This window comes from Enterobacter sp. CP102 (assembly GCF_025152625.1).
Taxonomy (GTDB): domain Bacteria; phylum Pseudomonadota; class Gammaproteobacteria; order Enterobacterales; family Enterobacteriaceae; genus Enterobacter; species Enterobacter soli.
In genome coordinates, this window is sequence record NZ_CP104014.1 from 1667395 (window position 1) to 1723239 (window position 55845).

Consider the following 55845-nt stretch of genomic DNA (forward strand, 5'->3'; position numbering starts at 1 on the left):
AGGAAAAGTAATGCAGGCATACATTGAGTCGTTCGCCTACAAAGATAAGTAGTTGTAAAAACACTTGAATTGACCTCTCTACGCTTTAAGCCAAATATCTTGTGAAAAAATCATAAGTTTACATATTTTTACAAGCATTCACTTTTCACACACTTTTTGTGCGTGCAATAGTCATCTCGCACGAAATGTTAAACAAGATAAAAGAGGGATTTTATGTCAAGCATAAGAGAATTACGTTTTGATGAAATAGCTCAGGTCAGTGGTGGTGGTAATGCAGGTGATCACGACTGCTCTAATTCAGGGAGATCCTCCAGTGGTTCCTCTAAGGGGTCTAGTGGAATAGGGCACGACATTGGTTCTGCTATCGGTGGGGCTCTAGGTGCTGCTATTGGGACCGAAGTTGGAGGGCCTATGTGTGCGGCTATTGGTTCAGGCATTGGCGCAAATATTGGCGGAAATATCGCAGATCGTGTTCATGATGCACCAAGTGTATCTCACACCCCTGTCGGTATCGGAACTTGCAATCGCTGGTAATAATATTTGTAGTTAGTTATTGATTTTTTCCTTATATAACATCATCAATAATAATTGATGATATAAAGTTAATGAGAAAATGATGAGTAAAGCCAATTTTACTGATGTAGTCAGAATTATTATGGCACCAATGGTATTTTGTTTTTTATTGTTTATGATTTTATTCTCATCTAGGTTGATATTAAATTATTTAAATGTTAGTGATATTTATCTGTACTCACTTCAGGCAATTATAGTTGCTTTGGTTTGTGGTGCTTATTTCTGGGTTAGGAAAAAATAGTTACTCATTTGGGACGCTACAAACTCTCTACCTGGTTTCGTCCATATTAAGATAACTCGCTCCTCTTTGGGGAGCGAGGCTAAGAGGGGGAGTTCTTCAAATGATGGGTTGGTGGGAGTTACAACGATAAAAACATATCTGGCATTAAGGGTATATGTATGGTTTTATCTGTATAGTGTATAAGAAATACTTACTACTTCCCGAGGTTATTACTTCATTGACATTTTGTATAATGCATACGCAATATTTTTATATAAGGTAATTCCATTTGCTATTTTATCTTTTTTATTTGGCGGCGGAATTAAAGAAATTTTTCCTTTCACTATCCTCCAGCATTCAGAAATGAGGGTGTTTATTTTTTAATGCACAGGTTATTACAAATATGGTTGTGTTCAGAAAGGAATCTTTAGAACATCAGAATGAAACCTCACACGGCGATATCATCATTCCATCATCTTTAGGTACGTCCTTAATAGCAGTTGCAACAATTTTTTTATCCTTGAGTGTTGCATCGTTTGTTTATTATGGGAGCTATAGCCGTAAGGCACATCTCTCTGGCATTGTAATGCCCTCATCCGGGTTAATAAAAATAACCCCGCAGTATGCCGGGTACGTCACCAGGCTGGCGGCATGTGAAGGCCAGCATGTCGCCGCCGGGGAATCTCTTTACCACATTAGCGGCGAACATTACAACGGACAGGGGGACGGTACGCTGGCGGCCATGAGCCAATCCCTGAAGACACAATATACCATGCTGGCCTCTCAGCAGACTCTGGAATCACGGGATAACAGCCAGCAGCAGGAAGCTTTGCGACAGCGAATTACCTCCCTGCAACCACAGATTAAAAGTGCTGAGCAACGGCTGATGCTGGCTGAACGTCAGGTCCAGCTAGCCACCTCCGTCATGGAGCGCTATAAAATACTGGCCGGCACACATTACGTTTCGGATATAGAGTTCCAGCAGAAACAAATTGATGTCTCTGCGACACAACAAAACGTTGAGGACCAGCGTCAGGGACTTCTTCAGTTGAGCACCACAAGAAAAGCCGCTGAAGACGATCTTAATCACCTCATCGTCCTGGGGGAAAGCCGTAGAGCCGAGCTGGACAGACAGCTTCAGGGGATCAGGCAACAGCAGGACGAACTGGCAGGACAGGAGAATTTCACCCTGACGTCGCCCGTATCCGGTACCGTTGCAGCAGTGCTGGTCAGACAGGGGCAGTCTGTCAGAGCCTCGGAGCCTGTAATGACGGTAGTGCCTGACAACGCACGTCTGCAGATTGAACTCTATGCCACCAGTCAACATGCCGGGTTCATTCAGCCGGGGCAGCGTGTGGCTCTGCGGTTCGCTGCCTTTCCTTATCAGAAGTTTGGCGTTCAATACGGAACCATACGTGAAATCAGCCGTACAACGCTGACCCCATCGGACTTACTCTCTGTATCCCCTGTGACATGGAAGGAGAATGAAGGGCATTACCGCGTCATAGTCGTACCGGATAAGTCCTTTATCCTGGCTTATGGAAAAAAAGAAACACTGCGCCCCGGTATGACGCTTGAGGGTGATGTCAGTCTGGATACACGTCATTTATGGGAGTGGCTGACAGAACCGCTCTGGAGCCTGAAAGGAAAACTGTAATGGAATCACTAAACTGGACAGGGAAAAAACGGTTTCACCTGATTCGTCAGACAGAATCAGCGGAGTGTGGCCTGGCGTGCCTGGCGATGATGGCCTGCTGGCATGGCCTGCAGACGGATTTACCTACACTCCGTGAACGCTTCAGCATCAGTACTCATGGGATGACCCTTCAAAGGTTAATTGAGTGTGCAGCCGGTATCCGAATGTCCTCCCGTGCGGTCAGGTTAGAACCGGAAGATCTGAAATCCTTATCACTGCCGTGTATTCTCCACTGGAATATGAATCATTTCGTCGTGCTTCATAAGGTCCGCGGGAGCCAGTTGATTATATATGATCCCGACAAAGGGAAAGTTACCCTCTCTATTCAGGAGGCCGGTAAGCATTTCACCGGCGTTGCGCTGGAGTTGATGCCAGCCAGCGATTTCACCGTCAGGGATGAAAGAAAAAAAATACGTCTCCGCCAGTTGATAGGTAGGACGACCGGTCTGCTCCCTGCAATGTCGCGAATAATCATTTTTGCCGTGGCACTGGAGCTCCTGACGCTGGGAAGTCCTCTTCTCAACCAACTGGTAATCGATGAGGTCCTTGTGGCCGCCGATCGAGGCCTGTTAACCGTCATTATCATTGCCCTGGTGCTGTTGTCGCTGACTCAGATGCTGCTGTCACTGGCCCGTCAGTGGGCAAGTATCACCCTTTCCGTCAATTTTAATATGCAGTGGACGGCCTGGGTGTTTCATCATCTGGTGCGCCTCCCTCTGTCCTGGTTCGATGCGCGTAGCAAGGGAAGTATTAATGCCCGGTTTGATGCGGTAAATACTATCCAGCAGGCACTGACCTCGCAGGTACTGGAAGGTATTCTTGATGTACTGCTTGTCGTGACAGCCCTCTGCATGATGTTGCTATACAGCCCTGAAATGACGCTGATCGCGGTACTGGCAGCCATCATTTACGGTGTACTGAGAGCGCTTTGGTATCCTTCCCTGCGGCAGTCGGCGGAAGATGCCTGGGATGCCGGTGCAAGAGAGTCCGGGCATTTTCTTGAAACACTCAACGGGATACTGAGCCTGAGAATAAACGGTGTGACCGCCCACCGCGAAGCCGCATGGCTGAATTTAAACGTAATCCGCAGAAATACACAGTTACGCCAGAGTCGCCTGCTGATGTGTTATGACATTGCGCATACCTTGACCGGCAGTATGGTATCGGCGGCTATTTTATGGAAAGGTGCTGACGAAGTACTGAGCGGTACCTTTACCGTTGGGATGCTGGTGGCTTATTTGTCTTACCAGATGCGTTTTTCTTCGAGTATCAGCAGCCTGACGGATAAGTTTTTTGCCTGGCGTATGCTTGATGTTTATAACGAGCGTCTGGCTGACATTGTGCTAACCCCGACAGAAGGCCATCAGCAGCAACCTGTTCAGGAGGATGGCAGGGTATCTACCGTACCCTCTGTATTCCGGGGAATAGAGTCCGTAAATACCGATGTTTCGTTATCGCTGGCAGATATAATTTTCAGCCACAAGGGTAGCAATAAGCCTATTCTCCGCGGCGTATCGCTGACGTTGAAGCCAGGCGAAGTGGTCGCTATTACAGGTAAATCCGGATGTGGTAAATCGACGCTGGTTAAACTCATTCTGGGAATTCATATCCCTGATGAAGGAACGATCACCACATTTGGCATCCCGCATACCCACCCTGATTATTTCCGGGTACGCCGACGCATTGGTACTGTTTTGCAGGATGACCATCTGTTCCGGGGTTCGATAGCAGATAACATCATCTTTTTCAGTGATGACCGCGATCCTGAACGTATGAATCAGTGTGCCCGTCTTGCACTTATTGACAGCGATATAATGGCAATGCCGATGGGATATCAGACATTAATCGGGGAAACAGGTGGAGGACTTTCCGGAGGACAAAAGCAACGTATTCTGCTGGCGAGAGCACTGTATAAGAAACCGGGGTTCTTGTTGCTCGATGAAGCAACCAGCCATCTTGATGTTGAGAGTGAAATTCAGATAAGTCAGACGCTACGAAAGCTGGGATTACCTGTCCTGCTAATTGCCCATCGCCCCGAAACTATTGCATCTGCGGACCGGGTTTTGTATCTGGAAGATGGTTATTGCACGGAACTAAAAATACCGCAGAGAACATGTGGTGGCGAATCTGTCAATGGCCATAACGATAAGCCAATAATCCAAATATGACCCAATCTAAAATTCGACCTCTGGATCAAACTGTTGCTATGAGTATCAAAGATAAGTTCAGGCATCCAGGGTGGAGCAACACTCAAACGTCAGCTCTGTGCCAACAGCGGACGTTGGTATGATTTGATGAGTATGTTTTACAATCCGTTTTTTCTTTGATAACGGGTGCGTTTTCCTGACCACCGGTAATACAACATTAGATGGCCATAATAAAAAACCCCCGCGTCAGCAAGCAGGGGCAATGGGAAAGTACTTCTGTTTTAATTTTGAGGGCTATAACAAAGAGTTTCCAGGAACAGGTACAACCTCTAATGTTCTACAGTACTTTGCAGCTCAACTGCCGGCAGTCGTGGCTGCGAGCGCTGCCAGCCAGAACCATAGCGTGTGTACTGGGCTGGAACCGGAAGGGTAACGTTCAAATCGTCGGCTGCAGTACGGGCCCAGAACGGGTCTTTCAGCATGTCTCGGCCAACTAAGACTATATCTGCGCGACCGTTTTGCAGAATCTCTTCTGCCTGACGGCCCGTTTCGATCAGACCAACAGCCCCGGTTTTAATATCCAGTTCCCGACGCAGCAGTTCAGCAGCGGGTACCTGATAATTTGGATAAGTGTTTACCTGTACCATCGCAATTCCACCGCTCGAACAGTCAATGAGGTCAATACCCTGTTCTTTCATCCACTGGCCGTAGATCAGGAAATCCTCAGGACGGTTTCCGCCTTCAACATAATCGGTTGAAGAGATTCGCAGGAACAATGGCCCCTTCCACTCGCTACGTACTACATCAATGACTTCACGAAAGATACGGTAGCGATTCTCATGGTTACCACCGTACTCATCAGTGCGCTTGTTTGCCAGCGGTGACAGGAACTGATTCAGCAGGTAGCCGTGGGCTCCGTGGATTTCGATAACATCAAATCCGGCTTCACGTGCACGGCGAGCTCCCTGGCGGAATGCCTCAATGACTTCGTTGATCTGCTCAATACTCATTGCCTGCGGCACACGGGACTCCTGTGTGAACGGGATCGCAGACGGTGCAATGGATGGCAGATCAATACCCAACTGACGACCAGCATGACCGATCTGTGCACCGGCTTTCGCACCAAAACGGTGAATCGCGTTAGTCACACGGGACAGTCCATTTACGTGGCTGTCATCCCAGATACCAATGTCACCAGGGCCGATTGGACCGTTTGGCAGTACAGCAGCGGTTTCCAGCATAATTAGGCCTGCGCCTCCCAGTGCACGGGCGCCATAGTGAATAACGTGGAAATCATTAACGTGGCCGTCATCAGAGGCCGAATGCATACACATCGGGGACATGGCAATACGGTTACGGAATTCAACACCATTGATAGTGATGGGTTCAAAAAGTAAAGCTGACATTTCTTCTCCAGAAAGCGGTTGATATTTAGCCCGCTAAAAGTACCATATGAGTTAATTTTGTTAATACGCTAAAAATAAGCACATACTTACAAAAAGGTAACTTAGGGATATATGAAGAAATTACGCAACTACGATTCGGCCCCAGGATGTTCAATGGAAGCTGCATTGCATATTATGGGAGGGAAATGGAAGGGGGTAATTCTCTATCACTTGTTTAAAGACGGAACGCTTCGTTTTAGCGAACTACAGCGGTTTTTAACCAGCATCAATCAGCGTTTACTGACCAAGCAACTGCGTGAGCTTGAAGAGGATGGTCTGATTATTCGCCAGGTTTACCCTGTCGTTCCGCCCAAGGTTGAATATTCACTCAGTGACGAAGGCAGGGAACTGAACAAGCTGGTTCTCGATCTAAGCATCTGGGGAAGAAAGTGGCTTGAACGTCGTGGTCTTAAAACGGCTGTCGAAGAGGATATCGAGGAGCTAAAGAAGGTCCTCGGCAATCCGAAATGAGAAAGAACCAGCCAGAACTTTGCCGGTCAGACTGGCTTCTACTGGCTAAAATGGGTAGTGCAGAAATCGATAAAACTGCGTAACCGTGGTGTCATTCTCCTGTCCTGAGCATAAAGAACATGGACCGGCCGGCCCGGCACTTCATAATCCGGAAGTATCCGAACAAGCCGCCCGGCAGCAATCTCCGCACTCATCAGCGCATACGGCTGCATAATTATACCTAGTCCCGAGAGTGCGGCAGCGAGTAAGGCTTCGCTGTTGTCGGTTTTAAACCTGCCGGTGACGGGGACAGATACTTGTCCATCGGGACCCTGAAATATCCATTCCGTCCGCATTGAAGTATGTGTAAATATCAGGCATTGGTGCTTTTTTAAATCCTGTGGTACACGGAGTTTGCCCGCCTGTCTGAGATATTCTGGCGCAGCACAAATAATCATCTGATAAGGTGCCAGTGCCCTGGCAAGCAACTGGCTGTCAGGCAGTTCCCCCGTACGAAATACGGCATCAAAGCGTTCTTCAACCAGATCAACAGTCCGGTTCGACAAGCATAATTCAAGCGAAACTTCGGGATTTTGTTTGAGATATTCCGGCAACTTCGAGGCAAGCACCTGACTGCCAAAGGTGATTGGTGCACTGATTCTAAGATTGCCACGGGGGATTGCCCGGGTTTCGGAAATCAAGTTTTCCGCTTCTTCCATTTCTGCCAGAATAATTTTCGCTCTTTCATAAAATAGATGTCCGCTGTCTGTAAGGCTCTGACTCCGGGTCGTACGACTGATAAGCTGTACACCAAGGCTATGTTCAAGAGTGCGCAATTGCTTCCCTGTCAGCTGGGAGGATTGCCCCAACTCGTTTGCCGCTGATGAAATCGTGCCAGCCTCGACAATTCTGATGAACGTCTTCATGCAACTAAACCGATCCATTTGAGCCTCTTTGTTTCAGGTGTTGTCTTTTTATGACGATTTATTCATTTATGTTTTGAATATACATTTTAAATCAGTCTCCGGCATCAAACCGGATTGTATTTTTAAACATAAAGTAAGGTGTCACTATGAAAAACGTATCCCTGTCTTTGTTGATGGCGGCAGCCATGAGCTGCTCGGCAATGGCAACAACTCCAGGCGAAACATCAAAAAAACCGACCGTGGTTCTTGTGCACGGCGCCTTTGCAGACGGCTCTGCATGGAACAAAGTCATTCCCCTGCTTGAGGCTAAGGGGCTGGACGTGGTTGCCGTACAGGATCCACTCACCACGCTGTCAGATGATGTTGCAACGACACGACGTGCGCTTGCACGAATCAAAGGGCCCATTGTTCTGGTTGGACATTCATATGGTGGGGCAGTAATTACTGAGGCAGGTGCGAATAACGATAACGTTAAGGCTCTTGTCTATGTTGCAGCATTCGCTCCATCGGTGGGGGAAACTGTAAGTGATTTGAACAAAAACTATCCCACATCTTCAGGCTTCAACCACATAGAGGCCGATGACGGCGGTTATCTGAAGCTTACCCGTGAAGGTGTAGCTAAACATCTGGCGCAGGATGTGTCGGCCGAGCAAGCAGCTTTGATGTATGCAACCCAGAAACCTACAAATGGACAGGTATTTGGAGAAAAAATAACTGATGCCGCCTGGGAGAAAAAGCCATCCTGGTATATCGTCAGTCTCCAGGATCATATGCTTAACACTGATCTGCAGAAAGCCATGGCAAAGAAAATTCATGCTAACGTGACGACACTGGACGCAAGCCATGCTCCTCATATCTCGCAGCCAGATGCCGTAGCGAACGTGATTCTTGATGCGGTAAATACCCAGAAGTAATTAAAAAAGCTGATTACCGTTCCTTTTACGAATCAGCATTGGGGAGCAGGAAAACTGCTCCCTTTTCTATGAACATTTTTCCTGCATTGCTAGACTTTAATTCTTAAATGTCAGCTCTTCGCTCATTGCAGACCTTCAGCTCCGGAAGGTTGTCCGCTTCGTACCAGAAGCTACTAACATTGCGGTGTATTACTCTACGGGGAGCAGGCCATTTATATCAACCTATGCTCCCGCCAGCACTTCACAACCCAATCACCAGCTCCCCCGAATGGCTCCGGGAGCAGCACAGCGCCACCTGCTGATCCCGGGCGCTTTTCTCCTCTGCCGATTGCACGGTATCCCGATGGTCCACCACGCCGTCGATAACCGGTGTCAGACATGCACCGCAAATCCCCATTTCGCAGGACAGCGGAACCGCCACGCCGTTTTCCAGCAAAACCTGAGCAATCGTTTTATCCGCAGGTACGGGCCAGCGTTCTCCCGTTGATGCCAGGGTGACGGTAAACACATCGCCAGTGTCTGCGTTAGCAACGGGGGCTACGGGCTGGAATGCCTCGCTGTGGATATGCGTTTCGGCCCAGCCTTTCCCGGCCGCTACGTCACGGACTTTGGCCATAAATTCGAGCGGGCCGCAGGTGTATACATGTAACCCGTCATGCGCAGCGGGCAGATCCTGGCTAAGCCGTGCACGTGGGCTTTCTCCCTCGCAGGAGGCGTGAATGATGCACTCGCCGCTACGCCACCCATCCGACACTTCGCGGACAAACGCGGCGTTTTCACGTTTTTTAACGTAATAGTGCAGGGTAAATGGTATGCCAGAAGCCTCAAGCTGAAGGGCCATGGCATACAGCGGCGTAATGCCAATCCCCGCCGCCAGCAGCACAACACGGTCTGCCTGATAAAGCGGAAACAGATTGCGCGGGGAGGAGATAGCTAGCTTCTGCCCCGGGCGCAGCGTCTCGTGGATATAACGCGAACCGCCGCGTGACGCCGTTTCTCGTCCGACGCAGATAAGATAGCTTTTGTCCCCGCACGCCCCCGTCAGGGAGTACTGGCGAATAATCCCGCAGGGCAGATGCACGTCAATGTGCGCCCCGGGCTGCCAGTCAGGCAGCGTTTCACCGTTTTCTGCCACCAGCCTGACGGCCAGGCTCTTGTCGCCCTGGCGCCACAGCCCGTCAACAATAACGATCAGCATCTCGCTCATCTATCCCCTCCGTCATACCAGGAAAAATTCGCCAAAGCCCATCTTTTTCAACCCACGGCGGTAGGCAATAGAGCTTCTGTCCGCCGGAATATGGGCTTCCAGGGTCAAATCCAGCGGCAGGCTTTCCGGGCGCTGGGTTTCCACCATCAGGCGATCTTCCTCAAAGATGCGCAGGTTGAAGGCATGAACATCCTCCACCGGAATATGCAGGTCAACGTTGCGCGCAATAGGGGCGAACATCCGCGTTACGCGTGCTGATACGGGTGATGCAGCATTCATGATCACCAGCCGGGCATCGCCCGGAAAATGGATGGTCAGCGTGGCGGTAAATGGCAGATGCATCTCAAAATGACGCAGCCATTCGAAACCTTCTGGTGCCTGCACGTCCGAACTGGCGGGGTAGTTACTCACCGAACTCCAGTAGTCGGCGACAAAACCAAAGGCGGTCTCCTGCGGCTGATAGGCGGGCACCTGCTGGTTATCCGGGTCGGCAAAGGTGGATGTGTGGATCCACGCGAAATGGGCGACATCGAGAAACCCCTCGACCTGGCGGCCAGCAAAGCCGTTCACCTCAAACGCCGGGCAGTTGATCTGCTGAAAACCGTCGTCATCCCAGTGCGGCATGGTGGGCAGCGGCACCGGGTTTTCCGGGTCAAACGCAAGGCAGGTCCAGATCAGGCCAAAGCGCTCTTCAACCGCGTAGTTAATCAGATTTAGCTTCGCCGGTACGGGCTGGTCGGGGCTGGAGGGAATACGGTTGCAACGGCCATCTTCCCCAAAGCGTAAGCCATGATAGGGGCAGATAATCCCGTGTTCATCGTGAAAGCCCAGCGTCAGCGGCACGCCGCGATGGGGGCACACGTCCCGGGCGACCACCACCTGCTCGTTAATCCGGTAGATAACCAGCTGTTCATCCAGCAGGGTGGCTTTAACCGGTGCCGGGCCGATGTCGCACGCCCGGGCAACCGGGTGCCAGCATTTTGCCAGACGCAGCCAGTCCTCAGGCTCAAACGTGCAATGGGCAGGTGGCGTTGGGTGTTTTATCATGGTTGTCACTCCTGTGTTCAGCCTAATGGGCCGCCCTGAATGGTGTCGCACAGACCGTTAATAATGCGCTCGCCGGTCTCCTCGCGAAGCTCCTGATACCAGGCCCGGGTCAGCGCCATATCTTTACCGTGGGTGATATCGCAACGTTTGCGGGCTTTCAGCACCAGGTCGCGAACCCGGTCGCAGCGCAGCGCTTCGTACTGGCGCAGCGCCAGCGCAATGTTGTGGTTGTCGCGCACGCAGTCGCCCAGCACTACGGCATCTTCCATGGCGGCACAACCGCCCTGGCCGATATCCGGCGTGGTGCTGTGCCCCGCATCGCCCAGCAGCGCCACGTTGCCGCGCACCAGGCTGTCGAACGGCTCAATATCGTGGATTTCGATGCGGTTGGTCGTGTCAGGATCCAGCGCGGCGATAAGCTTCTGTACCTGTGGCGCCCAGCCGCGGAAATAGCCGCTGAGATCGGCCCTGAGGGTACGGCGATCTTCCGCCAGACCTGCCGGAAGCGGGACATCGAAAAAGAAGTAGAAGCGCCCGCCGGAGACCGGCATCAGCGACACGCGTTTGCCTTCGCCAACGAAGGTGGTCCACTGGTGCGCCGGGGCAATCTCTTCATCAATCTTCACCAGCCCGTTCCAGTTCACGTACCCGGCGTAGCGGCGCTCCGGGGTATATCCCAGCACGTACGGGCGCACCGCCGAGTGGCTGCCATCGGCGGCAATCAGAAAATCACCGGTTGCCGTGGTGCCATCGGAAAAGGTTACGCTCACGCCCGCGTCGTCTTCATGAACGTGTTCCACACGCTTGCCAAACTGCACCGCGTCCCGCCCCCAGAAAGTGAGCATCTCGCGCTGCAATTCGGCCCGCGAGACAGGGCAAGGGCGACCGCCGGTGCGCTCCACCAGCGGAGCAAGGCTAAAGCGGGTCAGGGTATCGCCGCGCAGGTGATCCTTGTAAGCCATAAACCGCATTGGCCCGCCGTAGGTTTCAATCATGTCGCCCATGCCGAGATGCTGCATACATTTCACCCCGTTGGGCCAGATGGAGATGGCCGCGCCCACGGGTTTGATCTCTTTCACGGCCTCAAAGACGGTACAGTCGATCCCGGCTTTCTTCAACGCCACGGCGGCACTCAGACCACCAATTCCCGCGCCAATGACAATTGCTTTCATGCTTCTCTCCTTTTGCAGGGTGTAATGAGAATGAGCAATTTGCGTACCAGGATGCAGAGGGGGAGAAAAGGGCGTTGTGACGGGCCGTTATGCACTGTTAAGGTGCGTTATGACGGTGAGAGTGCCTGTTTATGAATCAATAATTTCCAGTTTTGCGCAGCGGAATCGACTGTTTCACGCCCGGCATAAGAGTGGCGTGTTTTGTGCAACAGGACAGAATGATGATTTCAACGGAGCGACCATGACAGCACTGCATGACTTTAACCACCAGCGATACGAAGACGCGCTGGCTCGCATACTGCCCTGCGTGGCGATCCCCGCCTGGGCCGAGGCGCTGGTGCGTGGACGCCCTTATCCCGGCCGGGATGCGCTGTTCGATGCCGCCAGCGCACTGGCGCAGGGCTGGGATGAAAATGCCCTGACGCTTGCCCTGAGCGCGCACCCGCGTATCGGCGAGAAACCCGTGGGCCCGCAGGCCGAGGCGGCGCTTTCTCGCCAGGAGCAGGGGGCCGTTAACGAAAGCAACGCGGCGCTCGCCCGGGCATTGCGGGAAGGCAATGCCCGCTACGAGGCGCGTTTCGGGCGCGTGTTTCTGATCCGCGCGAAGGGTCGCAGCGGTGAAGACATTTTACAGGCGCTGGAAGGGCGGTTGAAAAACACCGACGCGCAGGAAGTGCAGGCCGCACTGGAACAACTGCGGGAAATTACCTTATTACGGCTGGAAGGAGTGATTGGCGAATGAGTACCTTAAGCACCCATATTCTGGATATTTCGACAGGAAAACCCGCCCAGGGCGTAACGGTTCGTCTTGAACGGGACGGGCTGGTGATTGCCACCGGGACGACCAACGGCGTCGGGCGCATTACGGAATTCATGGCGCAGCTGCCGGCAGGCCGTTACCGGCTGGTGGCCGACATTGGTGCATGGTTTATCCAGACCGGGCGCGAGACGATCTACCCCTGCGCGCAGATTGATTTTGTCACGAAAGAGGCGGCAGACGAGCACTATCATCTGCCGTTTGTGATTGCGCCAGGCGGGTGGTCAACCTACCGGGGCAGTTGACCACACCTGCTCGCCGTTGACCCAGGTTTCGCTGATATTACGCTCATCCCCGAGCGTCATCAGCACAAACAGCTGCTCGTAAATATCTTTGCAGCGCCCGTTACGCAGGCGTTGTAACGGTGTAACGGCCGGGTCGATAACGATAAAGTCGGCCTCTTTGCCAGGTGCAAAATTACCAATCTTATCGTCCAGCCGCAGGGCGTGCGCGCCACCCAGGGTAGCGTGGTAAAACGCTTCACAGGCTTGCAGGCGGTAGCTCTGCAACTGGCCCACTTTGTAGGCCTCACCCAGCGTACGCAACATGCTAAAGGTGGTGCCAGCCCCGACGTCGGTGCCAATGCCCATCCGCACCTTGTGCTGCCAGCAGGCGGGTAAACGAAACAGCCCGCTGCCAAGAAACAGGTTGGAGGTTGGACAAAACGCCACGGCAGAACCGGTGTCGTGCAGGCACTGCCACTCGCTGTGGTGCAGGTGAATGCCGTGAGCAAACACGCTGCGCTCGCCGGTCAGGCCGTAGTGGTGATACACATCCAGATACCGTTCATGCTCCGGCCACAGATCGCTCACCCACGCCACTTCGTTGGGGTTTTCGCTCAGATGGGTCTGCATCCAGGTGTCGGGAAACTCCTCTCTGAGCAGGCTCACCGCCGCCAGCAGTTCCGGGGAAGAGGTAGGGGCAAAACGCGGCGTAATGGCATAGCCTAAGCGCCCGCGGTGGTGCCAGCGCTGGATAAGCTCCCGCGTTTGCCGGTAGCTCTGTTTGGCGGTTTCCGTCAGGTAATCCGGCGTGTGTCTGTCCATCATCACTTTCCCGGCAATCAGCCGCATGTTGAGGCGCAATGCTTCGGTGAACAGCGCATCGACGGATTCGGGGTGCAGGGTGCAAAACACCAGCGCCGTGGTTGTGCCGTGGCTTACCAGCTGGTTAATGAAAAACTCTGCGATCTCCTTCGCGTAAGCCTCATCGGCAAACTGGCTCTCCACCGGGAAGGTGTAGGTGGTCAGCCACTCCAGCAGCTGTTCGCCAAATGCGCCAATCATCTCTGTCTGGGGATAATGGACGTGGGTATCGATAAAACCGGGAAGCAGCAGCTTGCCGCGCAGGTCGGTGTAACCTTTGTGGGGGTCAAGGTATTGCTCGCCCTCCTGCCAGCTCATCTGCGCCAGAATTTTGCCGTTGAGAATAAACAGCAGCCCGTCGGCAAGGTAGCGGGCGTGGCGGGGGATAGCCTCTGCGCTGTCGCAGACCTGGGCAATATCAAAAAATGCACCGCGGATCGCTGTCTGGTAATCCATCATGGTTCCTGCCTTATTGTTTGCGTAGCGGGGTCATGAGTACGAGCAAAAAGGGTGCCAGCTTGAGAAAGGCCGCAGAAGATCTGCGGCCAGGTGAAAGGATTACTCTTTTTGCGTCGCCACGCGGGAGTTGAATTGCGGGGTAGCAGCCGTTTCGCGGTCTTCCCGCGCCAGCCAGCGGTAAGTCACACCGCCCAGGAAGACGCCGATAAACCAGCTAAAGTTCGCCACTTCATGCAGGGCCGGGATAAAGCTAATCACCAGGCCCACGGCAACGGATGGGATCAGCGCGCCGATGGCTTTCGGGTTAAAGCCGTTGCGATACCAGTATTTCCCTTTTGGCGTGTCATCGAACAGGTCATCTACAGAGACTTTCCCGCGCTTAATCAGGTAGAAGTCAGCAATCAGGATGCCGAACAGCGGGCCGATAAAGGCGCCGAGCACGTCCAGGGTGTAGTGGATAAGCTCCGGGGAGTTGAACAGGTTCCACGGGGTTAACAGGATCGAGCCAACAGCGGCAATCATCCCTCCGGTACGGAAGCTGATCTTCTGCGGCGAGCAGTTAGAGAAGTCGAACGCCGGGGAGACAAAGTTCGCCACGATGTTTATCCCGATGGTGGCGGTGATCATGGTCAGCAGGCCAATGGCCACGGCCAGATCGTTGCCCACGCGGCTGACGGTTTCAATCGGGTCGGTGATCATGCGGCCAAACAACGACTGTGTGCCGGAGACAATCACCACGGTGACGATGGAGAACAGCAGGAAGTTAAACGGCAAGCCCCAGCGGTTCCCGCGGCGAATTTCGCCCATGCTTTTGCCATAGCGCGAGAAGTCACCAAAGTTGAGCAACGGCCCTGAGAAATAGGACACCACCAGCGCCGTGGCGGTGATCATCTGCCAGGTTTGCTCGCCTGCGCTCAGGGATTTGCTGGCGAGGGTAAAGGAGATCCCGTCAAAACCGGTCTTGTATACAATCCAGCCCGCAAGCGCCAGCATCACCACATAGACCGCCGGGCCGGCAATATCGATAAAGCGCTTAATGGCGCTCATACCGTGCCAGAAGACCATCGCCTGCAACACCCACATAATGGCAAAGCAGATCCAGCCCAGATGCGACAGGCCAAGGAACGAACCGGTGGTCAGCGAAGAGAGCGACGGCCAGAATTTCAGCGCCACCAGCATCAGGGCGTTGGCGGCCAGGTAGGTCTGAATGCCGTACCACGCGAAGGCGATAAGCCCGCGGATCACCGCCGGAATGTTCGCCCCAAAAACGCCAAACGCCTGACGGCTAATCACCGCGTAAGGCACACCGGCCATCTGGCTTGGTTTGGCCACCAGGTTGGCGCACAGCTGCACAATACAAATCCCTATCAGCAGGCAGAGCAACACCTGCCAGCTGGCCAGCCCGAGCGTAAAGAAGCTCGCGGCAACCACATAACCCCCCATGCTGTGCACGTCGGACATCCAGAAAGAAAAGATGTTGTACCAGCTCCAGTTCTGGTCACGCGTTGGTGCCAGATCCTCATTGCAAAGCCGTGGGCTGTAAACCGCACCGGAATCAGCGGCCGTACCTTGCTGCGCGTTTTGTGTATTTGGCATGAAACCTGCTCCTGTGAATGAAAACCCGTTAAGTGGGAGTGCAAACGGTGTTGCAGGATTCAGGCCAAAATAATAAATCTTGTATGCAATATTTTATTTTTATGTATACGATTCGATAGCGAAAAGTAAAAAGTGGAGTGGGTAATGAACAACGTAAACAGTCTGCACGCCGCGCCAGACCTGCAGGACAAAGACGAATCCATCTTTCAGGCGCTGATGACCGCGATTGTCGAACATCAGTTGCTGCCGGGGAGTAAATTGCCGGAAGAGGCGCTGGCCGAGGTCTTCGGCGTGAGCCGTACGGGCATCCGCAAGGTGCTGCAACGACTCGCCGCTGTGCAAATGGTCACGTTAACGCCCAAACGTGGTGCACATGTCGCCAGCCCGACGGTAGAAGAAGCACAGCACATCTTTCGTACGCGCGCTCTGCTGGAGGTCGCCAACCTGCCGGACGTGCTGGCCCACTGCCAGCCGCCACATCTGGCTGCGCTGGAAGCCATCATCGCTCAGGAGCAGCAGGCGCACGAGGCTTACGACGGCCCGGCGGCGATCCGCCACTCTGCGAATTTCCATATCCAGCTCCAGGCCATTTCCGGCAACCAGGTGCTGACGGAGATGGTGACAAGCCTGAGCCAGCGTTCGTCGCTGGTGATTGCCGCGTGGGGCGCGCCGTGGCGCCAGGGTTGTCGCTGCAACGATCACGAACAGCTTGTGGATCTGCTGCGCCAGAAAGCACTCCAGCCGCTCAGCGATGCCTTAATGCACCATTTTGAACATATCGTCGCCAGCCTCTGTTTTGAACGGGCGGGCGAGTGCCTTCCTGATTTTGCCCGGCTGTTTGCCGGCCACAAGGAGTCGTAATGTCGTCTGTCTGTATACAAGTGATCAACCCCAATACCAGCCGTGGAATGACGGAAACCATCGGTGCGGCAGCGCGCGCGGTGGCAGCGCCGGGCACGGAGATCCTCGCGGTGTGCCCGGACGAAGGCGTGCCGTCGATTGAAGGCCATTTTGATGAAGCCATTGCGGCCGTTGGGGTGCTCGAACAAATCAAGAAAGGCAGGCAGCAGGGCGTGGATGGCCACGTTATTGCCTGCTTTGGCGATCCGGGTTTACTGGCGGCGCGTGAGCTGGCGCAGGGGCCGGTGATTGGTATCGCAGAAGCCGCCATGCATATGGCGACGCTGGTGGCGACACGCTTTTCCATTGTCACCACGCTGCCACGCACGCTGATCATCGCCCGCCACCTGCTGCACCAGTATGGCTTTCATGAGCACTGTGCGGCCCTGCACGCGATCGATCTTCCGGTGCTGGCACTGGAAGACGGCAGCGGTCTGGCGCAGGAAAAGGTACGCGCACGCTGCATTCAGGCGCTGAAAGAGGACGGTTGCGGCGCCATTGTGCTGGGATGTGGCGGTATGGCAACACTTGCCCAGGAGCTGACGCGTGAGCTGCATGTTCCGGTAATCGACGGCGTTAGCGCGGCGGTGAAAATGGTCGAATCGCTGGTGGCGCTTGGGCTATCAACCAGCAAGCACGGCGATCTGGCGTTCCCGGAAAACAAAGCCTTAAGCGGTAAATTTCAGGCACTGAATCCATTTTAATTTTGAGGGGGGTCGCAATGGCGCTTTTTGAACAGGATTACCCGCGGGATCTGCGTGGCTACGCAGGGAACCCGCCGCACGCGCAGTGGCCGCAGCAGGCGCGTATCGCCGTGCAGTTTGTTCTCAATTATGAAGAAGGGGCTGAAAACCACGTATTACACGGTGACGCCGGATCGGAACAATTTCTGTCAGACATCATCGGCGCGGCCAGCTACCCGGACAAACATATGTCGATGGACTCCCTCTACGAATACGGCAGTCGCGCCGGGTTCTGGCGGATCCACAACGCTTTTAGCCAGCGCGGCCTGCCGCTGACGGTCTTTGGCGTGGCGATGGCGCTGGCGCGTCATCCCGATATTGTCGATGCCATTAAAGCGGCAAATTACGACGTGGTCAGCCACGGCTGGCGCTGGATCCACTATCAGAATATGGACATTAACCAGGAGCGCGAGCATCTGCAAAAGGCGGTGCATGTCATGACCGATCTGTTCGGCAAACCGCCGACGGGCTGGTATACCGGGCGTGACAGCCCCAACACCCGTCAGCTGGTGGCGGAACACGGTGGCTTTGACTACGACAGCGATTACTACGGCGACGATTTACCCTTCTGGACCGAAGTGGCGTGCAGCGATGGCACCCGCAAACCGCACCTGATTGTGCCTTACACGCTGGATACCAACGACATGCGCTTTGCGACCGCGCAGGGATTTAATACCGCCGAGCAGTTTTATACCTATCTGAAAGACAGTTTTGATGTGCTGTATGAAGAGGGAGAAAGTGCGCCGAAGATGATGTCCATCGGGATGCACTGCCGCCTGCTGGGGCGTCCGGGACGTTTTCGCGCGCTGCAACGGTTCCTCGATTATATCCAGCAGCACGACAAGGTATGGGTCTGTACTCGGCAGCAAATTGCAGACCACTGGCGGGAAGTGCATCCGTATCAGAAATAGCGGTGGGTTTTGCCGGGTGGCGGCTGCGCCTTACCCGGCCTACGACTACGACATCAAACTCACCTGCGCCGCCACAATCCGCCATCCATACGGGAAGCGCACCCACGTTTGCTGCTGGCGGCCAATCTTCTCCGTCCCCTCGCGGGTAAATTCGGTACTGCACACCGCATAATCGGCCCCGAAGGTGGTGATAACCGTATGACGCAGGGTTCGCTGCAACCCGGCGGAAGGCCGTGCCGCACGAAAGGCACGGATTTCATCGATCCCGTACAGGTTTTCCCCTGCGCCCAGCCGCACCGTGTTTTTGTCGTGCCAGAACAATTCATCCAGCACTGCAATATTGTTGCTCACCAGCGCATCTTCGTAGCGGTAAAACGCGGCCGTGACCTCAGCGACCACCCACGGGAGGTTTACGTCATCGTGATTCATCATAGTGCTATCTCCGCTGGGCGGGCATCGGTGATCCCGCTTGCTTCCAGTACCCGCGCCACACGCAGGCAGGCCTGTTCATTAAACGGCGCGGCAATCAGTTGCAGGCCAATAGGGGCACCGCCTGCCGTGCGCAGGGGCACCGTGGTGACCGGCAAACCCAAAAACGAAATCGGCTGAGTCAGCATTCCCATACTGGCGCGAACCGGCAGCGGCTGGCCGTTAATTTCCATGGTCTGCTCACCAATCAGCGTGGCGCTGCGGGGTGTCGCCGGCGCAATCAGCACATCGGCACGGGAGAATAACGTTTTACACGCCTGCCGGGCGTGGGCGCGAAAACGCTGGGCCTGAATGTACCAGGCGGAGGGGATCATCGCCCCTGCCAGCAGCCGTTCGCGGGAGTGAGGTTCAAATCGCCCGGGTTCGCGTCGCAGTGCAGGCAGGTACTGATTTCCTCCTTCAGACGCGCTGATGATAAACGCCGCTGAGCGGGCAAGCTCTGCGTCGGGGAACTGCAGCTCATCGTGGGCGTCGAGCGCTTTCGCCACCCGCGCAACGGCAGCTCTGGCGTCGGCGTCACACCAGGTGCTGAAATAACCGCCCAGCACCGCGCAGCGCAGGCCTTCCAGCCCGCGATCCAGCAGCGGGCGGGTTTGCTCACGGGAGCTGTCGGCCTGAAAACTGTCGCTGGTGTCGCGGCCTTGCAGCGCATCGTATACCGATGCCAGGTCGCTGACGCGGCGGGCAAACGGCCCGATATGATCCAGGCTTGCAACGAACGGATGGCTGCCGGAGCGTGACAGGCGGCCAAAGGTCGGTTTCAGGCCATATATCCCACACAGGGAGGCCGGTACGCGAATCGATCCGTTAGTATCGGTGCCGAGCGAAAAATGGACCAGCCCGGAGGCGACCGCCGCAGCCGAACCGCCGGACGATCCGCCCGCGATGCGCTTCAGATCGTGCGGGTTATGGGTTGCGCCGTAGTGGCTGTTTTCGGTGGTAAACCCGTAGGCGTAAGCATCCATGTTGACCATCCCGGAAAGCAGCCCGCCTGCACTGCGCAGCTGGCGCACCGCAAAGCTGTCGGCCGCAGCAGCATGGCGCTGGCTGAACAGTTCAGCCCCGGCAAGGGTGGTGTGCCCGGCGACATCAAACAGGTTTTTGACCGCATAAGGAATGCCCGCCAGCGGCGGCAGGGGGCGTTTTTCCCGCCGCAGGGTGTCGATATTCTCGGCTTCTGCCAGCATTCGTTCGGCGGTGATCGCCGTCCACGCATTGAGCTGCGGGTTGATGCGGGTAATGGCATCCAGCGTCTGACGGGCGATGTCACCGGCGCTCAGCTCGCCGTTGCCAAGCGCCTTCTGGATAGCGCTGATACTCATCTCGTGTAGCGTCATGCTTTGTATACTCCTGCAATCTCCTGGCGGTCATCGAGCGGTAACGCCATCAGCGGTGCGGCCATGCTGGCTATGCGGCTGAACTGCAACTGAAGCTCAGCCCGGCGGGCATCATCCAGTTCAACGCCCAGTACGGATTCCATCTGCGCAAGGTATGCGCTCCAGTCGGGTGGTGTGGTGTTCATGGTTTTCTCCTCAGTATCCGGCGGCGGAGCCGTTGCTGCGTGGGTCGAATGCTCCTTCAAACAGGCCGTCAGGGTGGCGAACAATCGCCCCCGCGTGCCCCATGGCTTCGCTAAAGTCAGGGAACACTTCGGTTTCGTGGCCCAGCGCCTGCAAGCGTGCGAGCGTCTGCGCGGAGAAACGGCCTTCCAGTTTTAAGGTGTCGGAGGTTTGTCCCCAGGTGCGCCCCAGCAGCCAGCGCGGCAGGCTGATACTCTCCTGAAGCGGCACGCCCTGCACCACATAGCGGGTGAACAGGGCCGCCTGGGTTTGCGGCTGCCCGTCGCCCCCCATCGAGCCATAGACCATCACGCGCCCGTCGTGCAGGCGTGCGGCCGCCGGGTTCAGGGTATGGAAAGGTTGCTTACCCGGAGCCAGCGCCAGAAGATGATCCGGGTTGAGGCTGAAAGAGGCTCCCCGGTTTTGCCAGACGATCCCGGTATCCGGCAGGACCACGCCGCTGCCGAACTCGTGATAAATACTCTGGATAAACGAGACGGCAAGCCCGCTGTTATCTATTACCCCCATCCAGACCGTGTCGCCGGGGCCTTTGCCGGTGCCCCAGGGAGCGGCCTGGCTGTCGTTAACCCGCTCAGCGAGCGCGTCCAGCCCGGTAGGAGCCAGCAGGCGCTGGATATCGGTTTTCAGTTCCCGCGGGTCGGTGATGTGGGTATCGCGCAGGCCGAAGGCCAGCTTGGTGGCTTCGACGATGCGGTGGATCGTGGTGGCCTCGTCGGCATCGGCCATCCCCAGCCGGTCGGTTATCCCGAGTATCGTCAGCGACACCAGCCCCTGCGTCGGCGGCGCCAGGTTCCAGACCTCACCCTGCTGATGCTGCAATGTCAGCGGCGTGGTGCGCCGGGCGACGTGCGCATTCAGGTCTGCAAGGGTCACCGGCAGGCCGAGTTTCTCCATTCCGCGCGCCAGACATTCCGCCAGCGGGCCACGATAAAAGCTGTCCAGCCCGTCGTCTGCCAGGCGTTTCAGGGTGGCGGCCATCGCCGGTTGGTAAAAACGGCTCCCGACCCGGGGAGGTTTACCGTCGATAAGCCAGGTTTCCGCAAAACCGGGGATATCTTTCAGTTCGTCGAATTTGTTCGCCGTGGCGCTGGCCTGCGAGGCGGTGACCGGCGTGCCGTTTTGCGCATACTCAATGGCATCCGCCAGCAGGCGCGGCAGCGGCAGCGCAGTGCCACGCATTTCGTGTGACACCTTAAGCGCTTCGTCCCAGCCGCTGACCGTTCCGGCCACGGTCATCGCCGCGCGCGGGCCGCGATGGGGGATCTGCTTCAGGCCATCATAGGCCGCACGTGTCGCCAGCGAGCCTGCCGCGCCGCTGGCATCAATGGCGATGGGCTCGCCGCCTGGCGGGACGATAAGCCAGAAGCCATCGCCGCCGAGGCCATTCATATGCGGGTAAACCACTGCGATGGTGGCTGCGGCGGCAACCATAGCTTCAATGGCGCTGCCGCCTTCGCGCAGAATTGCCAGCGCGCTCTGGCTGGCAAGATGATGGGGCGCTACGGCCATTCCGTGTGTGGAGACATTACTGTGCATGGGGAGTCCTCATGACCCTGAAAGTCACAAGGTGCTGCAAAAGCTGTTCCAGTTCTGAAAGAAAAGTTTCAGTAAACTGGCACGGATAATGAAACGTATAATAAAAGGCATAATGTGATGAAACAAAAGTTACAGAGGCGCTATGGAACAGTTAGATGAACGTCTGAAAGCACAATACCCGTCGCTGTCGCCGCAGGAGCAGCGGGTGGCGGATTTTATCTTCGATCATTTTGACGACCTGATTAGCTATAACAGCGCCGAGCTGGCGCAGCTTAGCGGGGTGTCGAAAGCCACGGTGAGCCGTCTGTTTAAGCGCCTGGGCTATGAGAAATATAAAGACATGCGCGACGAACTGCGCACGCTGCGCCAGAGCGGGATGCCGTTAACCGACAACCGTGATGCGGTGCAGGGTAACACGCTGCTGGCGCGCCATTATAAGCAGGAGATGGCGAACCTGACCCAGTGGGTGAATGCACTTGATGCGCAGCAGTTTGCCGAGGCCATGGCCTGCATGGTGAAGGCGCGGCGGGTGGTGATTATCGGGATGCGTAATGCGTACCCGGCGGCGCTGCACCTGCGCCAGCAGCTGTTGCAGGCGCGCGGTCAGGTGCTGGTGCTGCCCCAGCCAGGGCAGAGCCTGAGTGAAGAGCTGGTGGATTTAACCCCCGACGATCTGGTGGTGATGATGGCGTTTCGCCGCCGCCCGCGTATTATCCGCCCGCTGATGCAGCAGCTTCAGAGCCGTGGAGTCCCGGTGCTGCTGATGTGCGAGCCGCAGGCCCACAGCCTGTTCCCGCTGGCGAGCTGGCAGCTCTGCGCCCCGCTGGACAGCGTATCGGCCTATGACAGCTACTCTTCGGTGAACAGCCTGATTAATCTGCTGGCGAACGCCTTCCTGCATGAGATCCTCGACAAAGGCCGCCCGCGTATTCACGAGATAGCCTCCCTTTATCAACAGCTGGACGAGCTGGAGCAACGATAATGGGGCGTCAGACTGGTGCTTTGCATTAAATTAGTGCAATAAAACGGAGCGAAAAGGCCATCTCTTTTCGCTCCGTTTTCATTTATTCCTCGTGATATCTGCATTTCAAACAAAATTTTCCGTTTCGCTTCGACTGGCACATTAGTTGCAAAAGTTAATTCAAAGAATCTTTTGTTTCATGCTAACGTAACGGGTAAACACCATGAAAAAACTGTTGATTGCACTGGCCGGGGCCGCTTGTCTGTTCACACAACTGCCAGCAAAAGCTGACCAGCTTCAGGATATTGAAAAACGCGGTACGCTGCGCATCGCCGTCCCGCAGGACTTCCCGCCGTTCGGCTCGGTGGGGACCGACCTCCAGCCGCAGGGGTACGACATCGATATGGCACGCTATCTGGCAAAGCAGATGAAGCTCAAGCTGCAACTGGTGCCCGTGACCAGCGCCAACCGCGTGCCGTATCTGCAAACCGATAAAGTGGACCTGGTTATCTCAAGCCTGGGTAAAAACGCCGAACGTGAAAAGGTGATCGACTTTAGCCGCGCCTATGCGCCTTTCTTCCTCGGCGTATTTGGCCCGAAAGGGGCTGAGCTGAAAGATGCCGCCGCGCTGAGCGGAAAAACCATCGGCGTGACGCGCGGTGCGGTGGAAGACATGGTGCTGACCAGCCTGGCGCCGAAAGATGCCGACGTAAAACGCTATGAAGACAACAACACCACGTTGTCGGCCTACCTTTCCGGCCAGGTGCAGTATGTGGCGACCGGCAACCTCGTGGTAGCGGCGATTTCACGCCAGAACGCGGACAAAGCGCCGGTGCCGAGCTTTATGCTGAAAGATTCACCGTGCTTTATCGGTCTGAAGAAAAACGAACCGGCCCTGAAAGCGAAAGTGGATGCTCTGATTGAGCAAGGGATCAAAGACGGCACGCTGAATGGGCTGTCTGAGCAATGGCTGAAGGCCCCGCTGCCGGCAAACCTTGGCGTATAAGGCATGTCTGAGCAACTGCATTTTTCTGAGCTCTGGCCGCACTGGCCGGAGCTGCTGGCAGGGCTGTGGGTCACCGTTCAACTGACTGTAATGGCGACCCTCGGCGGCCTGGCAATCGGTATTTTCGGGGCGGCCATTCGCAGCGGGCGGGCGACGTGGTTTAGCCGGATCTGGGGCGGTTACGTGGAAATCATCCGTAACACGCCGTTTGTGGTGCAGCTGTTTTTTATTGTTTTTGGCCTGCCCAATATGGGGCTGAAAATGACTGCCGGGGAAGCGGCGCTGCTGGCAATGGTGGTGAATCTGGGGGCGTACAGCACCGAGATTATCCGCGCGGGGATTCAGGTCACGCCGAAAGGGCAGTGGGAAGCCGGGCGGGTGCTGGGGTTAACGCGTTTGCAGACCTTTATCCGGGTGGTGTTACCGCCCTCGCTGCAACGCATTTATCCGGCGCTGGTGAGCCAGTGCATCATCGTGATGCTGGGCTCGTCGGTGGTGTCGCAGGTTTCTTATGAAGAGCTGACCTTTGCCGCCAACCTGATCCAGTCCAGAACCTTTCTGAGCTTTGAGGTTTATCTGGTGACAACCGGGATTTACTTAGTGCTGTCGATTACCCTGCGCCAGCTGATGATGGCGGCAGGACGCAAATGGCTGGGGGTGCAGGCATGATGACCACCTTTACCGACTGGGACATTATTCGCAACCTGCTGCTTGCCGGGCGCTGGACGGTACTGCTGTCGCTGGTGGCGTTTGTCGGAGGGGCGGTGGTGACACTGCCGCTGTTGCTGCTGCGCCTGACGGGCGGGCGCACGGTAAAACGCCTGATCCGCGGCTATATTGAGCTGTTCCAGGGTACGCCGCTGCTGATGCAGCTGTTCCTGGCCTTTTTCGGTGTGGCGCTGTTTGGCATCGACGTTTCACCCTGGACTGCGGCATCGCTGGCGCTGACGTTCTACACCAGCGCCTTTTTGCTCGACATCTGGTTTGGCAGTATTCGTGCGCTGCCAAAAGGGCAGTGGGAAGCATCGCGCTGCCTGGGGTTGAGCTTCGGGCAGACCCTGTTTCGCGTGGTGGCGCCGCAGGCGTTACGCATCGCTATCGCCCCCACGGTCGGTTTTGCCGTGCAGGTGATTAAGGGCACCGCGCTGGCGTCGATTATCGGTTTTATCGAGCTGACCAAAGCCGGGACGATGCTGACCAACGTCACGTATCAGCCGTTTAAAGTCTTTGCGCTGGTGGCGCTGGGCTATTTCATTCTGTGTTACCCGCTGTCGCGCTACAGCCGTTATCTGGAGACTAAATTCAATGCCTCTCATCACCATTAATCAGGTGCAGAAGTTTTACGGCGATAACCACGTGCTCAAGGGCGTGGATCTGGATATCGACATGGGCCAGGTGATTTCGATTATCGGGCGCAGCGGATCGGGCAAAAGCACGCTGCTGCGCTGCATCAACGGCCTGGAAGGCTATCAGGACGGCAGCATTAAGCTCGGCGGTATGACCATTACCGACCGGGATTCCCAGGCGCGTGAAATCAGCCGTTCGGTCGGGATGGTGTTCCAGAACTTCAACCTGTTCCCGCACATGACCGCGCTGGAAAATGTGATGCTCGCGCCGCGGCGGGTGCTGAAGAAAAGCGCCGCCGAATGCCGGGCGCTGGCGCAGCAGATGCTGGAGAAAGTCGGCTTAGGCGATCGCCTGGACTATTACCCGTCGAGCCTTTCCGGCGGCCAGCAGCAGCGCGTGGCCATTGCCCGTGCGCTGGCGATGACGCCAAAAGTTTTACTCTGTGACGAGATAACCTCTGCGCTTGATCCGGAACTGGTGGGCGAAGTGCTCAGGGTGCTGGAGCAGCTGGCGGCAGAGGGGATGACGCTGATCCTCGTCACCCATGAAATGAATTTTGCCCGCGAAGTGGGCGACCGCGTGGTGTTTATGCATCAGGGGAAAGTGTGGGAGCAGGGCGATAGCAAAACGCTGTTTGCTAACCCGCAGACCACTGAACTGAAACAGTTTATCTCCTCCGTGCGCGGCCTCAATTAACCTAAGGACACAAAGATGGACATCGCTCAATTTCCGCAAATCAATCCACCTCAGCGCCTGCTGATGGGACCGGGGCCGATCAACGCCGATCCGCGCGTGCTGCGTGCCATGTCGAGCCAGCTGATTGGTCAGTACGATCCGGCCATGACCCACTACATGAATGAGGTGATGGCGCTTTATCGCGGGGTGTTCCGCACCGAAAACCGCTGGACGATGCTGGTGGATGGCACCTCCCGCGCGGGGATTGAAGCGATTCTGGTGTCGGCCATTCGTCCGGGAGACAAAGTGCTGGTGCCGGTGTTTGGCCGCTTTGGCCATCTGCTGTGTGAAATTGCCCGCCGCTGTCGCGCCGAAGTGCACACCATTGAAGTGCCGTGGGGGGACGTTTTCACGCCGGATCAGGTTGAAGATGCCATCAAACGCGTGCGTCCGCGCCTGCTGCTGACCGTGCAGGGCGATACCTCAACCACCATGCTGCAACCGCTGGCCGAACTGGGGGCCATTTGCCGCCGTTACGACGTGCTGTTTTACACGGATGCCACCGCATCGCTTGGCGGGAACCCGCTGGAAACCGATGCCTGGGAACTGGATGCGGTCTCGGCCGGGATGCAGAAATGCCTCGGCGGTCCGTCCGGTACTTCGCCTATTACCCTGAGCGCGCGGATGGAAGAGGCGATCCGCCGCCGCAAATGCGTTGAGGAGGGCATTCGCACCGACGCCCACCGCGACGGCGACGAGGAGATGATCTACTCCAACTACTTCGATCTCGGCATGGTGATGGACTACTGGGGGCCGGAGCGCCTGAACCACCACACCGAAGCCACAACCGCCCTGTTCGGCGCCCGCGAATGCGCGCGGCTGATCCTTCAGGAAGGGTTGGATAACGGCATCGCCCGTCACAAGCTGCACGGCGATGCGCTGCTGAAAGGTATTCAGGCGATGGGGCTGGAAACCTTCGGCGACCTGAAGCACAAGATGAACAACGTGCTGGGCGTGGTAATTCCGCAGGGCGTGAACGGCGATCAGGTGCGTAAGCTGATGCTGGAAGATTTCGGTATCGAAATTGGCACTTCGTTTGGCCCGCTGCACGGCAAGGTGTGGCGCATCGGCACCATGGGCTATAACGCCCGCAAGGACTGCGTGATGACCACCCTGAGCGCGCTGGAGTCGGTGCTGAACTACCTGAAATTCAGCACCACGCAGGGTGCCGCCATGCAGGCCGCGTGGGACCACTATCGCCGCGAGACGCCGCAATGAACCCGGCGGCAGAACGGGTGATGGCGCGTGCCGACGCGCTGGCCGCCATCAGCGAAACCCCGGATGCGCTGACAAGGGTGTATCTCTCGGCGCAGCATTTACAGGCCAACCAGCTGGTCGGGCAGTGGATGAGCCAGGCGGGCATGACCGTCTGGCAGGACAGCGTGGGCAATATTTGCGGGCGCTATGAGGGGGCGCAGGAAGGCGCACCGGCGGTATTACTCGGCTCGCATCTGGATACCGTGCGCAATGCCGGGCGATACGACGGGATGCTCGGCGTACTCACCGCCATTGAAGTGGTGGACAGCCTGCATCAGCAGGGGCGGCATCTGGCGCAGGCCATCGAAATTGTCGGTTTTTGCGATGAAGAAGGCACCCGCTTCGGCATTACCCTGCTGGGCAGCCGCGGCCTGACGGGCACCAGGCCTGAGAGCTGGCTCGATAAATGCGATGCCAGCGGCGTCAGCGTGGCGCAGGCGATGGTGCAGGCGGGGCTTGATCCCGCCCGCGTGGCGCTTGCCGCCAGAAACAAGGACGATTTCAGTGCCTATCTGGAGCTGCATATCGAGCAGGGACCGTGTCTGGAGCAGGCACAGCTGGCACTGGGCGTGGTAGAAGCCATTAACGGCGCACGCCGTCTGAACTGCCGCTTTACCGGTGAGGCAGGCCACGCTGGCACCGTGCCGATGGCCCATCGCAAGGACGCCCTGGCCACCGCCGCCGAATGGATGGTAATGACCGAAAGCACCACGCAGCTGCACGGCGGCAATCTGGTGGCAACGGTTGGGGAGCTGCGCTGTTTGCCCGGCGCGGTGAATGTGATCCCCGGCGAAGTGGCGCTGTCTCTGGATATTCGCGGCCCGCAGGATGCCCCACTGGATGCGCTGCTCAACGAATTACTGGCGCAGGCGCAGGCCATCGCCGCCCGTCGTGGGCTGGATTTCAGCGCCGAGGAGTTTTACCGCATCGCCGCTACGCCGTGCGATGCCCGTTTACAGGCGTTGCTGGGGGAGGCTGTTGAATCAGTCCAGGGGCGCACGCTGTCACTGCCCAGCGGTGCCGGGCATGACGCCATCGCCATGGCGGAGCGCTGGCCCGTGGGGATGTTGTTTGTGCGCTGTAAAGGCGGTGTCAGCCACCATCCGGCGGAGTCGGTGATGGCTGAAGATGTCGCGCTGGCGATTGAAGCATTTAAGGGTGCGGTTGAGAGGCTGGCGAGTTAGGCCACTGAACGCACCGCATCTTCGATATCTGCACTGACGCGGACATCCTGTTCGTCAAAGACCATGCAGTGACGATCGTCGAAGGCCACATCAATCTTCTGCCACGGGGCGAACTTCACGTCTCCTGGCAGCAAGATTTTAACGTTGTCGTGGCCGTAGCACTGACCAAACAGGTAGGTGTTGTTCCCGAGGCGCTCCACCACTTCACAGTTAAATTCCAGCCCCGTACCCTGGCGAGTGTCGGTGGTCAAATGTTCCGGGCGAATGCCCAGCGTCACCTGGCTTCCCGGCGTCAGCGGCGTGGTGGTCAGGGCAAGCGTCAGCGATTTCTGCTGCGACAGCCGCACGGTCAGCTCGCCCGGTTGCCAGGCCTCTACCGTGGCCGGCAGGAAGTTCATCTTCGGTGAGCCAATAAACCCGGCCACAAACTTGTTAACCGGCTTGTAGTAGAGATCCATCGGCGCACCCATCTGCTCAACCTTGCCGTAGTTCATTACCACGATTTTATCGGCCAGGGTCATGGCTTCAATCTGATCGTGGGTGACATACACCATGGTGGTTTTGAGCTCCTGGTGCAGGCGGGCCAGATGCAGGCGCATCTCAACGCGCAGTTCCGCATCCAGGTTTGAGAGCGGCTCATCGAACATAAACACGCGCGGGTTGCGCACGATGGCCCGGCCAATCGCCACGCGCTGCCGCTGGCCGCCGGAGAGCTGCTTCGGTTTACGGTCCAGCAGATGGGAAAGTTGCAGCGTTTTAGCCACCATCTCCACCTGATGGCGGATCTGATCCTTCGGCACCTTATTCACTTTCAGCCCGTAGCCCATGTTTTCCGCTACCGTCATATGCGGATAAAGTGCATAGGACTGGAACACCATCGCCACGCCGCGGTGTGACGGGGCGACATCATTCATCACTTCGTTACCAATTAATACTTCCCCGTCGCTGATCTCCTCCAGACCGGCAATCATGCGCAGCATGGTGGATTTGCCGCAGCCGGAAGGGCCAACAAAAACGGCGAATTCGCCGTCCTCAATGTCAAGATTCACGTTGTGTAAGGTAACGGTGTCGCCAAAGCGTTTGGTGACATTCCTCAATTGTATGTTCGACATCAGTGTTCCCCGAGTAAGTCGCCAGTTATGTTTTACGTATAACAAATATGTTTAACATGGCTGGACGGCGCAATTTGTCTGCACTGACTATAACTTCCAGTATTCACGCGCCCTATACAGATATTCCATTAATGTTATGACGATCACACAACTTACAGTTTTTTGTAGAGTTATCATTATGTGAAGGGTAGCGTATAACAAACCAAATGCATTTGACGTCATACGTACACCACCGGTTTTAACAGGTTGTCCGGCGAAGGTGGGTGATGTTTGAATGCGATAAAAACCATAAATTGTTATACCTTCACATGAGGTTGATAATGAAAAAGAACATACTCGCTGCTCTGATCCTCTCTACGCTCGCGGTGCAGGTCCACGCCACCACGCAGCTTAACGTCTGGGAAGACATCAAGAAGTCGTCCGGTATTAAAGATGCGGTCGCCGATTTTGAAAAACAGTACGACGTGAAGGTCAACGTCCAGGAAACACCTTACGCTCAGCAGCTGGAAAAGCTGCGTCTGGACGGCCCTGCAGGGATTGGCCCGGATGTGCTGGTCATCCCTAACGATCAGCTAGGCGGCGCCGTTGTGCAAGGGTTATTAACCCCCCTGAATCTGGAGGCTAAGCAGACCGAACAGTACACCCCGGCCTCCATCAACGCCTTCAAAATGGATAATGCCCTGTACGGTGTGCCAAAAGCGGTCGAAACGCTGGTGCTTATCTACAACAAAGATTTGATTGATAAGCCGCTGAACTCGCTCCAGGACTGGTATGACTTTTCTAAGCAGCAGCGCGCGAAAAACCAGTACGGGCTGCTCGCCAAATTTGACCAGATTTATTACAGCTGGGGGGCAATCTCCCCGATGGGCGGCTACATCTTTGGGCAAAACGACAAAGGCGGCTATAACGCCAGCGACGTAGGTCTGAACAAACCGGGCGCGGTAGAAGCCGTCACGTATCTGAAAAAATTCTATGCGGACGATGTCTTCCCGGCGGGGATCGTCGGCGATAACGGCCTGAACGCCATCGACTCCCTGTTCACCGAGAAAAAAGCGGCCGCCGTGATCAACGGCCCGTGGGCGTTCCAGCCGTATGAAGCGGCAGGGATCAACTACGGCGTGGCGCCTCTGCCTACGCTTCCGGACGGTAAGCCAATGAGCTCCTTCCTCGGGGTGAAAGGCTATGTGGTCTCGACCTGGAGCAAAGACAAAGCGCTGGCGCAGAAATTCATCGAATTCATCAATCAGCCTCAGTACGTGAAAACGCGCTACATCGCGACGCGTGAAATCCCGCCGCTGACGGCGATGATTGACGATCCGGTTATCAAGAATGACGAAAAAGCCAGCGCCGTAGCGGTGCAGGCCGCACGTGCCACCGCCATGCCGGGCATTCCTGAAATGGGTGAAGTCTGGGGGCCGGCCAACGCCGCGCTGGAGCTGAGCCTGACCGGTAAACAAGATCCAAAAGCTGCGCTGGATAGCGCGGAAAAACAGGTTCAGATGCAGATCGAAGCCATGCAGGCCAGCAACCAGTAATTTTCTGTTGTCGCAGAACGGGAGTACAGGCTCCCGTTCTTTTTGAAAGGAGTTGTCTGTGAGTATCATCCCGGAAAATTTTGCCAAACCGCGCGCTGCCGGGCGTCACGCCTGGACCGGCCTGCTGATGGCTGTCGTACCCGGCTTCGGTCAGTTCTATCATCGCCAGTGGCTGAAAGGGATTATCTTCCTGGTGCTGCTTGCCAGCTTTATCGGCGTATTTGCTGATTTTCTGCGTGAAGGGCTGTGGGGGCTGGTGACGCTGGGCGAAGAAGTGCCGCGTGACAACTCCATCTTCCTGCTGGCCGAAGGGATCATCAGCGTGTTAATCGCCGCGTTTGGCGTGATGGTCTGGTATCTGTCGATGCGTGATGCGTGGGTTAACGGCCGTAAACGCGATGAGGGCCTGCCGCTTAACAGCGTGCGCAAACAGTACCAGATGTTGCTGAGCGACGGCTTCCCGTATCTGATGATCACCCCGGGTTTTATCCTGCTGGTGTTTGTGGTGGTTTTCCCCATTCTGTTCGGCTTTGCCATCGCCTTTACCAACTACAACCTCTACCACACGCCGCCGGCGAAGCTGGTGGACTGGGTTGGCTTTAAGAACTTTATCAATATTTTCACGCTCTCCATCTGGCGCTCGACCTTCTTCGACGTACTCCAGTGGACGGTGGTCTGGACGCTGCTCGCCACCACGCTGCAATGCTCGGTGGGCGTGCTGTTGGCTATCCTGGTGAACCAGAAAGATCTGCGCTTTAAGCCGCTTATCCGCACCATCTTTATTCTGCCGTGGGCGGTGCCGGGCTTTGTCACCATTCTGGTATTTGCCGGGATGTTCAACGACTCCTTCGGGGTGATTAACAATGCGATTCTGGCCTTCTTTGGCATTGCGCCAAAAGCCTGGATGACCGACCCGTTCTGGACCAAAACGGCGCTGATTATGATGCAGACCTGGCTTGGCTTCCCGTTTGTGTTCGCCATGACCACCGGCGTGTTGCAGGCGATCCCTGAAGATCTGTATGAAGCGGCCACGATGGACGGCGCCAGCAGCGCGACCAAACTGCGCACCATTACGCTGCCGCTGGTACTGTACTCGATTGCGCCGATCCTTATCACGCAATACACCTTCAACTTCAATAACTTCAACATTATCTATCTGTTTAACAACGGCGGGCCGGCGGTTGTCGGGTCGAATGCGGGTGGGACCGACATTCTGGTGTCGTGGATCTACAAACTGACGATGTCCTCTTCGCAGTACGCGATAGCGGCGACCATCACCATCCTGCTGTCGATTTTCGTCGTCGGCCTGGCGCTGTGGCAGTTCCGCGCCACCAAATCTTTCAAAAATGACGACATGGCGTAAGGGACGTAACAATGGCTCAATCACCAAGTATTAAACGTGAGAAGTGGGTACGCCTCTCGCTCTCCTGGCTGGTTATCGTGCTGGTGTCGACGATCATCATTTATCCGCTGGTGTGGACGGTCGGGGCGTCATTCAACGCCGGTAACAGCCTGCTCAGCTCGTCGATTATTCCGGAGAACTTCTCGGTCCAGCATTACGCCGACCTGTTCAACGGCCAGGTGAACTACATGACCTGGTACTGGAACTCGATGAAAATCAGCTTCTTGACCATGGTGCTGACCTTAATCAGCGTCAGCTTTACGGCCTATGCGTTCTCGCGCTTTCGCTTTAAGGGGCGCCAGAACGGCCTGATGCTGTTCCTGCTGTTACAGATGATCCCGCAGTTTTCGGCGCTGATTGCCATCTTCGTGCTGTCGCAGTTGCTGGGGTTAATCAACAGCCATCTGGCGCTGGTGCTGATCTACGTCGGCGGCATGATCCCGATGAACACTTATCTGATGAAAGGCTATCTCGACGCCATTCCGAAAGATCTGGATGAATCCGCGCGCATGGACGGGGCCAGCAACTTCCGTATCTTCATCGAGATCATCATGCCGCTGTCCAAACCGATTGTGGCCGTGGTGGCGCTGTTTTCCTTCACCGGGCCGCTGGGGGATTTCATCCTCTCCAGCACCATTTTGCGCACCCCGGACAAATACACCTTACCCATCGGGCTTTATAACCTGGTGGCGCAAAAAATGGGTGCCAGTTACACCACCTACGCGGCAGGCGCGGTACTGATTGCAGTGCCGGTCGCGATCCTCTACCTGGCGTTGCAAAAATACTTCGTCTCTGGCCTGACCTCCGGGAGTACAAAAGGATAATCATGAAAAGACTCAAACCCGCCTTGCTTGCTGTTTGCCTCTCATGTGGCCTTGCCGCGAGTGCTTTTGCTGCGGATGCGGTGAAAACCCGTCCGTTTAACGCCATGCCTGCGGATTTTATTAAGGGCGCGGATATTTCGACCCTGCTGGAAGCAGAACAGCACGGCGCGAAGTTTTATAACCAGAACGGCCAGCAGCAGGATGCGATCGCTATCCTTAAAGCGAACGGCGTGAACTATGTGCGCCTGCGTTTGTGGGTTGACCCGCAGGATGCCGAAGGCAATACCTACGGCGGCGGCAGTAACAACCTGGAAAACACCATTACGCTTGCGAAGCGCGTGAAAGCGCAGGGCTTGAAGCTGCTGCTTGATTTCCATTACAGCGATTTCTGGACCGATCCGGGTAAGCAGTTCAAACCGAAAGCCTGGGAAAAGATGGATTACCCGCAGCTCAAAACGGCGATCCACGACTACACCCGCGACACCATTGCCCGCTTTAAGAAAGAGGGCGTGCTGCCGGACATGGTGCAGATTGGTAACGAAATTAACGGCGGAATGCTGTGGCCGGAAGGGAAAAGCTGGGGGCAGGGCGGCGGCGAGTTTGATCGCTTAGCCGGGTTACTCAACGCCGCCATTGGCGGGATGAAAGAGAACCTGACCGGTGGTGAGCAGGTGAAAATCATGCTGCACCTGGCGGAAGGGACCAAAAATGACACCTTCCGCTGGTGGTTTGATGAAATCACCAAACGTGACGTCCCGTTCGATATTATCGGCCTGTCGATGTACACCTACTGGAACGGCCCGCTCAGCGCGCTCAAAAGCAATATGGATGACATCAGCAAGCGCTATAACAAAGACGTGATCGTGGTGGAAGCGGCCTACGGCTATACGCTGGAAAATTGTGATAATGCCGAAAACAGCTTCCAGGCCAAAGAAGAGAAGGACGGCGGCTATCCGGGCACCGTTCAGGGCCAGTACGATTATATTCACGATTTAATGCAGTCCGTCATCGACGTGCCTGACCATCGCGGGAAAGGTATTTTCTATTGGGAGCCGACCTGGATTGCCGTTCCCGGTACCACCTGGGCGACCAAAACCGGCATGAAATATATCCATGATGAATGGAAAGAGGGAAATGCCCGCGAAAATCAGGCGTTATTTGATTGCAAAGGAAAAGTGCTGCCGTCAATAACGGTATTTAAATAGTTTTTAATCTTCATTCAGGATGTATTTATGATGAATAAATTTGCGCCTTTAAGTTCAAAGGTCGCTGCGTTATTGCATGGCGCCGACTATAACCCGGAGCAATGGGAGAATTACCCCGGGATTATTGAAAAAGATATCGCCATGATGAAGCAGGCGAAATGTAATGTCATGTCGGTCGGGATATTTAGCTGGGCGAAACTTGAACCGCGCGAGGGGGAATATGATTTCGCCTGGCTGGACAGTATTATTGAAAAACTTTATGCGGCAGGTATTCATATTTTCCTGGCGACGCCAACCGGCGCGCGCCCGGCATGGATGTCGCAAAAATACCCCGAAGTGCTGCGCGTGGGGCGCAACCGCGTACCCGCACTGCATGGCGGGCGTCATAACCACTGCATGACGTCTCCGGTGTACCGCGACAAGACGCTGAAAATCAACAGCCTGCTGGCGGAACGCTATTCGCAGCACCCGGCGGTGCTGGGCTGGCATATTTCGAATGAGTACGGTGGGGAATGCCACTGCAATCTGTGCCAGGAACGTTTCCGCGACTGGCTGAAGGCGCGCTATACAACCCTGGATGCCCTGAACCATGCGTGGTGGAGCACCTTCTGGAGCCATACCTACACCGACTGGTCACAGATTGAATCACCGTCGCCGCAGGGAGAGGTGTCGATCCACGGCCTGAACCTCGACTGGCGACGCTTTAACACTGCGCAGGTGACCGATTTCTGCCGCCATGAAGTGGCCCCGCTGAAAGCCGCGAACGCGGAACTGCCGGTGACGACCAACTTCATGGAGTATTTCTACGATTACGACTACTGGCAGCTGGCCGAAGCGATCGACTTTATCTCCTGGGACAGCTACCCGATGTGGCACAGGGAAAAAGACGAAACGCAGCTTGCCTGCTACACCGCCATGTATCACGACATGATGCGCAGCCTGAAGGGCGGCAAACCCTTTGTGCTGATGGAGTCCACGCCGAGCACCACCAACTGGCAGCCGACCAGCAAGCTGAAAAAACCGGGGATGCATATTCTCTCCTCGATGCAGGCGGTGGCCCACGGTGCAGATGCGGTGCAGTACTTCCAGTGGCGCAAGAGCCGCGGGTCGGTGGAGAAATTCCACGGGGCGATTATCGACCACGTGGGTCACCTTGATACCCGCGTCGGGCGGGAAGTGACGCGCCTTGGCGAAATGCTTGAACGCTTGCCGGATGTCGTGGGCTGCCGTACCGAAGCCCGGGTGGCGATTATCTTCGACCAGCAAAACCGCTGGGCGCTGGACGATGCCGAAGGGCCGCGCAACAAGGGGATGGAGTACGAAAAGACCGTTAACGAGCACTATCGTCCGTTCTGGGAGCAGGGCATCGCGGTGGACATCATTGACGCTGACTGCGATCTCAGCCCGTACGCACTGGTCATCGCGCCAATGCTCTACATGGTGCGTGAAGGCTTTGCCGAACGCGCAGAAGCGTTTGTCGCTGCGGGCGGGCATCTGGTGACGACCTACTGGAGCGGGGTGGTGGATGAAACGGACCTTTGCCATCTGGGCGGCTTCCCGGGGCCACTGCGTAAGCTGGTGGGAGTCTGGGCGGAGGAGATTGACTGCCTGGATGACGGCGAACGTAACCTGATCCAGGGGCTGGCGGGTAATGCGTCAGGGTTGCAGGGGCCGTATCAGGTTCGTCATCTGTGCGAGCTGATCCACGCTGAGTCCGCGCAGGTGCTGGCGACCTACCGCGACGACTTTTACGCCGGCCGGCCTGCCGTCACCGTGAACCGCTTTGGCAAAGGTAAAGCGTGGCACGTGGCCTCGCGCAACGATCTGCCGTTCCAGCGTGATTTCTTCGCCGCCATTATCAACGAGCTGGCGCTGCCGCGGGCCATCGAAGGCGATTTCCCGCCGGGTGTGGTCGCAACAGCGCGCACGGACGGTGAAACCACCTGGGTCTTTGTGCAGAACTTTACCGCCCAGCAGCAGCTCGTCACGCTGCCGCAGGGGTATACCGACTGCATGACAGACGCCGCCGCTGCGGGTGATACCGTGCTGCTGGCGTGGGACTGTCGGGTGCTCAGGCGTAAAGCGTAGTTGATTTTCTCCCTCTCCCTGTGGGAGAGGGGTGGGGTGAGGGCATCAGACTGCACCGCCCGGGCAAAAAAGCACAGAACGCCTGCTCCCCGAGCAGGCATTTTTTTATCTGCATAAAAGAGAGGCGTATTATGGACAGTCAAATTACTCAGCGTTTAATTCCTGCCTTTGGCGGCGACGATAATATCGAGCACATTGAAGCCTGTATTACCCGCCTGCGCGTCACGGTAAAAGATTTAAATAAGGTTAATTCAAAGGCGTTACAGGATGAGGGGGCGCTTGGCGTGATTATTATCGGTCAGCAGGTTCATGCGATATTTGGCAGGCAGTCTGATACCTTGCGTCAGTTATTAGAAAAGCACTTTAATCATTAAATATAAAAAAGGGATAGCCAAAATAATGGCTATCCCGAAACAGGAGAATAGACTGCCAGTTGTTGGAGATACAATAACGATTAACGCATTTTAAAAATTAATTACCACCAGGCTTCGACCTGCACGCCAAAGTTCCAGGTATTATTTGCAGTACCATCTTCGAAGGATTGCCCTTTCTCAGAGTCATTCAGGTAAGAAGCAAACACGCGCAGCTCAGGACGCGACATAAAGTCGGGACCATCGGCCAGGCCCAGGGCAATGGTGTACTTCTCGCCGCTCTGCTTGTATTTCGAGCCGTCGGTATAGGTATCTTCCTGGTAGAAGCCACCCACTTCGCCAATCAGACGGACATATTCCGTAAACTGATACTGGGCGCGGCCGACCAGCGAGACAAGGCGTGATTTGTCGGTGTACTGCGTGGTGTCATCCGCCGAGCCCCAGGTCAACACGTGGTTGAAGGAGAACTTGTCGGTGATCGGAATCAGGCCGGTATTGATCACGCGGTAGCCTGTCGCATCGTTCACGTAGTTCCACATGTCATACCAGCCGCCACCCTGAGACACCATGTTCTGCGCCAGGCCTTTGTTAGCGTACTGCAACACCAGCTTGTTATAGCCGCCAAACATATCCTGGCTGATCTCGCCGGTGACCATCACGCCGTTATCGGCTTCATACAGCCCGCCATACTCCTTCTGCTTGTTGGTCGGGTTTGGCATGGCGTAATCAATACCCACTTCGGTCCAGGCGCCTGCCCACGGTTTCCAGCCGGCATAGCGAAGGTCGATATAGTTAATATTCACGTCGTTGTCGCCATCTACGCGGTAGTCGACATCGTTGGCATCGCCACGGATCCAGGCTACAGAGACGGCGCCCGGGCCGAGGGTATAGTTCTCAATACCCGCACCGGAGCCGGAGATGTTCCAGTATTTGGTGTCGATAATGTGCAGGTCATGACGCTGGTAGTAACGCTTCCCGCCCCAGATGACCGCATTGGGATCGCCCGGGATCAGGCCTTTGATCTGGAGATTTAACTGACGCAGACCAAACTGTGCATCGTCACCAAAGGTGGTTTCGTTATCGTTTGAACCGTCAGAGACCATGCTCACCATGCTGTCGAGGTAGAAGCTGACGTCGTTCTTTTTGTACACCTCAGAACCCAGCTCCAGCTCGCCGTAGGTATCGGCTTCGTTACCCAGACGGCCAATTTTATTTTTTTGCCACTCCTCCATCCCACCATCCCGTGAGACGCCCACACCGGAGCGAAGATATCCATGAAAATCAATCGGTACAGAAGACGCTGCAAACAGCGAAGGAGACGCTAACGCGGCAGCCAACGCAACGGATACAGATCGGATCGTCGTGTTCATTGTTACCCTCTTATTGTTTTGTAATACGTTCACAAATCCGCAGTCATAAAATGCCTAAACCTGTTGTCTGGCAATTACACGATCGTGAATGTGTGATTAAGTGCAAATAAAATAGACAATTTTGTTACGATTAATGAGATGCGCCATGAAATGTGGCATTGTGAGCGTCATACTTTTTGATGGTGTTAGGCACATGAAAAGATAGCAGGGTGCGTTTTTTTACATCGCCCCTGTTACAATCAGCGCATAACAACATAAGGAACCGGACCATGAAGTCGAAAAGCGCGACGTTAGAGGATGTGGCACGCCATGCGGGCGTCTCCTATCAGACCGTGTCCAGGGTACTGAATAAATCTGCCAATGTATCCGAAGCCACGCGTCACAAGGTGGAGAAATCCATAGAGTTATTGCGGTATGTTCCAAACCGACTGGCCCAGCAGCTGGTGGGTAAGCAGACCCAGACGGTCGGGCTGGTGACCATTTCGCTGGCCTTACACGCCCCTTCACAGGTGGCGGCAGCGGTCAAACGCTACGCCAATATGGAAGGATACCAGGTGCTGATCTCAATGATTGATGAGAACGTCAACCATAGCATCCAGGATTCCATTAACGAGCTGAAGTCTCAGCTGGTCAGCAAAGTGATCGTCAACGTCCCGCTGGAGGCCGAACAGGCGCAGAAAATCGCGACTGACAATGACGATATTGTCTGTCTGTTTCTCGATGTGGACCCGTACAGTTCCGTGTTTAACGTTTCGTTTAACCCGGCAGATGGCACACGCGCCAGCGTCAAATATCTCTACGAACTGGGCCATCGGGAGATTGCCCTGCTGGCCGGGCCCGAGTCATCTGTGTCGGCACAGCTGAGGCTGAAAAGCTGGATCGAAACGCTGAAAGGCTATGGTCTGGAGCCGGCAACGGTCATTCGCGGTAACTGGGATGCGCAAAGCGGCTATTCCGGTGCCCTGCAAATGCTGCGTGAAACGGCACAATTTTCTGCCGTGCTGGTCGCCAACGACCAGATGGCGCTCGGCGTATTGAGCGCTTTCCATCAGCAGCAAATTTCCATTCCGGCGGAGAAGTCGGTGATTGGCTACGATGGCACCTACGAAAGCTCGTTCTTCTACCCGGCGTTAACCACGGTATCGCTCGATCTGGATTTGCAGGGCAAAGAGGCCGTGCGCCGCATTCTGGACAGCGGCGACGACAATGCGCTGCGCATGTCGTCGATTCTGCCTGCCCGGCTGGTGGTGCGTCAGTCTACCGGGCAGAAAGGGGAGAAGGGGAAGAACCTGCAAGCGCTGGCTCAGCAGCTGCGCGAGATAGCGCATCAGCTGGGTGATATGTAACGGTGTGGGCACCTCAGCCAGAGGTGCCCATCGCATCAGGACAGCCCCAGCGTGTACTGGGCAATTTTGAAGTAAATAATCAGCCCGGTGCCGTCGATAAGCGTGGCGATAAACGGGGCCGACACCACGGCAGGATCGATGCCGCAGCGCTTGAGCACCATCGGGATCACGGACGAGACAATTGCACTCCACAGCGTAATGCAGACCAGCGTCAGGCTGACGATAAGGGTGATTTCCATACCGATGCCCATCATCCAGGCGCGAACGCATCCCGCCAGCCCCAGAGTGACCGCAATCATTAACGAGGTGGTCATCTCTTTTCGCAGCACCCGCCCGACGTCACGTAAATGCACTTCGCCCAGCGCCATCGCACGCACCAGCGTGGAGGTGATCTGCGTGCCGCTGTTGCCGCCGGTACCAATCAGCAGAGGAATAAAGAACGCCAGGGCGATGGCGGATTCCAGCGCCTCTTCAAAATGCTGGATAACCGAGCTGGTGTAGGCTTCGGCGATAAACAGCAGCAACAGCCAGACGGCGCGTTTTTTCCACAGGCTAAATGGACTGGTTTCCAGATAGGGTTTTTCCAGCGGCAGCGTGGCGCCCTGGCGCTGAGCATCTTCGGTAACGTCGTCTTCCAGCAGATGCGCGATTTCACGCTCGGTGAGGCACCCGACCAGTTTGCCGTGCGTGACCACCGGAACCACATCCGCTCCGCCGTGAGCCAGCAGCCCGGCAACGGCAGAACGCTCATCTTCCGGTTTTAGCTGAATAAATTCCGCTATCATCAGCGCCCGGACCGGTTGCACCGTATCGACGGCCTGCAATAATTTGCGCACGGCAATCATGCCCGCCAGACGCCCCTGATCTTCGATAAAAATATGCGACGGAATATCATCGTCGTTTAATTTTTCGAAAAACTGTTCACGTGCCAGCGCCACGCATAATGAAATATCGAGAACGATAAAATCGGTATTCATATATTGCGCGACTGCGCTTTCAGTGAATGCCAGATTATTGTTGTGAATGGAGTAAGACATAGTAAATTCCCTTTGAAGAATAAAATCTCTCAGGGGCGAGCAAGACAGGGCATGTCGAAGAGGAGATCCCCACGTCCTGGGTTCAGCACTGTACACCGTATCCCGTAAGGGAAGTTATACTGACAAAGCCTTGATTCGACAGTGCCTGTTTTACCCTGTGCCGGTTCTCTCGAACCCACCAGAGCGATAACGTGTATTTGTACAGGAGCCTCGCCATAACGAGATCGTTGTAAACGAGAGGGATAATACGCTTATTTTTCCAGGCTGCTGGAGAATCTAAATAATGTTTATGAAATGTTTAGACCCGTATTTTATCAGCAGCGTTGAAGTATTATTTAAGGTCAGTCCTTTTAAATAGATAAAACAATAATCAGGCGGGGATAAAATATGGAGTGGTTAAACAATTTACTCAGCCACTTTGCCGTTCATCCCGCGCATCTGTTTGCCTTGCTTTTTGTGATGGCGCTGAGCAAATCGACGGTGCTTGTCTCGTCGGTACTGCCGCCCGCATCGGTGATGCTGATTGCGGGTATTAGCGTCAGCCAGTCGGCGCTGCATCCGGGCCTGACATGGCTCGCGGTGGTGATGGGCGCAGCGCTGGGGTCAGTGGTGAATTACCATATTGGTCAGCTGATGGGGCAGTCGCGGCTGGTCACGCGTTTTACGACCAAACATGCGGATAAATTTTTGCGCGTGCAGCACCAGCTGCAAAAAAATGGCGTGGTTGTGCTGTTCACCGCCCGCTTCCTGGCGGTATTGCGTTACATCGTGCCGCTGGCGGCGGGGACGCTGCGGGTAAGCGCCGTGAAGGTTTACGTCGTTAGCCTGCTTTCTGCCGCGGTGTGGGCGGCGCTGTATGTCGGTGCCGTGACCGGCATCAGCGCCTTCTGAATTACAGACTCCCTGTTCCGCCATCCACCAGCAGTTCCGTGCCGACGGTATAGCCCGATTCATCCGACGCCAGATACAGCGCGGCTTTTGCCAGCTCCGTTGGTGTGCCCATGCGCCCCAGCGGCACCAGATTTGCGATATCACCCTGCAAGGCTTTTTGTGCCTCTTCGCTTAACCCCAGTTTATGCAATGCCGGGGTTTCAACCGGGCCGGGGCTCAGGCCGTTAACACGAACTCCGCGCGGTAAAAGCTCTGCTGACAGGGTACGCGCCAGAGAGAGCAAACCGGCTTTGCTTGCCGCATACACGCTGCTGGTGGGCAGGCCGATACGGGCGCTGACCGAACCGCATAAGATCACCGACGAGGGGTTATTCAGCAGCGGCAGCAACGCCTGAATCAAAAAGAACGGGCCTTTAAGGTTGATGCGCATCAGCCGGTCCCAGGCCTCTTCCTGCCACTCTTCCAGCAGACCGTGAGTGACATCTCCGGCGTTGATAAACACCGCGTCCAGCCGTGGCCAGCGGGATGTGAGCGTCTCCGCCAGTGCTTTCTGTACCGCGATATCACCGGCATCGGCAGGAATAACCCATGCGCTATCCCCAAGGATGCGCCGGGCTTCGGCCAGGGTTTCCGGGTTGCGCCCGGTGACGGCCACCTGCGCCCCTTCGGCAATAAATTCCTGTGCGGTCGCCAGCCCAATGCCGCTGGTTCCGCCCGTAATCAAGGTGTATTTACCTGCTAAACGTCCCATGAATGCCTCCTGAATTCGCTCTGGAGAAAGCACTATAGAAACGTTAGTATCGAAAGGAAACCAGGTACCATTTGGATACTAAAGAGGCAAGAGGTGTGCTATGGCGGAAATACTCACTGAACCCGGCGAAAAAAAATCTGCGGTCCACGCCTGCCCGATGACGCGGTTTGTGAATCTGATTGCGGGCAAATGGGCGATCCCAATCCTTTACCGGCTGATTGTGCTTAACACTCCGGTGCGCTTTGGCGATCTGCTGCGTGCCGCGGCGCCCATTACGCAAAAAGAGCTGACCAAACAGCTGCGTTTGTTCGAACAGCGCGGGCTGGTGTCGCGCACCGTCTACCCTGAAATCCCGCCGCGCGTGGAGTATCAGATAACCGAACTGGGGCTGACGCTTCAGGACGCGCTTTCCCCGCTGGCCGCCTGGATGAACGAGTATGGCGACCAGCTGGAGCGCTAAATCAGTGGCTTAAATAGCGTGGGGCCGGTTCACCGGTACGCGCGCTGGCAAACAGCTCCAGACGTGCGGCCTCGAAGCGTTCCCATAACCGGATATCGTGCATCGGCGGGATGGTGATCAGCTCGCCCTGATCCAGCCCGGCAAGCGCGGCATCCACCAGGTTGTCGGTGGTCATGACCGAGCCTTCTGGCAGGTCGGTAATGGCGACGCCGGACAGATCCCAAATCTCTGTTGCCGTGGCGGCAGGCAATACCGCCTGAATACGCACGCCACTTTCGGCAAACTCTTCCTGCAACCCGCGGGTGAAATTGAACACCCAGGCTTTGGTGGCGCTGTAAAGTGCGCTGCCGGCGCGGGCGTGAAGGGAAAGCACAGAGGCAATGTTGATCACCGTACCGCTGTTGTTCTGCGCCAGACGCGGAAGGATGGCGTAGGTTAAGCGCATCAGCGCGGTGGTATTCAGGGTGTTGATGGCCTGATGCTGCGCAACATCGCCGGATAAAAAGGGTGCCATCTGCGCCGTTCCGGCATTGTTCACCAGCGTATCAATGCGGGTGTCGTTTCTCAGTGTCTCTTCAACCGCGCGAATGCCGTTTTCATCGCTCAGATCGGCGGTCAGGATCTGCACATCGACCCCGTAGCGGCCGGAAAGGTCTGCCGCCAGCGCCTGAAGACGGGCTTCACGACGGGCCACCAGCACCAGGTTGTAGCCGCGTGCCGCAAGACGATCGGCATAAACGGCACCGATCCCCGAAGAAGCTCCCGTGATTAAAGCGGTTGAATGTTGCGTAGTCATGGCGTGTTACCTCAAAGCGATAGGGTTAATTGGTTGCATGTTGAAACTGAATTCACTGTGAGATATTTGGTTTTATAATGCAACCACTTTGCGCGATATTTTTTATTCCTGCTGACAGGGAGAGGGTTAATCAGGGTTTAACTCACTGACATTACGGGAGTTTAAGCTCGATATCTTCTGGCGACAGTTCACGGCCATCGTTGGCAACCAGCGCCAGTTTGCGCAGCGGCTGTTGGTTTTTGACATCGACCAGCACGCTGCCTGGCTGGTTCTGGCTGAACAGGAATTCATTCCCCCATTGCGAGAGCGCAACCAGCACCGTTTGCAGGGCGCGCCCTTTGTCGGTAAGCACATATTCCTGCCAGGCGCTGCCGTCAGAGGCGGGCTGGAGCGTCAGAATGCCTTCCTCGACCAGCAGTTTGAGGCGCGCGGTCAGCATGTTTTTGGCGATCCCGAGGCTTTTCTGAAACTCGCCGAAGCGTTTCACGCCGCGCAGCGCATCGCGGACAATCAGTAACGACCACCAGTCGCCGATGATGTCCAGCGAACGGGCGACAGGGCAGGTGCTCTCTTCAAGGCGGGTACGTTTCACAGCGGCTCCTCCGGGGTAGTATGGTTTTATTATAAAACTAATCTGCGTCATGGGTAAGGGCGTTATTCATCAGTTTGAGAAATGCTTCCCGGAAAAATGTCATAAATCTGTCACACTTAAGCGACATTAAAACCGAGTGAGGATTTAGGGATGAGAAAAGCACTACTCGCTGTTGCAGTGGCAGGGACCCTTTCCGTGACCTTTGGCGCCCAGGCGCAGGACGCGCCGGAAGGATATCAGTTAGAGCAAGTTTTAATCATGAGCCGCCACAATCTGCGCGCGCCGCTGGCCAATAACGGCAGCGTACTGGAACAATCCACGCCGAATAAATGGCCGGAATGGGATGTGCCCGGCGGGCAGCTCACCACTAAAGGCGGTGTTCTTGAAGTGTATATGGGGCACTATATGCGCGAATGGCTGGCCGGGCAGGGGCTGGTTACCACCGGGGAATGCCCGCCAGCAAACACCGTTTATGCCTACGCCAATAGCCTGCAACGCACCGTGGCGACCGCGCAATTCTTTATCACAGGGGCTTTCCCGGGGTGTGACGTGCCGGTACATCACCAGCCGGAAATGGGAAAGATGGATCCCACCTTTAATCCGGTTATCACCAACAACTCGCCGGAATTCCGCGATAAAGCGCTGAGTGCAATGGCGTCGGAACGGCAGAAAATGCAGCTTGATGAAAGCTACAAACTGCTGGAACAGATGACGAACTACGCCGAATCGCCATCCTGTAAAGAGAAAAAGGTCTGCTCGCTGACCGAAGCCAAAGACACCTTCAGTGCCGATTACGAAAAAGAGCCGGGCGTATCCGGGCCGCTGAAGGTGGGGAACTCTCTGGTGGATGCGTTCACCTTGCAGTACTACGAAGGTTTCCCGGCCGATCAGGTGGCGTGGGGCGAGATCAAAACCGATCAGCAGTGGCGGGTGCTGTCGAAGCTGAAAAATGGCTATCAGGATTCGTTATTCACTTCGGGTGAGGTGGCGCGCAATGTGGCGAAACCACTGGTGAAATACATCGATAACGCCCTGGTGACCGAGCAGGGGAAAGCCGCAAAATTAACGCTGCTGGTGGGACACGATTCCAACATCGCCTCGCTGCTGACGGCGCTCGACTTCAAACCTTATCAGCTGCATGACCAGTACGAACGCACCCCGATCGGCGGCAAAATTGTCTTCCAGCGCTGGCATGACAAGAACGCCAACCGGGAGCTGATGAAAATCGAATACGTTTATCAAAGCACTACGCAGCTGCGTAACGCCGAAGTGCTGTCGCTGAAATCACCCGCGCAGCGTGTCACGCTGGAGCTTTCAGGGTGTCCGGTGGATGATAACGGGTTCTGCCCGGTAGAGAAGTTTAATACAGTGTTAAACAACGCGGCGAAATAAGAATGGCCCCCCGCGCAGGCGGGGGGAAACGTTCAGACGTTTTTACGTTCGATGGTTTGCTCACCCCAGAAGAGTGAGTCTTTGTCCGTTTTATTGAAGGCGCGCATCAGTACCTCATCACTGCCTTCTTCCCAAATCTGCTCGGCCAGCTTTTCGTCATATTTTGCAACTTCAAAAATGGCCTCGGCGATTTCTGGAGAGGTATTACGTAAACTTGCCCATTCGCCCACGCGGTGAGCTTTGGATTCCTGTGTTGGCATGATTGTCCTCCTGTTTGGCTTAGCCGTTCAGTTTTTTGGCAAGACCCGCGACATGTTCACCCTGGTAACGGGCGATAGCCAGCTCTTCATTACTTGGCTGGCGTGAACCATCGCCACCGGCAATGGTGGTTGCGCCATAAGGTGTACCACCACGAACCTGAGACACATCAAACAACTCCTGAGCGCCATAGCCGATTGGCACAATCACCATGCCGTGATGCGCAAGAGTGGTCCAGGTTGAGGTGATGGTCTGTTCCTGGCCGCCGCCGGTACCTGTGGAGCTGAATACGCTGGCGAGCTTGCCGTATAAGGCGCCAGATGCCCAAAGTCCCCCGGTCTGGTCGAGGAAGGTTCGCATCTGCCCTGACATATTGCCGAAGCGGGTTGGGGTGCCGAAGATGATGGCATCGTAGTCTGCCAGTTCTTGTGGGGTGGCCTGCGGGGCATTTTGTGTTTTCCCCCCGGCTTTGGCGAAGGCCTCGGCATTCATGGTTTCCGGTACGCGTTTCACCACAACCTCTACGCCATCCACTCTGTTTGCACCTTCTGCAACTGCGTGAGCCATGGTTTCAATGTGTCCATACATGGAATAATAGAGCACCAGAACTTTTGCCATTTTGCATTACTCCTCGTTTGTTTTTTCTGACAGCGGATCGCTGCGTTCATTTAAAGATAAGTCGTGCTGGCCAGACTGCAACTCTGTGCATCATTTCTTTGATTTATAACAAGTTATTTATTATCTGGCGCTGTAGCAAAATGAAACATATTTACGAAAACGAAATTCTGGAATGATAAGAAAGGCTTATTGATAACCGCGCAACTCGTCCCGGGGAATGCGGGGGATCATGTTGCAGAATATTACCATTTACGCCCGGGACAGGGGCTTTCCACTAAGCTTAGTTTCACGCGACGTAAATAGTGGCGCGGCCATTCGTCGTCAGGTGAAAGAATCCTCTTTTACTGAATGCAGTATGATGTCTAATGTTTCACACTCTGGAGGTTAGAGATGGCAAACCATCGTGGTGGTTCAGGTAATTTCGCTGAAGACCGTGAAAGAGCATCAGAAGCAGGTCGTAAAGGTGGCCAACACAGTGGGGGTAACTTCAAAAATGACCCTCAGCGTGCATCTGAAGCAGGTAAAAAAGGGGGTAAAAACAGCCACGGCAGCAGCAACAAGTAATACGCCGGGTTGATCCTCTGCCGCCGGGGGCTCCCGGCGGTTTTTTTATTTCTGCAACATTGAACTGTAACCAAAGGCAACGCACACTAGAGGATTGACCTCTATTGCTGGTGCACCATGTCGTCTTCTCGTTTCAAATTCTCCGTAAAACCGCAGGAAGCCATCCTCATTCTGATCACCATGTTCTGGGGCGGGACTTTTCTGGCCGTCCAGTATGCGGTCACCCTGAGCGATCCTTTCTTCTTTGTCGGCCTGCGTTTTGCTACGGCAGCGATTGCCGTGGCGCTGATTTCACTGAAAACCTTACGGGGGTTGACGCTTAAAGAGCTGAAGGCCGGGGTGGCGATTGGTATTGCCATTGCGATGGGCTACAGCCTGCAAACCTGGGGCTTGCAGTCTATCTCCAGCAGTAAATCGGCGTTTATCACCGCGATGTACGTGCCGCTGGTGCCGCTGCTGCAATGGCTGTGTCTGGGCAGAATACCGGGGCTGATGTCCTGTATTGGCATTGTGCTGGCGTTTATCGGCCTGATCCTGCTGGCCGGGCCGGGCGATAACCTGCTGGCGCTGGGGCCGGGGGAGATAATTACCCTGGTCGGCGCGGTGGCGATTGCCGCTGAAATTATTCTGATCAGCGCCTGGGCCGGGAAGGTGGACGTGAAGCGGGTGACCGTTGTGCAACTTGCGACTGCATCGCTGGTGGCGTTTGCCGCCATGGTACCGGCGGGGGAATCTGTGCCGCCGATGTCTACCGGGCTTGTGGTTGTTGCGCTGGGGCTTGGGATCTTCAGCGCCATTATTCAGGTGACGATGAACTGGGCGCAGCGCAGCGTTTCCCCGACGCGGGCAACGGTTATCTACACCGGTGAGCCGGTCTGGGCGGGTGTGTTCGGGCGCATTGCCGGGGAGCGTTTACCGCTGCTGGCGCTGGTGGGCGCAGCCTTTATCGTTGCCGGTGTACTGGTGAGTGAGTTAAAGCTAAAAAAACGACGTAAGGCAATAGCCGGGTTGGGCGCTGAACAAGGGGCAGATAGCTAACATGCCCGGCGGCGCTTCGCTTGCGTGGGCCTACAATGGGCATGTAGGCCGGGTAAGCGTAGCGCCACCCGGCAAGAAAGCGGCACTTATTTCAGGTTGAGGGGGTGATGGCTTCCGCTTGCGCTTCATCCCCTTTCCGGCGGCTCAGCAGGGCGTTTAACAAAATAGCGCCAAACGTTGCCGTACCAATCCCGCCAATGGTAAACCCGCCCAGCGTCAGGGCGAAATCACCCGCGCCCAGCACCAGCGTGACTGCCACCATAATCAGGTTGCTGTTCTGGCTAAGATCGACCCGGTGCTGAACCCAGATACGCGCCCCGGCTACGGCGATCAACCCAAACACCACAATGGATGCCCCGCCAATTACCGGTGCCGGAATGGTGTGGATCAGCGCGCCAAATTTCGGTGAGAAGCCTAACAGCATGGCAATCACGGCCGCCGCGACAAAAACCAGCGTGGAGTAGACTTTGGTCACCGCCATCACGCCGATGTTTTCGGCGTAGGTTGTCACACCGCTGCCGCCAACAGAGCCAGAGAGCATGGTCGCCAGCCCGTCACCGACAAACGCGCGCCCAATGTACGGATCCATATTGCGCCCGGTCATCCCGGCAACCGCTTTCAGGTGGCCCAGGTTTTCAGCCACCAGGATCACCGCCACGGGAGCGATCAGCATCATCGCCTGTCCACTGAATACCGGGGAGGTGATCTGCGGCAGGCCAAACCAGGCGGCGTTGTGGATCAGGGTAAAATCGACCGGTTTGCCAAAGCCGAACACGTTCGCCAGCAGGGCATAAACCAGACACGCCGCAATCAGCCCGACCAGGATCAGCAGACGCTGGATCATGCCGCGCGTGAACACCGCCACCAGGCCGATGCACAGTACGGTGATCACCGCCATCCAGCTTTCAAACGGTGAGCCAGAGACGCTTTTGACCGCAATCGGGGCGAGGTTCAGGCCGATGGCCATTACCACCGCACCCGTCACTACCGGCGGCATCATCCGCTCAATCCATTTGGTGCCGGTTTTCATCACCACCAGGCCAATCAGGGTATAGACCAGCCCACAGGCAATAATGCCGCCGAGGGCCACGCTCAGGTTCGGGTTGATCCCCTGGCCGTTAAACCCGGTGGTGGCAATCACCACGCCCACAAAGGCGGCGCTGGAGCCAAGATAGCTGGGCACGCGCCCGCCGGTGACAAAAAAGAACAGCAGGGTACCGATACCCGACATCAGAATGGACAGGTTGGGATCAAGCCCCATCAGCATAGGCATCAGCACCGTGGCGCCAAACATGGCCACCGCGTGCTGCACGCCCATCACCAGGGTCTGTGCTACAGGGAGTCTCTCATCCGGCGCGACCACGCCGCGTTCTGAAGAGGTCGATTTCAACTGCCAGTGGGGAAATCCGAACATTGCCATGAGCTGTCTCCTTAAGGAGGGTTAACAGGCGGGTCGCAGGAGCGCGTGATAGCCGCGGTCAAACCACACCAACCCCTGCGGCGCGGGGTGGCGAACTATCGAAACAATGTCGCAAAACAGGATGTCGTGCGTGCCCACGCTGACCACCTGGCTGATGCGACAGTCAAACGAGGCCAGCGCATCTTCAAGACGCGGGCAGCCTGTTTCGCCGGTCTGCCAGCGGGCGGCGGCGAAGCGCTCTTCCATCGGCGTTTTACCGCCGAACAGGTTAGAGAGTGGCTCTTGCCCGGCGCTGAGCGTGTTGACGCACAGGGTGCGATTCTCGCTAAACGTTGGCCAGACGGATGCGCCGCGATTCAGGCACACCAGCAGCGTGGGCGGAGAGTCGGTGACGCTGCACACGGCGCTGGCGGTGAACCCGGCCATGCCGGAGGGGCCGTCCGTGGTGATGATATTGACCGCCGCACCCACGCAGGCCATCGCATCGCGAAAGGTTTGTTTATCCGGTGTGTTCATCCTCACTCCTTATGCCAGACCACAGGCATCTTCAAAGGCCAGGCGCGGCAGGCGCCCGTACAGTTTGCTGCTGTCGCCATAGCCGATGTTGATCAGCAGATTGCTTTTCAGGGCGGTGCCGGTGAAAAAGGCATCGTCCACTTTTTGCCGGTCAAAGCCGGACATCGGCCCGGTATCCAGCCCCAGGGCGCGACAGGCGAAAATCAGGTATGCCGCCTGCAGCGAGCTGTTGCGAAAGGCCGTCTCTTCGGCGAGCGCCGGGCTTGAGGTAAACCAGCTCCGGGCATCGCCGTGCGGGAACAGGGTGGGCAGGCGCTCGTAAAATTCACCGTCCCAGGCCACGATGGCCGTGACCGGCGCGGTAAGTGTTTTCTCCAGATTGCCGCTGGAGAGCGCCGGGCGAAGCTTCTCTTTTCCTTCGGCGCTTCTGACAAATACAATCCGCGCAGGTGAACAGTTGGCGGAGGTGGGGCCCCATTTCATCAGGTCGTACACTTCCCGCAGCAGCGCATCGCTGACCGGAAGATCCTGCCAGCCGTTATGGGTGCGCGCCCCGGTAAACAACGTATCCAGCGCAGTGGGGGTAATGGCTTCGCTCATTGTGGCTCCTTACAAAGCGGGTTCAGGGCTGTGCAACAGGCTGGCAAGCCCGTTCAGCAACAGGGTGTTAAAGGTGTCGGGTTCGGTCACGTTGCAGGCGTGCCCGCCCTGGCGCATCACCACCTTCTGGCTACCGGGAAGTGCTGCCTGCAGTTCGGATGAACAGACCGAGGGGACCAGCAGATCGTCCGCCGAACAGATGATGTGCACCGGGCAGCGAATGCGCGCTGCGTGGCGGCTAAAGTTGGCCTGTTTGAGCGCGGTTAAGCGGCGCAGCAGGTTGTGTTTGCCCTGAAAATGGGCCAGCGCCAGAGACTCTTCGGCTTCCATGCGCGGTGCGCGGGCGGCCATCCAGTCTGCCGGATAGAGAAACAGCGGCTGCGCTTCTACCCACGCCTGCGCGCCCCCGGCGTGAAGCAGACGTTCGCGGATCTGAAAACAGCGACGGGTATGGGCATTGAGCGACAGCCAGCCGTTGACGCACACCAGCGCGGTGACGGCATCGGGGTTATCCAGCGCCAGTTGCAGGCCAATCAGCGCCCCCAGCGCGTGGCCCACCACGCAGTAACGGGAGATCCCCGCGCTGGCCAGCGCCTGCGCAAGCTCCTGCGCCATCTCGGCCATGCTGTACCCTTCCGGCAGGGTGTCCGGGTTATTGCCCGTGCCCCGCTGGTCGTAGCACACCACCTGGTACTCCTGTTCCAGCCGCGCAAGCTGCGGCAGCCAGTAGCTGCCCCCGCCGCCCAGCCCGGCTATCAGTACCACGGCGGGCGCGCCGTCGTACGGGGGCGGTGATACAGAGAGTTTCATGGCAACCTCACTTCGCAATGTGCGCGACAGTGGCGATTTCAACCAGCGCGTCGGGCTTCACCAGCCCGCACTGGATGCAGAACCGCGCCGGTTTATCGCCCGGGAAGAACTCAGCGTAGATTTCGTTAATCGCGGCGTAGTTTTTCCAGTCGGTGATAAAGATGCTGTTGAAGGTCACGTCCTCCATCGTGCCACCCGCGGTTTCGATCACACCTTTGATCGTTTCCAGCACGTGACGCGTTTGCGCCTTTGGGTCGTTGATAAACACCACGTTGTTGTCTTTATCAAACGGCAGCGTGCCGGAGACATACACCACGCCATCGGCAAGCGTGCCGGGCACAAACGGGGCGATAGGGGTGCTGGTGCCCGGTGGAATAATCACGGATTTTGGCATTGTGGTGCTCCTCAGGCGATACGGGCTAATGACGGCGGATTAAGGGCATCGCAGAAATCGGCGACGTTACTCACCCAGCCAAAAAAGGTTTCGATATTAAACAGGGCCGCTTTCTGGGCGAACTCCGGCCCGGCCTGGTGGGTGGCGTCTTCCAGCACCACGCCGAAATATTCGAGGAAAAAGCCATCGCGCAACGTGGACTCCACGCAGACGTTAGTGGCGATGCCGGTAAAGACCAGATGGCGGATGCCCCGGCTGCGCAGCAGGCTGTCGAGCGGGGTGTTGAAAAAGCCGCTGTAGCGCGGTTTGGGCAGTACGATATCGCCCGCCGCAGGAACCAGTTCATCGACCAGCTGGTAATCCCAGCTGCCTTTCGCCAGCAGCTTGCCCTGTAATTCTGGCTGTTTGCGCATGGTTTTCAGGGCGTTGGACTTGTGGAAGTTGGGCGAGCCGGGGCCGCCGGCTTCTACGTACTGGTCATCCCAGCCGTTCTGGAACCAGATAATCAACATGCCCGCCGCGCGTGCGGCAGCCACGGCGGTTTTGATGTTCTCAATCACCGGTTTGGTGGCGGAGACATCAAAACCGGCCAGATCCAGATAACCGCCCTGGCTTGCGTAGGCGTTTTGCATATCCACCACAATCAGCGCGCTGCGCTGGGCGTCGAAGGTGATGGCTTCCGGGCGAGCGTCAAGCGTGGTCATTACGCAACCTCCTTTGTGATAGCGGGAATATGGGCGCGGCACTGCATCAGCGGCTGAATACGTTCGCCGAAGGTTTCAACGCCCGCCAGGAAATCGTCAAAGGTGAGCAGGACGCCTTCAGCGCCTGGTACTGCGGCCACTTCATCCAGCATTCGGGCGACATTGGCATACGAGCCAACCAGCGTGCCCATGTTGATGTTCACGGCGGAGGTCGGGTCAGCCATCTGGCGGACGTTGGTATCTGAGCCGGAGCGGGTATCTTTCTGGCTCTGTTCGGTGAGCCAGCTCAGTGCCTCGTCGTCGGCCCCGGCTTTATACAGTTCCCATTTGGCGCGCGCGGCGTCGTCGGTTTCATCGGCTATCACCATAAACAGCACGTAGGAGCCGACATCGCGCCCGGTTTTGTCGGCGGCTTCTTTCATGCGTGCCGCCGTGGGGGCGAAGGCCGCCGGAGTGTTCACTCCTTTGCCAAAGCAGAAGTTGAAATCGGCGTATTTCGCGGAGAACTCCATCCCTGCATCGCTCTGCCCGGCGCAGATCACTTTCATCGGCACGGACGGCTGCGGGCTGACGCGACAGTCGTTCATGGTGAAGTAGTCGCCTTTAAAATCGCTTTTACCGGTGCCCCACAGGTCGCGCAGTACCTGCACGTACTCGGTGAGGTACTCATAGCGGCGCGAGAAATATTCGTCGCCCGGCCAGATACCCATCTGGTCATATTCCGGTTTTTGCCAGCCGGTAACCAGGTTGACCCCAAAGCGGCCACCGGAGATGGAATCGATGGTGGAGGCCATCCGCGCCACAATCGCCGGAGGCAGGGTGAGGGTGGCGGCGGTGGCGTAAATCTGGATGCGGGACGTGACAGCCGCCAGCCCGGCCATCAGGGTGAAGGACTCCAGGTTGTGATCCCAGAATTCCGTCTTACCGCCAAAACCACGCAGCTTGATCATCGAGAGCGCAAAATCGAAATGGTAGTGCTCCGCTTTTTGCACGATAGCCTTATTCAGCTCGAAGGTCGGCTTGTACTGCGGGGCGGTGGTCGAGATCAGCCAGCCGTTGTTACCGATAGGTACGAATACGCCAATTTTCATCACGAACCTCTCTTCATCACAGTGTGGGGTGAAAGTCAGACGTGGCGTTGCATCCTGCATATCCTGTTCAGCCTCGTGAAAAGGGTTTTGCAAAGGGGATGCCAGTTTTTAAAATGGCTTTGTTATTAAGGTGTTAATGCGAGGTTGGCAAAATGAGTGCAAATAAAGTGGACTAAATGGTCAAAAGAAATGCACACAAAACAGGCAACGGTGCGCGATGGCGGTGCAGGGGCGAGGAGGGGAATGCAGCACGATCCCGGTGCGGGCCGGGATCGCAGGTTAGCGTTTATTGTGGCTTCACAGCACCGTTCATGCGTCTGGGCTCCGGCAGATCGCCCGTATCATTCAGTGCCCCCGGGAACGTCGACAGCCACGCTTTCACCTTCTGTTTATTGGTATGCACTGCGCTCAACCCTTCTAAACAGCCCCACAGCTCGCGGGTATTCTGCGGGGTGATCACAATGCAATCCGGCATCACGCGGATTTTAACCGCGCGGCCATACGCAAACCCGGCGCGGGACAACCAGTCACCGGACAGCGGCAGATAGTTATGCTCCATGCGTGTATACAGCTCAGCGCATGATGCACCCGCTTCATCCCGCGCATGAACTCGCCCTGAATGGGTCGGCTCCCCGTGCAAGTCCCGCGGGTTCTTTTTGCGTACCTGCTCGCGAATTTCTTCACCATTTTCAAATACTGCATTTTCCGTTTGGGCAACAGCCCGCTCTGGCATAAAATTCTTCGCAGCCATATTCAACTCCTGATTAGTTGTTTGTGGTTAGCGGTATAAGGGTGGTGGAACACCTTTATATCGCGATCTTGGTTATCTACTTTTCTCTATAAAACTCACTGTTTGTGGTGGCGGTTTCAGTACGTCGATTATACCCCTATGGATAAAAACACAGGGGTAAAAATGTCGGGGAAATGGTGAAAATGCGAGGCTGCTCGAGGAAAGGTGGGAGCGGGAGCGATAAGCGGAAGTTCTCCTTGAAGGTAAACCAGTCCGCTTGCCTGGATATCTCTGAAAGAGAATCTTCTACTTTGCTAGGATACATACAATTCTTTCTTCAAGATTTAGAATCGTTATACAATTTCATGGTAAATTCCAAAAAAAGCTATACGCATAGGGTAGCATAGTGTCGGATTAAGGTACTCGTCAGAGGTTTAAGGTTTAGCCTCGTTGGCATAGCGTCAGTGCGGTTTTTGATGAATTACTTGGACTCCCAGATTTTACACCGAGCATCTACATGGTAAACCAACTAAAGGACCTGTCTGTAATTGACTGCGGCGCTCTTGGTTGGCCTGAAGTAGATGAATCTGATTACCCTAACAATAAAGGTTGAGCATGGAAGAAACAATTATAAAATTCGGTAAACAATTGGATTACTCTCTGATTGAAGATTTCAGAAATGTTGTGAATGAAGGGGAGTTTGCATATCACTATTTTGTAAACAAAGACGGGAAAAATCAGTTTAGTCCAATGTGCTCTTGCATGGATTGGATTAGTGTATCTATAAGATACATTATACATTTCCCCGCCTTTTCTGATGACATTGATGTTAAGGCGATGCAATTTTATTCTCTGGTTTCATCTATAGACATTGTTGTAGAAGCTGTGACGCAATTACATCGCATTATAATGGATGAGGGCAAAAAATTACAAAAATGGCCTTTCAAAGGCTCTGCAAATATTTTCACTAACAAGGTGGAGTATCTGTCCAATAAAGATGATGATGGATATTTTGGAGAGATAAGGTCGATTTTTGGTGCTCACCCAACTAACTTACGAAATGATAATGGGGAAGGTTTATTTGCAAGTTGGCCGCATCCTCACCCTTTCAACATGAAGGATTTTACAGTTAGCATTTACAGCAATCGACCAGGTAGTGATGATTTTATATTTGGTATCAAAATTGATGAGGTGTTAAAGTATCTAAATGAGCGTTATTCCTACATTGCTGTGTTGAAAAATGTACTTCTTGGAATTCGAAAGCACCACTATAAAAAACTCAGTAAAATAATTATCCCGACCACTGAAAATATTCATGATGAATTACGGGTTCTACATGATGAAGTCGAGGCAAGACAGAATAACGATTATTACAGAATGGAGTTGCATGATATAACTCATTTGTTTACGGGGGAGGTGACGGAGGCTCATCTTATTGATGAGGCCAAGGCTTTCAGGGATAAATTGTACCCCATAGTCGCTGAGATACGAAAAAATTTACAAAATATGAATCTGGTTGATTTGACC

57 protein-coding genes and 1 riboswitch (1 of these 58 only partly in view) are annotated in these 55845 nt (G+C 55.7%); of the genes, 30 read left to right on the plus strand and 27 right to left on the minus strand.

The features are described from left to right. The first annotated feature begins 411 nt into the window (after positions 1–411). The 3 genes from N1249_RS23250 to N1249_RS07730 all read left to right on the plus strand — a co-directional run bounded on the left by N1249_RS23250 (position 412) and on the right by N1249_RS07730 (position 4657). Positions 412–534: a hypothetical protein gene (locus N1249_RS23250; RefSeq protein WP_409193170.1), complete on the plus strand. Its 123-nt coding sequence runs from the start codon at positions 412–414 to the stop codon at positions 532–534. Between the two features lie 662 nt (positions 535–1196). Further along, positions 1197–2450 (plus strand): HlyD family secretion protein, encoded by a 1254-nt coding sequence (locus N1249_RS07725; RefSeq protein ID WP_259836401.1) that lies wholly within the window; start codon positions 1197–1199, stop codon positions 2448–2450. After that, positions 2450–4657 (plus strand): peptidase domain-containing ABC transporter, encoded by a 2208-nt coding sequence (locus N1249_RS07730; RefSeq protein WP_259836404.1) that lies wholly within the window; start codon positions 2450–2452, stop codon positions 4655–4657. The genes N1249_RS07725 and N1249_RS07730 overlap by 1 nt, the downstream gene beginning before the upstream one ends. 308 nt (positions 4658–4965) lie before the next feature. Here N1249_RS07730 and namA read toward each other — a convergent pair whose 3' ends face one another. Further along, the gene (gene namA, locus N1249_RS07735; RefSeq protein ID WP_259836407.1) at positions 4966–6042 is read right to left on the minus strand and encodes an NADPH dehydrogenase NamA; all 1077 of its coding nucleotides are present in this window, start codon (positions 6040–6042) and stop codon (positions 4966–4968) included. A gap of 111 nt (positions 6043–6153) precedes the next feature. Between namA and N1249_RS07740 the strand changes: the two genes are divergently transcribed. Further along, positions 6154–6552, plus strand: coding sequence for a helix-turn-helix domain-containing protein (locus N1249_RS07740; protein WP_182060958.1), 399 nt, complete (start codon positions 6154–6156; stop codon positions 6550–6552). Positions 6553–6590: 38 nt separating this feature from the next. Here N1249_RS07740 and N1249_RS07745 read toward each other — a convergent pair whose 3' ends face one another. Then, positions 6591–7457 carry a LysR substrate-binding domain-containing protein gene (locus tag N1249_RS07745; protein ID WP_259836413.1) on the minus strand — a complete coding sequence of 289 codons (867 nt, stop codon included), beginning with the start codon at positions 7455–7457 and terminating at the stop codon, positions 6591–6593. Between the two features lie 146 nt (positions 7458–7603). Here N1249_RS07745 and N1249_RS07750 point away from each other — a divergent pair, with 146 nt between their 5' ends. Further along, complete coding sequence (locus N1249_RS07750; protein ID WP_259836416.1) at positions 7604–8371, plus strand: alpha/beta fold hydrolase; 768 nt, start codon at positions 7604–7606, stop codon at positions 8369–8371. A gap of 241 nt (positions 8372–8612) precedes the next feature. Here the strand turns inward: N1249_RS07750 and N1249_RS07755 are convergent, their stop codons facing one another. The 3 genes from N1249_RS07755 to hpxO are packed head-to-tail and all read right to left on the minus strand — an operon-like array spanning position 8613 to position 11797. Beyond that, a complete protein-coding gene (locus N1249_RS07755) occupies positions 8613–9578 on the minus strand; it encodes a PDR/VanB family oxidoreductase (RefSeq protein ID WP_259836419.1) in 966 nt (321 codons plus the stop codon). A 12-nt stretch (positions 9579–9590) separates the two neighbouring features. After that, positions 9591–10625, minus strand: a complete 1035-nt coding sequence (gene hpxD, locus N1249_RS07760) for a molybdenum cofactor-independent xanthine hydroxylase subunit HpxD (RefSeq protein ID WP_259836422.1) — start codon at positions 10623–10625, stop codon at positions 9591–9593. A 17-nt stretch (positions 10626–10642) separates the two neighbouring features. After that, on the minus strand, positions 10643–11797 hold the full coding sequence (gene hpxO / locus N1249_RS07765; protein ID WP_259836425.1) for an FAD-dependent urate hydroxylase HpxO: 1155 nt from the start codon (positions 11795–11797) through the stop codon (positions 10643–10645). Between the two features lie 241 nt (positions 11798–12038). Here hpxO and uraD point away from each other — a divergent pair, with 241 nt between their 5' ends. Then, positions 12039–12539, plus strand: a complete 501-nt coding sequence (gene uraD, locus N1249_RS07770) for a 2-oxo-4-hydroxy-4-carboxy-5-ureidoimidazoline decarboxylase (protein ID WP_259836428.1) — start codon at positions 12039–12041, stop codon at positions 12537–12539. Next, entirely contained in the window at positions 12536–12859 is a 324-nt protein-coding gene (uraH, locus tag N1249_RS07775) for a hydroxyisourate hydrolase (protein WP_259836438.1), read from the plus strand. The genes uraD and uraH overlap by 4 nt, the downstream gene beginning before the upstream one ends. Here uraH and guaD read toward each other — a convergent pair. Together guaD and N1249_RS07785 are read right to left on the minus strand one after the other, a co-directional pair. Then, positions 12839–14155 (minus strand): guanine deaminase, encoded by a 1317-nt coding sequence (guaD, locus tag N1249_RS07780; RefSeq protein ID WP_259838030.1) that lies wholly within the window; start codon positions 14153–14155, stop codon positions 12839–12841. The genes uraH and guaD overlap by 21 nt on opposite strands. Before the next feature lie 102 nt (positions 14156–14257). Continuing rightward, positions 14258–15754 (minus strand): NCS1 family nucleobase:cation symporter-1, encoded by a 1497-nt coding sequence (locus tag N1249_RS07785; protein WP_259836440.1) that lies wholly within the window; start codon positions 15752–15754, stop codon positions 14258–14260. 144 nt (positions 15755–15898) lie between these two features. Between N1249_RS07785 and N1249_RS07790 the strand changes: the two genes are divergently transcribed. From N1249_RS07790 to puuE, 3 genes are read left to right on the plus strand one after another with little or no spacing between them, the layout of a single operon-like run. Further along, positions 15899–16615 carry a GntR family transcriptional regulator gene (locus tag N1249_RS07790; RefSeq protein ID WP_259836443.1) on the plus strand — a complete coding sequence of 239 codons (717 nt, stop codon included), beginning with the start codon at positions 15899–15901 and terminating at the stop codon, positions 16613–16615. Continuing rightward, a complete protein-coding gene (gene hpxA, locus N1249_RS07795) occupies positions 16615–17358 on the plus strand; it encodes an allantoin racemase (RefSeq protein ID WP_259836447.1) in 744 nt (247 codons plus the stop codon). The genes N1249_RS07790 and hpxA overlap by 1 nt, the downstream gene beginning before the upstream one ends. Positions 17359–17375: 17 nt before the next feature. Beyond that, positions 17376–18308, plus strand: coding sequence for an allantoinase PuuE (gene puuE, locus N1249_RS07800; protein WP_259836450.1), 933 nt, complete (start codon positions 17376–17378; stop codon positions 18306–18308). Positions 18309–18353: 45 nt separating this feature from the next. On the opposite strand, the gene hpxZ is transcribed toward puuE, so the two are convergent. From hpxZ to N1249_RS07820, 4 genes are read right to left on the minus strand one after another with little or no spacing between them, the layout of a single operon-like run. Further along, positions 18354–18740, minus strand: coding sequence for an oxalurate catabolism protein HpxZ (hpxZ, locus tag N1249_RS07805; protein WP_259836453.1), 387 nt, complete (start codon positions 18738–18740; stop codon positions 18354–18356). Then, positions 18737–20134 (minus strand): AtzE family amidohydrolase, encoded by a 1398-nt coding sequence (locus tag N1249_RS07810; RefSeq protein ID WP_259836456.1) that lies wholly within the window; start codon positions 20132–20134, stop codon positions 18737–18739. Before N1249_RS07810 ends, hpxZ begins: the two co-directional genes overlap by 4 nt. Continuing rightward, a complete protein-coding gene (gene hpxX / locus N1249_RS07815) occupies positions 20131–20319 on the minus strand; it encodes an oxalurate catabolism protein HpxX (protein WP_182060371.1) in 189 nt (62 codons plus the stop codon). Before hpxX ends, N1249_RS07810 begins: the two co-directional genes overlap by 4 nt. 10 nt (positions 20320–20329) lie before the next feature. Further along, the gene (locus tag N1249_RS07820; protein WP_259836460.1) at positions 20330–21913 is read right to left on the minus strand and encodes a gamma-glutamyltransferase family protein; all 1584 of its coding nucleotides are present in this window, start codon (positions 21911–21913) and stop codon (positions 20330–20332) included. 142 nt (positions 21914–22055) lie between these two features. Here N1249_RS07820 and hpxU point away from each other — a divergent pair, with 142 nt between their 5' ends. The 7 genes from hpxU (at position 22056) to hpxK (ending at position 28403) form a co-directional block, all read left to right on the plus strand. Continuing rightward, positions 22056–22895, plus strand: coding sequence for a MurR/RpiR family transcriptional regulator HpxU (hpxU, locus tag N1249_RS07825; RefSeq protein ID WP_259836462.1), 840 nt, complete (start codon positions 22056–22058; stop codon positions 22893–22895). A 202-nt stretch (positions 22896–23097) separates the two neighbouring features. Beyond that, on the plus strand, positions 23098–23880 hold the full coding sequence (locus N1249_RS07830; protein ID WP_182060374.1) for a transporter substrate-binding domain-containing protein: 783 nt from the start codon (positions 23098–23100) through the stop codon (positions 23878–23880). A gap of 3 nt (positions 23881–23883) precedes the next feature. Continuing rightward, positions 23884–24549 carry an amino acid ABC transporter permease gene (locus tag N1249_RS07835; RefSeq protein WP_259836466.1) on the plus strand — a complete coding sequence of 222 codons (666 nt, stop codon included), beginning with the start codon at positions 23884–23886 and terminating at the stop codon, positions 24547–24549. After that, on the plus strand, positions 24549–25205 hold the full coding sequence (locus N1249_RS07840) for an amino acid ABC transporter permease (protein ID WP_259838032.1): 657 nt from the start codon (positions 24549–24551) through the stop codon (positions 25203–25205). Before N1249_RS07835 ends, N1249_RS07840 begins: the two co-directional genes overlap by 1 nt. Beyond that, positions 25186–25923 carry an amino acid ABC transporter ATP-binding protein gene (locus N1249_RS07845; protein WP_014069673.1) on the plus strand — a complete coding sequence of 246 codons (738 nt, stop codon included), beginning with the start codon at positions 25186–25188 and terminating at the stop codon, positions 25921–25923. Before N1249_RS07840 ends, N1249_RS07845 begins: the two co-directional genes overlap by 20 nt. A 15-nt stretch (positions 25924–25938) precedes the next feature. Beyond that, positions 25939–27180 (plus strand): alanine--glyoxylate aminotransferase family protein, encoded by a 1242-nt coding sequence (locus N1249_RS07850; RefSeq protein ID WP_259836469.1) that lies wholly within the window; start codon positions 25939–25941, stop codon positions 27178–27180. Then, positions 27177–28403, plus strand: coding sequence for an allantoate amidohydrolase (gene hpxK, locus N1249_RS07855; protein ID WP_259838034.1), 1227 nt, complete (start codon positions 27177–27179; stop codon positions 28401–28403). The genes N1249_RS07850 and hpxK overlap by 4 nt, the downstream gene beginning before the upstream one ends. Here the strand turns inward: hpxK and N1249_RS07860 are convergent. After that, positions 28400–29515 (minus strand): ABC transporter ATP-binding protein, encoded by a 1116-nt coding sequence (locus tag N1249_RS07860; RefSeq protein WP_259836472.1) that lies wholly within the window; start codon positions 29513–29515, stop codon positions 28400–28402. The two genes, hpxK and N1249_RS07860, sit on opposite strands and share 4 nt — an antisense overlap. A 320-nt stretch (positions 29516–29835) precedes the next feature. Between N1249_RS07860 and N1249_RS07865 the strand changes: the two genes are divergently transcribed. From N1249_RS07865 to N1249_RS07890, 6 genes are all read left to right on the plus strand, one after another. Further along, positions 29836–31050 carry an extracellular solute-binding protein gene (locus N1249_RS07865; protein ID WP_014069677.1) on the plus strand — a complete coding sequence of 405 codons (1215 nt, stop codon included), beginning with the start codon at positions 29836–29838 and terminating at the stop codon, positions 31048–31050. Between the two features lie 58 nt (positions 31051–31108). Next, positions 31109–32413: a sugar ABC transporter permease gene (locus N1249_RS07870; RefSeq protein ID WP_311202544.1), complete on the plus strand. Its 1305-nt coding sequence runs from the start codon at positions 31109–31111 to the stop codon at positions 32411–32413. Positions 32414–32424: 11 nt separating this feature from the next. After that, the gene (locus N1249_RS07875) at positions 32425–33276 is read left to right on the plus strand and encodes a sugar ABC transporter permease (protein WP_014069679.1); all 852 of its coding nucleotides are present in this window, start codon (positions 32425–32427) and stop codon (positions 33274–33276) included. Between the two features lie 2 nt (positions 33277–33278). Next, on the plus strand, positions 33279–34481 hold the full coding sequence (locus tag N1249_RS07880; RefSeq protein ID WP_259836478.1) for an arabinogalactan endo-beta-1,4-galactanase: 1203 nt from the start codon (positions 33279–33281) through the stop codon (positions 34479–34481). 30 nt (positions 34482–34511) lie between these two features. Next, positions 34512–36569, plus strand: coding sequence for a beta-galactosidase (locus tag N1249_RS07885; protein ID WP_259838038.1), 2058 nt, complete (start codon positions 34512–34514; stop codon positions 36567–36569). Positions 36570–36700: 131 nt separating this feature from the next. Continuing rightward, on the plus strand, positions 36701–36943 hold the full coding sequence (locus N1249_RS07890; RefSeq protein WP_259836480.1) for a glucose PTS transporter subunit EIIB: 243 nt from the start codon (positions 36701–36703) through the stop codon (positions 36941–36943). A gap of 101 nt (positions 36944–37044) precedes the next feature. Here the strand turns inward: N1249_RS07890 and N1249_RS07895 are convergent, their stop codons facing one another. After that, a complete protein-coding gene (locus tag N1249_RS07895) occupies positions 37045–38310 on the minus strand; it encodes a maltoporin (RefSeq protein ID WP_014069683.1) in 1266 nt (421 codons plus the stop codon). Between the two features lie 269 nt (positions 38311–38579). Here N1249_RS07895 and N1249_RS07900 point away from each other — a divergent pair, with 269 nt between their 5' ends. After that, positions 38580–39656, plus strand: coding sequence for a LacI family DNA-binding transcriptional regulator (locus N1249_RS07900; RefSeq protein ID WP_259836483.1), 1077 nt, complete (start codon positions 38580–38582; stop codon positions 39654–39656). A gap of 35 nt (positions 39657–39691) precedes the next feature. Here N1249_RS07900 and N1249_RS07905 read toward each other — a convergent pair whose 3' ends face one another. After that, entirely contained in the window at positions 39692–40693 is a 1002-nt protein-coding gene (locus tag N1249_RS07905) for a magnesium transporter (RefSeq protein ID WP_259836486.1), read from the minus strand. 60 nt (positions 40694–40753) lie between these two features. Further along, a riboswitch (M-box (ykoK) riboswitch) is annotated at positions 40754–40923 on the minus strand. Positions 40924–41080: 157 nt separating this feature from the next. Between N1249_RS07905 and N1249_RS07910 the strand changes: the two genes are divergently transcribed. Beyond that, positions 41081–41584 carry a DedA family protein gene (locus N1249_RS07910; RefSeq protein WP_259836489.1) on the plus strand — a complete coding sequence of 168 codons (504 nt, stop codon included), beginning with the start codon at positions 41081–41083 and terminating at the stop codon, positions 41582–41584. 1 nt (position 41585) lies between these two features. On the opposite strand, the gene N1249_RS07915 is transcribed toward N1249_RS07910, so the two are convergent. Beyond that, the gene (locus N1249_RS07915) at positions 41586–42335 is read right to left on the minus strand and encodes an SDR family oxidoreductase (protein ID WP_259836492.1); all 750 of its coding nucleotides are present in this window, start codon (positions 42333–42335) and stop codon (positions 41586–41588) included. Between the two features lie 100 nt (positions 42336–42435). Between N1249_RS07915 and N1249_RS07920 the strand changes: the two genes are divergently transcribed. Next, a complete protein-coding gene (locus N1249_RS07920) occupies positions 42436–42795 on the plus strand; it encodes a helix-turn-helix domain-containing protein (RefSeq protein WP_259836495.1) in 360 nt (119 codons plus the stop codon). A gap of 1 nt (position 42796) precedes the next feature. Here N1249_RS07920 and N1249_RS07925 read toward each other — a convergent pair whose 3' ends face one another. Together N1249_RS07925 and N1249_RS07930 are read right to left on the minus strand one after the other, a co-directional pair. Further along, the gene (locus N1249_RS07925) at positions 42797–43591 is read right to left on the minus strand and encodes an SDR family oxidoreductase (protein WP_259836497.1); all 795 of its coding nucleotides are present in this window, start codon (positions 43589–43591) and stop codon (positions 42797–42799) included. A 151-nt stretch (positions 43592–43742) separates the two neighbouring features. Continuing rightward, entirely contained in the window at positions 43743–44183 is a 441-nt protein-coding gene (locus tag N1249_RS07930; RefSeq protein ID WP_259836500.1) for a helix-turn-helix domain-containing protein, read from the minus strand. Between the two features lie 150 nt (positions 44184–44333). Between N1249_RS07930 and agp the strand changes: the two genes are divergently transcribed. Continuing rightward, positions 44334–45575 carry a bifunctional glucose-1-phosphatase/inositol phosphatase gene (gene agp / locus N1249_RS07935; protein WP_259836503.1) on the plus strand — a complete coding sequence of 414 codons (1242 nt, stop codon included), beginning with the start codon at positions 44334–44336 and terminating at the stop codon, positions 45573–45575. Positions 45576–45607: 32 nt separating this feature from the next. Here the strand turns inward: agp and N1249_RS07940 are convergent, their stop codons facing one another. After that, entirely contained in the window at positions 45608–45835 is a 228-nt protein-coding gene (locus tag N1249_RS07940; protein WP_259836506.1) for a YccJ family protein, read from the minus strand. Positions 45836–45854: 19 nt separating this feature from the next. Further along, positions 45855–46451: an NAD(P)H:quinone oxidoreductase gene (wrbA, locus tag N1249_RS07945; protein WP_259836509.1), complete on the minus strand. Its 597-nt coding sequence runs from the start codon at positions 46449–46451 to the stop codon at positions 45855–45857. 390 nt (positions 46452–46841) lie between these two features. Between wrbA and N1249_RS07950 the strand changes: the two genes are divergently transcribed. Together N1249_RS07950 and N1249_RS07955 are read left to right on the plus strand one after the other, a co-directional pair. After that, a complete protein-coding gene (locus N1249_RS07950; RefSeq protein ID WP_014069705.1) occupies positions 46842–47015 on the plus strand; it encodes a general stress protein in 174 nt (57 codons plus the stop codon). A gap of 117 nt (positions 47016–47132) precedes the next feature. Continuing rightward, a complete protein-coding gene (locus tag N1249_RS07955; RefSeq protein ID WP_259836513.1) occupies positions 47133–48053 on the plus strand; it encodes a DMT family transporter in 921 nt (306 codons plus the stop codon). A 91-nt stretch (positions 48054–48144) separates the two neighbouring features. Here the strand turns inward: N1249_RS07955 and rutG are convergent, their stop codons facing one another. The 8 genes from rutG to N1249_RS07995 all read right to left on the minus strand — a co-directional run bounded on the left by rutG (position 48145) and on the right by N1249_RS07995 (position 54339). Further along, positions 48145–49473 (minus strand): pyrimidine utilization transport protein G, encoded by a 1329-nt coding sequence (gene rutG / locus N1249_RS07960; protein ID WP_259836517.1) that lies wholly within the window; start codon positions 49471–49473, stop codon positions 48145–48147. Positions 49474–49494: 21 nt separating this feature from the next. Next, the gene (rutF, locus tag N1249_RS07965) at positions 49495–49989 is read right to left on the minus strand and encodes an NADH-dependent FMN reductase RutF (protein ID WP_259836531.1); all 495 of its coding nucleotides are present in this window, start codon (positions 49987–49989) and stop codon (positions 49495–49497) included. A gap of 9 nt (positions 49990–49998) precedes the next feature. Continuing rightward, positions 49999–50589, minus strand: coding sequence for a malonic semialdehyde reductase (locus N1249_RS07970; RefSeq protein ID WP_259836533.1), 591 nt, complete (start codon positions 50587–50589; stop codon positions 49999–50001). A gap of 9 nt (positions 50590–50598) precedes the next feature. Continuing rightward, a complete protein-coding gene (gene rutD / locus N1249_RS07975) occupies positions 50599–51399 on the minus strand; it encodes a pyrimidine utilization protein D (RefSeq protein ID WP_259836535.1) in 801 nt (266 codons plus the stop codon). Positions 51400–51406: 7 nt separating this feature from the next. Continuing rightward, positions 51407–51793 carry a pyrimidine utilization protein C gene (gene rutC, locus N1249_RS07980; protein WP_014069711.1) on the minus strand — a complete coding sequence of 129 codons (387 nt, stop codon included), beginning with the start codon at positions 51791–51793 and terminating at the stop codon, positions 51407–51409. A gap of 11 nt (positions 51794–51804) precedes the next feature. Next, entirely contained in the window at positions 51805–52497 is a 693-nt protein-coding gene (gene rutB, locus N1249_RS07985) for a pyrimidine utilization protein B (protein WP_259836538.1), read from the minus strand. Further along, entirely contained in the window at positions 52497–53588 is a 1092-nt protein-coding gene (gene rutA, locus N1249_RS07990) for a pyrimidine utilization protein A (RefSeq protein WP_259838040.1), read from the minus strand. The genes rutB and rutA overlap by 1 nt, the downstream gene beginning before the upstream one ends. Before the next feature lie 286 nt (positions 53589–53874). Beyond that, positions 53875–54339, minus strand: coding sequence for a type I toxin-antitoxin system SymE family toxin (locus tag N1249_RS07995; protein ID WP_259836540.1), 465 nt, complete (start codon positions 54337–54339; stop codon positions 53875–53877). Between the two features lie 594 nt (positions 54340–54933). Here N1249_RS07995 and N1249_RS08000 point away from each other — a divergent pair. After that, positions 54934–55845 carry the 5' portion of a hypothetical protein gene (locus tag N1249_RS08000; RefSeq protein ID WP_259836542.1) on the plus strand. The gene runs 234 nt beyond the window's last position, so the window shows 912 of its 1146 coding nt (coding positions 1–912); it begins with the start codon at positions 54934–54936; its stop codon lies beyond the right edge, outside the window.

Excerpts from the sequence above, each read along its gene's own strand:
- hpxU (WP_259836462.1), top strand. The coding sequence starts at position 22,056 with ATGGAACAGTTAGATGAACGTCTGAAAGCACAATACCCGTCGCTGTCG.
- N1249_RS07995 (WP_259836540.1), bottom strand. The coding sequence starts at position 54,339 with ATGGCTGCGAAGAATTTTATGCCAGAGCGGGCTGTTGCCCAAACGGAA.
- guaD (WP_259838030.1), bottom strand. The coding sequence starts at position 14,155 with ATGGATTACCAGACAGCGATCCGCGGTGCATTTTTTGATATTGCCCAG.
- N1249_RS23250 (WP_409193170.1), top strand. The coding sequence starts at position 412 with ATGTGTGCGGCTATTGGTTCAGGCATTGGCGCAAATATTGGCGGAAAT.
- rutD (WP_259836535.1), bottom strand. The coding sequence starts at position 51,399 with ATGAAACTCTCTGTATCACCGCCCCCGTACGACGGCGCGCCCGCCGTG.
- N1249_RS07745 (WP_259836413.1), bottom strand. The coding sequence starts at position 7,457 with ATGAAGACGTTCATCAGAATTGTCGAGGCTGGCACGATTTCATCAGCG.
- rutC (WP_014069711.1), bottom strand. The coding sequence starts at position 51,793 with ATGCCAAAATCCGTGATTATTCCACCGGGCACCAGCACCCCTATCGCC.
- N1249_RS07885 (WP_259838038.1), top strand. The coding sequence starts at position 34,512 with ATGAATAAATTTGCGCCTTTAAGTTCAAAGGTCGCTGCGTTATTGCAT.
- N1249_RS07790 (WP_259836443.1), top strand. The coding sequence starts at position 15,899 with ATGAACAACGTAAACAGTCTGCACGCCGCGCCAGACCTGCAGGACAAA.
- rutB (WP_259836538.1), bottom strand. The coding sequence starts at position 52,497 with ATGACCACGCTTGACGCTCGCCCGGAAGCCATCACCTTCGACGCCCAG.
- puuE (WP_259836450.1), top strand. The coding sequence starts at position 17,376 with ATGGCGCTTTTTGAACAGGATTACCCGCGGGATCTGCGTGGCTACGCA.
- N1249_RS07925 (WP_259836497.1), bottom strand. The coding sequence starts at position 43,591 with ATGACTACGCAACATTCAACCGCTTTAATCACGGGAGCTTCTTCGGGG.
- N1249_RS07725 (WP_259836401.1), top strand. The coding sequence starts at position 1,197 with ATGGTTGTGTTCAGAAAGGAATCTTTAGAACATCAGAATGAAACCTCA.
- N1249_RS07875 (WP_014069679.1), top strand. The coding sequence starts at position 32,425 with ATGGCTCAATCACCAAGTATTAAACGTGAGAAGTGGGTACGCCTCTCG.
- hpxA (WP_259836447.1), top strand. The coding sequence starts at position 16,615 with ATGTCGTCTGTCTGTATACAAGTGATCAACCCCAATACCAGCCGTGGA.
- N1249_RS07970 (WP_259836533.1), bottom strand. The coding sequence starts at position 50,589 with ATGAGCGAAGCCATTACCCCCACTGCGCTGGATACGTTGTTTACCGGG.
- N1249_RS07845 (WP_014069673.1), top strand. The coding sequence starts at position 25,186 with ATGCCTCTCATCACCATTAATCAGGTGCAGAAGTTTTACGGCGATAAC.
- N1249_RS07750 (WP_259836416.1), top strand. The coding sequence starts at position 7,604 with ATGAAAAACGTATCCCTGTCTTTGTTGATGGCGGCAGCCATGAGCTGC.
- N1249_RS07920 (WP_259836495.1), top strand. The coding sequence starts at position 42,436 with ATGGCGGAAATACTCACTGAACCCGGCGAAAAAAAATCTGCGGTCCAC.
- hpxK (WP_259838034.1), top strand. The coding sequence starts at position 27,177 with ATGAACCCGGCGGCAGAACGGGTGATGGCGCGTGCCGACGCGCTGGCC.
- N1249_RS07890 (WP_259836480.1), top strand. The coding sequence starts at position 36,701 with ATGGACAGTCAAATTACTCAGCGTTTAATTCCTGCCTTTGGCGGCGAC.
- agp (WP_259836503.1), top strand. The coding sequence starts at position 44,334 with ATGAGAAAAGCACTACTCGCTGTTGCAGTGGCAGGGACCCTTTCCGTG.
- namA (WP_259836407.1), bottom strand. The coding sequence starts at position 6,042 with ATGTCAGCTTTACTTTTTGAACCCATCACTATCAATGGTGTTGAATTC.
- N1249_RS07810 (WP_259836456.1), bottom strand. The coding sequence starts at position 20,134 with ATGACGCTACACGAGATGAGTATCAGCGCTATCCAGAAGGCGCTTGGC.
- rutG (WP_259836517.1), bottom strand. The coding sequence starts at position 49,473 with ATGGCAATGTTCGGATTTCCCCACTGGCAGTTGAAATCGACCTCTTCA.
- hpxO (WP_259836425.1), bottom strand. The coding sequence starts at position 11,797 with ATGAAAGCAATTGTCATTGGCGCGGGAATTGGTGGTCTGAGTGCCGCC.
- N1249_RS07950 (WP_014069705.1), top strand. The coding sequence starts at position 46,842 with ATGGCAAACCATCGTGGTGGTTCAGGTAATTTCGCTGAAGACCGTGAA.
- N1249_RS07820 (WP_259836460.1), bottom strand. The coding sequence starts at position 21,913 with ATGCACAGTAATGTCTCCACACACGGAATGGCCGTAGCGCCCCATCAT.
- N1249_RS07895 (WP_014069683.1), bottom strand. The coding sequence starts at position 38,310 with ATGAACACGACGATCCGATCTGTATCCGTTGCGTTGGCTGCCGCGTTA.
- N1249_RS07730 (WP_259836404.1), top strand. The coding sequence starts at position 2,450 with ATGGAATCACTAAACTGGACAGGGAAAAAACGGTTTCACCTGATTCGT.
- N1249_RS07840 (WP_259838032.1), top strand. The coding sequence starts at position 24,549 with ATGACCACCTTTACCGACTGGGACATTATTCGCAACCTGCTGCTTGCC.
- rutF (WP_259836531.1), bottom strand. The coding sequence starts at position 49,989 with ATGAACACACCGGATAAACAAACCTTTCGCGATGCGATGGCCTGCGTG.
- N1249_RS07850 (WP_259836469.1), top strand. The coding sequence starts at position 25,939 with ATGGACATCGCTCAATTTCCGCAAATCAATCCACCTCAGCGCCTGCTG.
- N1249_RS07915 (WP_259836492.1), bottom strand. The coding sequence starts at position 42,335 with ATGGGACGTTTAGCAGGTAAATACACCTTGATTACGGGCGGAACCAGC.
- uraH (WP_259836438.1), top strand. The coding sequence starts at position 12,536 with ATGAGTACCTTAAGCACCCATATTCTGGATATTTCGACAGGAAAACCC.
- N1249_RS07860 (WP_259836472.1), bottom strand. The coding sequence starts at position 29,515 with ATGTCGAACATACAATTGAGGAATGTCACCAAACGCTTTGGCGACACC.
- N1249_RS07785 (WP_259836440.1), bottom strand. The coding sequence starts at position 15,754 with ATGCCAAATACACAAAACGCGCAGCAAGGTACGGCCGCTGATTCCGGT.
- N1249_RS07835 (WP_259836466.1), top strand. The coding sequence starts at position 23,884 with ATGTCTGAGCAACTGCATTTTTCTGAGCTCTGGCCGCACTGGCCGGAG.
- hpxZ (WP_259836453.1), bottom strand. The coding sequence starts at position 18,740 with ATGATGAATCACGATGACGTAAACCTCCCGTGGGTGGTCGCTGAGGTC.
- wrbA (WP_259836509.1), bottom strand. The coding sequence starts at position 46,451 with ATGGCAAAAGTTCTGGTGCTCTATTATTCCATGTATGGACACATTGAA.
- uraD (WP_259836428.1), top strand. The coding sequence starts at position 12,039 with ATGACAGCACTGCATGACTTTAACCACCAGCGATACGAAGACGCGCTG.
- N1249_RS07865 (WP_014069677.1), top strand. The coding sequence starts at position 29,836 with ATGAAAAAGAACATACTCGCTGCTCTGATCCTCTCTACGCTCGCGGTG.
- rutA (WP_259838040.1), bottom strand. The coding sequence starts at position 53,588 with ATGAAAATTGGCGTATTCGTACCTATCGGTAACAACGGCTGGCTGATC.
- N1249_RS07955 (WP_259836513.1), top strand. The coding sequence starts at position 47,133 with ATGTCGTCTTCTCGTTTCAAATTCTCCGTAAAACCGCAGGAAGCCATC.
- hpxD (WP_259836422.1), bottom strand. The coding sequence starts at position 10,625 with ATGATAAAACACCCAACGCCACCTGCCCATTGCACGTTTGAGCCTGAG.
- N1249_RS07940 (WP_259836506.1), bottom strand. The coding sequence starts at position 45,835 with ATGCCAACACAGGAATCCAAAGCTCACCGCGTGGGCGAATGGGCAAGT.
- N1249_RS07880 (WP_259836478.1), top strand. The coding sequence starts at position 33,279 with ATGAAAAGACTCAAACCCGCCTTGCTTGCTGTTTGCCTCTCATGTGGC.
- N1249_RS07900 (WP_259836483.1), top strand. The coding sequence starts at position 38,580 with ATGAAGTCGAAAAGCGCGACGTTAGAGGATGTGGCACGCCATGCGGGC.
- hpxX (WP_182060371.1), bottom strand. The coding sequence starts at position 20,319 with ATGAACACCACACCACCCGACTGGAGCGCATACCTTGCGCAGATGGAA.
- N1249_RS07740 (WP_182060958.1), top strand. The coding sequence starts at position 6,154 with ATGAAGAAATTACGCAACTACGATTCGGCCCCAGGATGTTCAATGGAA.
- N1249_RS07905 (WP_259836486.1), bottom strand. The coding sequence starts at position 40,693 with ATGTCTTACTCCATTCACAACAATAATCTGGCATTCACTGAAAGCGCA.
- N1249_RS07830 (WP_182060374.1), top strand. The coding sequence starts at position 23,098 with ATGAAAAAACTGTTGATTGCACTGGCCGGGGCCGCTTGTCTGTTCACA.
- N1249_RS07755 (WP_259836419.1), bottom strand. The coding sequence starts at position 9,578 with ATGAGCGAGATGCTGATCGTTATTGTTGACGGGCTGTGGCGCCAGGGC.
- N1249_RS07910 (WP_259836489.1), top strand. The coding sequence starts at position 41,081 with ATGGAGTGGTTAAACAATTTACTCAGCCACTTTGCCGTTCATCCCGCG.